This window comes from Streptomyces albiaxialis (genome assembly GCF_039530985.1).
Taxonomy (GTDB): Bacteria; Actinomycetota; Actinomycetes; order Streptomycetales; family Streptomycetaceae; genus Streptomyces; species Streptomyces albiaxialis.
This window is the reverse complement of sequence record NZ_BAAAPE010000006.1, coordinates 1-56,174: the sequence shown is the minus strand read 5'-3', so window position 1 is coordinate 56,174 and position 56,174 is coordinate 1. Positions and strand designations below refer to the sequence as shown.

Sequence of the window (56,174 nt, the reverse complement as noted above, 5' to 3'; positions counted from 1 at the left end):
AGGCGATTCTGTGGAGTGCCCCCAACGGGGCCCCGACCTTTTCGGGGCGTTGCCTGACAGGGGTGAGCTGACGCTCAAGGGGAGGGTGCCGTTGGAGCGGTGGCGCAGGAAGGCTCCGATGGGAGAAGAGGCGTGATGGACTGCTGGGATTTGCTCCGCCGTCTTGTGGCCAGCAGCGCATGTGGGAGCGCATCTGGCCGGGTGGGGTGCCGGCCCAGGCAGGCAGGATGACTCTCGACATCCGCGGACCGAGGCCAAGGCCATGAACCTTTGAGCTTATCGCTCGACCGGTAACGGTATAGCAGGTCGGTTAGGGGCAGAGCCAGGTGTCACCGCGCCCACCTCGCCAGGCCGATGGAGCGGTGGTCGGCGGCGTAGTGGCCTCGCCGCGAGCGGGCGGTGTGCAACTCGCGAGCGTGCCGATGGCCGTAGACGAAGGACAGCAGGAGAAGGCAGTGATCGAACTGGTTCCGGTATCGCATGGTGCGAGACTGTTGAGGTGAGTGGATTACGAAGAAGGGCTGATCATGGATAGGCCTGATACGGACAAGGCTCTGCACGCCCTCGGCCTGATGGTCAGAGAGGCCGCAGGGACAGACAGGGCCTTGGCTATGATCGCGGAGGAACTCTGCGGCGGGCAGTACGGTCGCCTTCTGATCGCGGGTGAATCTACGAGCCGCGTCATCAAAGTATGCAATGAGTTGGTCGATGCCCATGACGACATCTCGAAAACCCTCAAATCTGCCCTGAAGGTTCTTACCAAAGAATCCGAATCGTTGTTCAGGGTGAGGCATCGGTACGTGCATGGCAGTTGGGCCGTGGACGGTACTACATCTGAGCCTCAACTGATGTTGACGAAGCGATTCCAGGCGCATCCCAATTTTGAGAAGTTCTCAATCGCTGAACTTCATGAGTTGGCTGCAAAATTCAATCTGATGCACGACAGGCTAATGGATTGGCTACTTCAGATCTGCTCGCCTGGGTATCAGGCGGGTGACTTGCTGAAGGCCAGGGAGGAGCAGCTACGGAACTTGAGAGGGGGGAATTGATTTATATCTCGTTGAGCGCTGACCCTTATAGGGGGAATTCATGTTCTTCAGGTTGGCGTCAACAGCGCGATGCCTATTTCGTCATCCCCCGTCTAACAAGTCTGAGGCACGACGCCGACCGGGGGCGGTCGACATTATGGCCCCCAGCATCAGTTCGCCAGTGGCCAAGCACTCCCCGATGTACGCCTCCACAGCGTCACGATCCGCCCCGACAGGAAGCGGTGCCAGCCCCAGGGACACGACAACCGGGCCGCCTTGCGCGACGAAGTCGGACCATGTTGCCCCGATAGTGGTCCCCAGCAGGAAGTCACAGCCGTCGACCCGGATGGCGGCCTTGCCGCCGTGCAAGGTCAGTCGCGGGCCGATGTCCGGCAAGGGGCATCGGGACGAGACGAGACCGAGCGCGGTCCCGAGCGAGCGCATGTCCTCGCGGAGCGCCGCCGCGGATTCGCCCGAACGGCGAGGCGGCGGGTGGGCGATCAGCAGGAACGCGACGCTGCCAGCCGGAGTGACATCGATCCATGTGGTTGTCACCACCGAGCAGAGCAGACCTGGCGTTGGCGCAGTCGGGGCATGGGCGGAGGTGTCGTGAGGGTGAGGAGGTTCGGCCCCGACCTTCCGCTCGTCCACTGGTTGCGCACTCATGGCGTACCCGTACCGCTCGTCGAAGCCACGTGCTCCGCGAGCACGGCGTGCAACGCCTCCGCGTCGGCGAGTGGCCACGGCTGGCGGCCCGGCTCCGCGAGCCAGTACGGGCCCGGCGGGGCAATGCGCTCCGGTGGCGGGACGACGACGAACGTCGCCACTCCGAGCAACCGTACGTTCGCCAGCTCCCACTCATCCGTGGCGCGCGGAGGGACGAAGAAGTACAGCGCCTGTTCTTGCGGGTCCACCAGGATCGCGCCCGGCGCCGAGCCGAGCTTGTCGAGCACGGTCAGTGCCACAGCATGGGGCACACGGACCGCGTCCCATTCCACTCCCGCGGGCAGGATGCGCGTACCGATGGGTCCCGGTGTTTCCTTGTCGAGCGTCGACATCGCCGTCTCTCCGTCGCGTGAGGGGCTTGCGACGGTAGGACCGGCGATCGCCGACGACCCGAACTCTCAGTTCGGGTAGACCAAGGGCTCGGGAGGCGGCCCTTCAGAGCATCCCCAGGCGCTCCGCGAGCGCACTGACCGGAGCCCGGTACGTCGACCGTGCCCGGTCCAGAAGCTGGCGCACCAGGTCCCGCCCCTCCCGGCTGTGCGCGAGGTCCTCGGGCGCCAGAGTCTCGATCTCCAGCAGATGAACGAGCACCGCAGCGTCCTCGCGCCGCTGTGCGTAGCACCGGGCGACGTCCAGCATGAAGGTGAACTGACGCTCGCGCGAGGGCAGGGCCCGGACGTCGACCTCGTCGGCGATGCGCAGGGCCTCGGCGGTGTGACCCGCCTCCATCTCGATGCTCAGGCGGTGCAGCGTGACGTTGGTCGGGCCGAAGACGGTGTGCTGCACGTTCCCTTCGCCCACCTGCCGGGCACGGGGCGCTGCCTCGTGGTCCAAGCGCTCCGTGGCCGCGTCCCAGCGCTTGCGGCGTGTGCAACTCGTGGCGGCCACCAGATCGAGCGCGCCGACCATGGCCACAGCCTCCGGGGATTCCTCGCCCGGCGCGGTGCTCCGGACCTGCTGGATCGCGTGTTCGGCCACGGCCTCGGCGCCCGCGGGGTCTCCGTCGGCCAGCAGCACATGCCCGAGGTTCCAGTGCGCGGCGGCGATACGGATCGGGTCGTCGGCGTCCTCGGCGGCCCGCCGGGCGCGGTCGGCGACCATCAGCGACAGGTCGACCCTGCCCGTACGACGGCAGTACGAGCGCAGCAGGCCGTACAAGTCGGCGGTGCAGCACAGCACTTCCCGCCGCGCCGACGCCTCCCCCGGAGACCGGTGCGCGCGGGCCGCCAGCTCGACGTCCGCGATCAGCGGAGGCAGGATCCGTGCCGCTTCGGAGAAACGGGACTCCGACGTCTGCCACATTCGCCACGCCGCCTCGACCCGCTCCCGCAGCACGGAAGGTGCGGGAGCCTCTGAAGCGCGGACAGCAGGAGGCCGCATCAGCGCATCCGTGACGGTCGGCGCGATACAGGCCTCGGCCCGGGCGTGCTCCTGCTCGCCGTCCAGCAGAACCGCGAGCGAGACTCCCAACTCGCGGCTGATGAGCAGCAGCACGTCCACCGACGGCATCTTCAGGCCCCGTTCGATCTGGGACAGATACGCCTCGGTGATGCCGCAGAGCCCGGCCACCGCTGCCTGGGTACGACCAGAGCGTTCCCGAGCGCGCCTGATGCGTGCTCCGATGGGAAGCCGTGCCGTACCCACGTCCGTATCACCTCGCGGTTCCGGGGCCGGGCCGTACGGTCAGCGTAGAAGCGGCTGGGCAGACAGGCGCCTGCTTGTACCGATCGAGTGAACGAGTGGAGGGGCCGATGGTCAGGCTCGTGCTGTGGGACATCGACCACACCCTGATCACGATGCGCGGCGTCGGACGCGAGGTGTTCGGCGAGGCGTTCCGGCAGGTGACGGGGCGCGAGATGCAGCGCCAGGCCCGCGTCGACGGCATGACGGACGCGGTGATCTTCCGCGAGACCGCCAAGCTCCATGGCCTCGGCACCAGCCGCGAGGACTTCGACCGCTTCGCCGACGCCCTGGCCGAGGCCCACCTGCGCCACGCCCCCAGGATCCGCGAACGCGGTCACGCGCTGGCCGGCGCCGCCGCGGCTCTCAGCGGCCTCGCCGCGCTCGGTCTGCCCCAGACCGTCGTCACGGGGAACGTACGTGGCTCGGCGGAGGTCAAGCTCCGGGTGTTCGGCCTGGACTCCCAGATCGACTGGGATCTCGGCGCCTACGGCGACGATGCCGACGAGCGTGCCGACCTGGTCCGCCTCGCTCTCGACCGGGCCCGCCAGCCCCGTATGCCGGATCTCACCCCGTCCGACACTGTCCTGATCGGGGACACGCCCGCCGACGTGGGTGCGGGGCTCGCGTGCGGTGTCCGCGTCATCGCGGTCGCCACCGGCCGCAGCGACGCGCACGAACTCCGGGCGGCCGGAGCCCAGACGGTCTTGCCGGACCTGGCCGATACGGAGGCACTGATCAAGAGCGTGGACGGTGATCCGAAGTAGTAGCGATGTGGGTACCCACCGACGGGCTTGTCCGTGTTCCTTTCCGGGGGCCCATTAGGCGGGCCAGCCCCGGTAGCCACTCTTCCCCTGGTCAGCTACGCCGTGACGGGGACCCGCGCTGTCCCAGACTGAAGGAGCTCTTGCTCTTCGATTCAGACGGGAGGGCGGACGCCGTGACGGCGGTGAGGCCGCGGGTGCGGAGAAGTGGTTGATGCCGAAGGGGTGACAGACCATCCGTCCGTCTCTCCTTCCTTGCTCATGGGTGTTCTCCCTTGGCCATCAGTGCCGATCGAGGACGAAGCGAACGCCCCGACGCTGTCCAAACGACTACCCGCCCTGGCCAGGGCGACGTCCCCCGGGCCAGTTGCTGGCCCGCTGTCGAAAATGCCCCTGCCGCGCGGTCTTTTACAGTGCCCACGCGATGACGGGACAGGGGGAAGTCATGGCACCACCGCACAACCCGTACACGCGGCACGTCGACCCGCGAGGCCCCAGCGCAATCCGGCAGAACAGCCCCCCGGAAGACCGCAGTTGGCGCTACGATTTTCCAGGTGAGAGCCCCCGCATCCGGCGCTTCACCGGAAGAGCGCTCTACGTCGGCGGCGCCGAGGGCGAACGGCTGCGCGGTGAGCTGGCCGAGGTGACACATCAGCTCCTCACCTGGGCGGCCGAGCAGCGTTCCTGGCGCTGGCCGTCAGAAGGCCAGGCACCATGACGCCTCAACGCAACTCACCCGACGACCCAACGACCCTCCGCCTCCCCGTGGGTCACGCGGAGCAACCTCCGCGCATGTCCGACCTGGCGGTGTCCCCGTTCGCCATGCCCACGGCTCTCCTGCGCGGTGAGGTCCGCGTCGCGTTCGCCGGGCGGACGTCGACCGAGGACCGGCAGGACCCGCGCCAGTCCCTGCTGCGGCAGCTCGAACGGTCGAAGGCCGCCATCCCCGCCGCGTGGGCCGTCGTCTGCCACTTCTACGACGTGGAATCGGGCCGCCTCGAACTCGACCAACGCGGTCACGGGACCGACACCGAGCACCGGTTCGGCATCCCCATTCCTCGCGACGGCGGCATCGACGATCTCCTGACCGAGGCCCAGCGCGCCGACCGCCGCTTCGACGTGGTGATCTGCGAGACACCCAGCCGCGTCGCGCGCCGTATGTACGAGGGTCTGTCCGTGGAGCGCGCGCTGGAAGGCGTCGGCGTGCCCCTCCTCGCCTCGAACGAGCCCATCAAGCTCGACGGCGGACGCGCCCAGCAGATCCTCCACCGTCGCATCAACCAGTCCATCGCCGAGTACGAGGTCTTCAACATCCTGGAGACCTCCTGGGGCGGCCTGTGCACCCACGTCCGCGAGGGCTGGAACATCGGCCAGCCGCCGTACGGATACACGGCCAGGACCTACCGCCACCCCAACCCCGCCCGCGCGGCCAAGGGCGCCACCAAGTCGCGATTGGAGCCTGACCCCGACCGGGGCCCGGTGGTGACGCAGATCGCGCTGTGGCGCTACTACGAGCGCATCGGCTACGGCGAGATCGCGGACCGCCTGGACGCGGACCTGGAACGCCATCCGCCGCCCACCCCACCGGGCGGTCCCGCGCGGGCACGCGGGCACTGGGGGAAGTCCACGGTCGGCGACATCCTCAGGAACCCGAAGTACACCGGCTTCCAGGTGTTCAACCGCCGGGCGACGAAATCGAAGAAGGGGGCTCACAACGCCCCGTCCCTGTGGGTCTGGTCGCCCGAACCCACTCACGAGCCCCTGGTCCCGAAGTGGATGTTCGATGCGATCAACGAACGGCGGCAGGAGGGCAGGGGCTCCCGACGGCAGAGCGCGCCGCACTCCTCAGTGGGAAAGAACCCGCCGTTCCTGTTCCGCGGTCGGCTCCGATGTGGCTGCAACCGCCGGATGGAGGGCAAGCGGCGCCCCAGCCGCACTTACGTCTTCTACGAGTGCTGGCCGACCCGGAACAACCGGGGGCGCCCCGAGGTCCATGCCGGGCATCAGAAGACGACGTATGTCCGCGAGGACGTGCTCCTGCACGCCGTCTCCGCCTTCCTCGCCGACCGGCTGTTCGGCCCGCAGCGCGGGAAGCTGCTCGCTGCCGACCTGGCCGCCCGTGACGACCGTGCCTGGCGTGCGTACGAGAAGGAGCGGGAGCGGCTTCAACAGGCTGTGGACGACTTCGCCCGACGACAGCGCAACATCCGGCGGCGGGCCCAGGAGTGCGAGCCGGACGATCCGTTCGCGACCGGACTACGGGAGGACTACCGCGCGCTGGAGAGGCAACGGCGGGACGCCGAGCAGCGGCTGAACACGCTCACCGCCGCCGAGCCCGAGCGGCCCGAGCGCCCGTCCGCCGAGGACGCGGGACTGCTGGATGCTCTGCCCTACCTGCGGCTCAACCTCGCGGGCGCACCGGCGCAGCTCCTGCGACGGCTCTTCGACGCCACCAACCTGGAGGTGCGGCTCAGCAAGGAGGGTGACGGGGCGGAGATCTGCATCACACTGCCCGCGTCGCACCTGAAGGACATCGCCGAAACGGCGGAAAAGGTGGAGAAAAGAGGGCCGGATACTCAGAAGCACGCCCTCGCGGAGGAGAGCGTGCCCCGAAGTTGTGGGTGCCCCCAACGGGATTCGAACCCGTGCTACCGCCTTGAAAGGGCGGCGTCCTGGGCCACTAGACGATGAGGGCCGACGGCCCACCTGGCGCTTTCGCAAGCGCTTCGGGGACCCGAGCAGCATATGGGATGTGGCGACGGTTCGCCAAAACACTTCCGGCTCAGTCGTCCCCCGGGGACGGTGACGGGGACGCACCCGGTCTGACCTCCTCGGGGAGGTGGCGGGCGACCTCGGCCCTGGAGAGGCCGAGGCCGCCGAGGGTGATCTCGTCCCAGGCCTGGAGCCTGTCGGAGTCGCGGTCCAGGTAGAGGACCGACGCCTGGACCTTCTGGGGCTCGTCGCCCTCGACGGCGCGGAGGCCGCCGCCGCCCGTGGAGCCCTCGATCTTGAGGCGGGTGCCCTTGTCGAGGACCTCCTCGTGCCGGTTGTGTTTGTGCCCGGCGAGGGCGAGGGGGACCAGGCCGTCGGTCTGGCGGGACAGTTCGGGGTTGTGGGCGACGGCGATGTCGACGGGGGTGTCGGCGGCCTTCTGGGCGCGCAGCGCGCCCGCGAGCTTCCGGCCCTCCTCGCGTTCCGCCTCGTCGCCCCGCGCCTCCGTCGAGCGGTCGGGGGTGAACTGGGGGTCGCCCCAGCCCGCCAGGCGGAGGCCCGCGACGTTCACGGGGACGCCCGAGTCCAGGACGTGGACGCCCTTGCCCGAACCCTTGCCCGACCCCTTCTCCGCCTTGTCGCCGAGCTTCCGCACCGCGTCCTGGGTGGTGAGGGAGTCGTGGTTGCCGCGTACCCAGACGTACGGGGCGCCCAGATCGGGGATCGGGTCCAGGAAGCCGTTCTCGGCGCTCGTGCCGTGGTCCATCGTGTCGCCCGTGTCGATGATCACGTCGATGTCGTACTGCTCGACGAGCGAGCGGATGATCTCCCACGCGGCCGGATTGAGGTGGATGTCCGAGACGTGCAGGACGCGGGTGGTCGACGGGTCGGGCTCGTACGCGGGGAGGGTGGAGGCCGTGTCGTAGAGCTTGGCGACATTGGTGACCAGGCGGGCCAGCTCCTGCTGGTAGACGTCGAACTCGGTGGCGATGCTGCGCGCGTTGCCGACGACCGACGGCGCGCTCGCCAGCAGCCCGGAGAACTTCGGCTCCAGCACCGACTTCGGGTTCCACGTCGCGAACGCGGTCGCGCTCGACGCCAGCAGCAGCGCGAGCGCCAGCCCGCCCGCCGCCAGCGCGCGCCGCGGGCGCCGGTAGACCGCGAGCCCCAGCGCGAGCGGGCCCGCGACGACCGCGATCGCCGAGCGCAGCGCCAGTCCGAACGTGCCCGAGCGTACGTCCGAGGCGATCTCGTCCCGGAACGTCTGGCCCTGGAGCCGTTCCGGGTGGTCGACGAGCGCCGAGGCCCGCTCCTGGTCGAGCTGGTTGACGTCGACGTCGAGCCTCAGCGGCGCGTCGTGGCTGCGCAGTTCCAGCGCGCCCAGCGGCGAGACGTTGATCTTCGTGCCGCCCGTGAACGACGGACGTAACGTCATCCGCGTGTCCATCGGCCCCACGGACGCGTGCACGCTGCCGACGATCAGCAGCCCGAGCCACGCCCCGAGCAGCGTCACGGCGATCAGCCCGACGCCCCGCCAGTAGGGGTGCGGGGCGTGCGTGAGGGACGCGGTGGGGGTGGTGTGGTGCGCGCGGTACCGGCGCAGGGCGCCCGCGGCCAGCCTCCGGCTCCAGCCCGCCGCGGCGCGGAACGGCTTCGTGGCTACGCGGGCCATGCTGCGAGTGTTGCCGCTCGGCGCCGCCCCTAAGCGCCGCCCCCCGGCGCCGCGCCCAAACGCCGCCCCGGGCGCCGCGCCCAAACGCCGCCCCGGGCGCCGCGCCCAAACGCCGCCCCGGGCGCCGCGCCCAAACGCCGCCCCGGGCGCCGCGCCCAAACGCCGCCCCGGGCACTGCCCCGGGCGCCCCCTCCCTCCCCCGTGCCGCGCGCGGGCCCGTGCTGCACGACAATGGCCGGGTGCTGGAGATGACGCGCGAGGAGTTCGAGGAACTGGTCGCCCAGGCGCTCGACCGTATTCCGCCCGAGCTGACCAGGCTGATGGACAACGTCGCGGTGTTCGTCGAGGACGAGCCCCCCGCCGAGGACCCCGAGCTGCTCGGCCTCTACGAGGGGACGCCGCTGACCGAGCGCGGCGAGTGGTACGCGGGCGTCCTGCCGGACCGCATCACGATCTACCGGGGCCCGACGATGCGCATGGTCGCCCGGGAGGACGGGGACCGTGAGCTGGTCGTCGAGGAGGTCGAGATCACGGTGGTGCACGAGATCGCCCACCACTTCGGCATCGACGACGACCGTCTCCACGCCCTCGGCTACGGCTGAGCGGCCCTCCGCCGCGGGCGCGGGCGCGGGGAGCGTCGTGCGGCGCCCGCGCCGTGCGGGGACGGTTGTGCGCCGTGCTGCGCGCGGTGAGCGCCGTGGCGCGTGACCTGTTGGGGTGAAGGGGAGTTGGGCAAGGAAGCCGGGTGCGAGGCACCCGCCCTTCCCCCGCGCCTGGAGGTCCCGCCGTGAGCCGTCAGCGCTCGTCCCGTGCCGCCCGAACCACCGCCGGCGTACTGATACTCGCGGCCGTCTCCACGCTCAGCGGCTGCATGACGGTGCACGGCGCCGACGACGCGGGCGACGGGGCCGGCACCTCTCCCGTCGGCAGCCGGGCGGACGAGCAGGGCAGCGGGGCCGAGCCCGAGGGCGGCGTCACCCGCCCCGGGTACGGCGGGGACGACGGGGACGACCGCGCGCGCAAGGGGCGCAAGGGCGGGAAGGGCGACCACGGGGACAAGAAGTCACGCAAGCGCTCCCGGGACGGCGACGACGACGGCGACGGGCGCGGCGGCCGCGGCGGCGGCGCGGGCGGCGCCGGGGGCGGTACGGGCGACGGCACCTCGGCCGGGCCCTCCGGCTCCCCCTCGGGCGGCACCGGCGGCGAGCCCGACCACCCCCGGCCCCCGGAGCCGACCCGGCCGCCCGGCAGCGGCGGTGGCGGCGCGGGCGGCGGCGCGGGCGGCGGTTCCGGCGGCAGCTCCCCCTCGGACCCGCCACCGACGGTCTCCCCGACGCCGACCGGCCCCGAGCCCTCGCCCACCAGGACGGAGGCGTCCCCGAGCTGGACGAGCCCGTCGACCACGCCCCGCCAGGCGTGAGAGTGCCCCGGTCCTCCCGGCCCGACGGGCGCGGGGAGGGCCGGGGCACCCGCATTTGCGCTGCCGTGTGAGGGCCGCGTATGCTGGTAGATCGTTTGATCCCATTTGCCCGGCGCCGCAAGCAGAGCGCGCCGCGTGGCGCGTTCCTCTCTGGCCGTGGCTGACCGCACTGAGGCGGTCGTTTGCGAATTCACGGAGTTCTGGGCGCGTGCCGAATGACTCCGGAAGGTTCGCACTTCGCATGTCTGTTGCCACCCCTGAAGCCGTCTCCGTCCTGCCCGAGGACGAGGAGACCGTCACCTTCGCCGACCTCGGTCTGGCCGACCCTGTCGTGCGCAAGCTCGCCCAGAACGGTGTGACGTCCCCGTTCCCGATCCAGGCCGCGACCATCCCGGACGCGCTGGAGGGCAAGGACGTCCTCGGCCGCGGCCGTACCGGCTCCGGCAAGACCCTCTCCTTCGGCCTCCCGCTGCTGACCCGCCTGAGCGGCGGCCGTACGGAGCGCAAGCGTCCCCGCGGCGTGATCCTCACGCCCACCCGCGAGCTGGCCATGCAGGTCTCCGACGCGCTCCAGCCGTACGGTGACACGCTCGGCCTCCGGCTCAAGGTCGTCTGCGGCGGCACCTCGATGGCCAACCAGATCTCGGCCCTGGAGCGCGGCGTCGACATCCTCGTCGCCACCCCGGGCCGGCTGCGCGACCTGATCAACCGCGGCTCCTGCTCCCTCGACGACGTGCAGACCGCGATCCTCGACGAGGCCGACCAGATGGCCGACCTCGGCTTCCTGCCCGAGGTCACCGAGATCCTCGACCTCGTCCCCGAGGGCGGCCAGCGCATGCTCTTCTCCGCGACGATGGAGAAGGAGATCGACTCGCTGGTGAAGCGTTACCTCGTGGACCCGGTCTCGCACGAGGTCGACGCCGCCCAGGGCGCCGTCACGACCATGACGCACCACGTGCTCGTCGTGAAGCCGCGCGACAAGGCCCCCGTCACCGCCGCCATCGCCGCGCGCAAGGGCCGCACCATCATCTTCGTCCGCACCCAGCTCGGCGCCGACCGCGTCGCCGAGCAGCTCCGCGAGGCGGGCGTGCGCGCCGACGCGCTGCACGGCGGCATGACCCAGGGCGCGCGTACGCGCACGCTGGAGGACTTCAAGGGCGGCAAGGTCAACGTGCTGGTCGCCACCGACGTCGCCGCGCGCGGCATCCACGTCGACGGCATCGACCTCGTCCTCAACGTCGACCCGGCCGGCGACCACAAGGACTACCTCCACCGCTCGGGCCGTACGGCGCGCGCCGGGGAGTCCGGCACGGTCGTCTCGCTCGCCCTGCCGCACCAGCGCCGCCAGATCTTCCGGCTGATGGAGGACGCGGGCGTCGACGCCACGCGCCACATCATCGGCCGCGGCGACGTCTTCGACGAGGACGTGGCCCGTATCACCGGCGCCCGCTCCCTCACCGAGCTCCAGGCCGAGTCGCTGACGAACTCGGCGCGCCAGGCCGAGCGCGAGGCCAAGCAGCTCGCCCGCCAGTTGGAGAAGCTGGAGCGCCGCGCGACCGAGCTGCGCGAGGAGGCCACGCTGCTGGTCGCCCGCGCCGCGCGCGAGCGCGGCGACGACCCGGACGCGGCCGTCGCCGCGGCCGCCGAGGCCGAGGCCGAGGTGGCCGCCGCCGAGGCGAAGGCGGAGGCCGAGCGCCGCGAGCGCGCGGAGCGTGCCGAGCGCGAGAAGCGGGAGCGCCGCGAGGGCGACCGCGGCGACCGCAACGGCTACGACCGCCGGGACAAGCGCCCGTACGACCGAGGCGACCGCCGGGACGACCGCGGCGGCGACCGCGGGGGCTTCCGCCGCGACCGCGACGACCGCCCGTACAACCGGGACAGGGACCGCGACCGGGACCGCGACCGCCGCTCGTACGACCGCGGCGACCGCGGCGACCGTGGTGACCGGAACGACCGCCGCGACGACCGTGGCGACCGCCGGGACGACCGCGGCAACTTCCGCCGGGACAACGACCGTGGCGGCTTCCGCCGCGACGACCGCCCGTTCCACCGGAGCGACCGCCGCGACGACCGCCGCCCCCAGGGCCGCGGCACCTCCCACGGCCCCGGCCGCAACGGTGCCCCGCGCACCTCGGACCGCCGCGCCGACAAGCCCCGCTGGAAGCGCAACGGCTGACCGACCCCACCTCGGCGGTATCGAAGGCAGCTTCGAAGGTGGAATGCCTTCGAAGCCCGCCGGAGGCCCGGGCTATGCTGCTCGGTGCGGGCCGTTAGCTCAATTGGCAGAGCAGTGGACTTTTAATCCATTGGTTGTGGGTTCGAGTCCCACACGGCCTACTGCCGGCAGGGAGGGCGTTGCCCTCTGACCTGCGACGAAGCGCCCGGACCGAGATGATCGGTCCGGGCGCTTCGATGTTCGGCCAGCAGGACGGTGAACACCGTCGTCGGGTCGGACGGTCGGGGTCCCACCGCCGCTACCGCTCGGTGGACTCCGCGGTGGGCCGGTCGGAGAGCTTCAGCCAGACGACGCCGCCGATGATCAGCGCGAGCCAGGCGGCCTTGCCCAGGGTGAGGGTCTCGGGGAAGAAGACCGGACCGAGCAGGGCGGCTCCGACGGCGCCGATCCCGGCCCACACCGCGTAGCCGATCCCGACGTCGATGGTGCGCAGGGAGATGCTCAGGGCCAGCAGGGTGAGCAGGAAGAACACCACCGCGACGATCGACCAGGGCAGGACGGTGAATCCCTGGCTGCCGCCCACGGCGAGGGCGTATCCGACTTCGAAGAATCCGGCGAGCAGGAGGACCAGCCAGGCCCGGGGGCGCTTGCCGGTCGCGGCGGCGGAGTTCGGACCGGTGGTGGTGGCGGCGGTGTCGGTGGCGTTGTCGGTGGCGGCTGCTGCGGTGGCGGTGGACATGGGGTTCCTCTCGGGCGAGTGCGGGTGACGGGGTGGGGCGGGCCGTGGCGGGGGTCAGGCGGTGCCGGTGAGCTGGAGTCCGACGACACCGGCGATGACGGCGGCGATCCCGAGGAGCTTGCGCCAGTCGAGACGCTGGCCGAAGAAGAGGGCTCCCAGGAAGACGATCCCGACGCCTGCGGCGGAGGTCCAGATCGCGTAGCCGACCCCGACCTCGAAGGTGATCAGCGCCAGGCTCAGGACGTAGGTGGCGATGCCGCCGCTGACCAGCGTGGCGATCGACCAGCCGAGACGGGTGAAGCCCTGGGCCTTGCCGGCGGAGATGGCCACGGCGACCTCGAAGACGACGGCGATGGCGAGGTAGAGCCAGTGCATGAGGGGTTCCTTCCGGGTGTGTGGTTCACGTAGTGGTGCGCGTAGTGGTCTACGTGGTGGTTCAGAGGCGTCAGGCGGACGCGGGGTGGTGCAGGGCGCGGTAGCGGGTGAAGGGCGCCGGCGCCCGGCTCACGGGCAGATGCCGGGCATCCCGCTCCAGGGGAAGCGGCTCGGTCCCGCCGCTCGGGTATCCGGACCGGTAGTCGAAGCCCCACGCGGCGGCCGTGTCGCGGCCCGCCGCGTAGTGGACCTCGGCGATGCCGTGGGCGGCGGCGAAGCGGTAGCACATGCCGCAGGGTTCACCGGTCGCCAGGAGCGCGGCGCCCCGGACCCCGGCGGCTCCGTGCTCGCGTACGGCCTGCCGGATCGCGGTGATCTCGGCGTGGGCGGTGGGATCGCCGGTCTCCAGGACGAGATTCACGCCGGGTGCGGAGACCCGGCCGTCGGAGTGGAGCAGTTGCCCGACGAAGGGGAGCCCACCGGAGTCGACATGCCGGACGCAGAGGTCCACGGCCTTGGTCATCAAGTCCCCTGGAGCACGGGTGGGTTCACTCACGACACGGCCACGTCTTCCAGGGCGCGTCGGATGACCCCTTCGGTGGCCACGCCTTCGATGCGCCGGTCGCCGATCACGAGGGTCGGTACGACGGTGATCTTCTGCCGTGCCGACTCGGCCAGGGCCTCCCGGTGCCGCTCGGCGTACCACTCGTCGTCCAGGGCCCGGGTGTAGCCGGCCGGGTCCAGGCCGGCCTCCTCGGCCAGGCGTGCCAGGACCGCCCGGTCCCCGATGTCGAGGTCCTCCCGGAAGAAGGCCGCCATGAGGCGCTGGTGGTAGGCGTGCCCACGGCCGTGGTCCTGGGCGTACTGGGCGCCCCGGAAGGCGAGTTCGGTGTAGGGCTGCGGGGAGACGCTGGGGAGCCGCATCGGGATCCGGTGGTGCCGGGCCATCGGGTAGACGGCACGGTTCCAGATCTCGGGCAGATACGGGTCCTCCGGGCGCAGGGTGGGCGTGGGGCGAGGACGCAGCTCGTGGGGGTGGTGCACCACTTCGACGTCCGGGAGGTCCGTCACCGCCCGTTCGATCAGCTCGTCGGCGATCAGGCAGAACGGGCAGACGTAGTCGGACCAGATATGGATCTTTGCCGCCATGTTCGCCTCCGGCTTCCTCCGGCGCACCCTGTGTGCGCCGTGCCTGTACCTTCGGTCTTCACACCGGTGTCAGGTGCAACGCCGACGGCGCCGGTCCCCCGGCGGGCGGCGGCCAGGAGGAGCCATGCGGATAGGCGAGTTGGCGGAGGCGACCGGCGTGAGCAGCCGCTCGCTCCGGTACTACGAGGAGCACGGTCTGATCCGCTCCGAGCGCACTGCGGGCGGATGGCGGGACTTCGACCCGTCGATGGTGGACCGCGTGGTGATGATCCAGCACCTGTTCGCGGCGGGCCTGGGCAGCGGCACCATCGACCAGGTGCTGCCCTGCCTGGACGCTCCGGTCGAGGAGCGCAACGGCGAGATGGAGCGGCTGTTCGCCGAGCAGGCCGAGCGGCTCGCGGCGAAGCAGCGCGACATCGAGCGCGAGCGCGAAACCCTCCAGGCCCTCCGCCGCGAAACGGCCCTTCCCGGCGCCACCCCCTGAGGCGACCGGCACTGTGAGCGCGGCGGGCGCCCCCCGGCCGCGTTGCTCGCGGCCCGACGGAAGCGAGCCGTCGGCCGCGAGCGGTCCGTCCGGCCCTTGAGGGGAGTACGGTGACGCCATCGGGAGCATTTCGCACACCGGCCCCGATGCCGGTGTCGTTCCCGGTGAGGGACGACACCGGGCGACTGCCCTCGCGCGGGAGCCCGGAGACAGGTTCGCGCAGTGTCCGCGATCACCGATCATCCTCCTCCGCCAGGGGCTGTGCCCTTCAGGGCTCCTACCGCCCGCCTCGCGCTGAAGCCCGTGAGCCCGTCCCGGATCCCCGGTGAACTGGACGGCGCCTGGTGGCCGCGTACACGCGATCTGACGAGCGAACTGTCCGCTCTCGCGGACGTGCTGGATCCGCTGTGGGGGCGGATCACCCGTATCGCCGTCGACCGGCGCGGCTGGCCGGTCATCCCGCGCAGGCTCTTCGTCAACGGTCATGTGGTGAAGGTCGGCTGGTTCGACTCGGAGCGGGATCCGCACAGGGTCCTGCTGCTGTCCTATACGGCGGGCCGCTGGGATCTCCTCGTGATCCCCCCGGAGACCGCTGTCCCCTCGGCGACCCGGCTGCTGGCCGCCGCGAGCGTGCGCGCCGGCTCGCCGATGACGGCGACCGCGCTCATGGCGGCGGAACAGGCCCGCCATGACGGCGTGTCCGAGCCGCCGGTCCGCCCGCCTCACGGCGCGGCGCGCGCCGCACGCCGTCTTCGGTGAGGGGCGCTCGGCAGGGCCGCGCGAGTGGCCTCAGACGTGACAGCGGCCTCAGACGTGACAGTCGGCCGCTGCCGCCATGAGGCGTTCCGCGGGCTCCTCGGCCGTGTCCGGAGGGACGACCAGCAGGTCCCAGCGCCCGCGGCCCGGTGAGAGGAGGATGACCGTGTTCGGGGCGGAGGCCGCCAGCGTCCTGCCGAGCCGCACGATCCGGTCGCCGACGAGAACGTGGCCGGGAGCCGCGGACCACGCCGCCCCGTTGACCATCACGCTGGTGATGTGGCCCCACGCGCGCGGCAGCCCGGCGAGCGGAGAGCGAACCGACGGGCGGAAGCGCGTTGACACATTCCCTCGGCGAACGTTGACTGGCGTCACCGCACGAGGGGAGCCCGCCGGGAACACGCCCCTGCGGAGCACCGGAACACCGGAGCACTGGTGCATCGGTGCATCGGTGCATCGGAGCACCCCGTGAGGCACTGCGCCGTCCCGCCTCGCCAGACACGACGCGGACGTTGAAGGACAGGATCACCGGCACGTTCTCCGCGGTGATCGTCATCGCGACAGAAGCGGCAGGCGACCATGTACGACCAGGCACGCGCCCAGCAGCCCCCGGACCGGCCCTCGGATCGTGGTGAACGCCGCAGCCCGGGCCCGGATTCGCTGCTCCCGCCGGACGGACGCGACCGGGTATCGCTGCGCCTCGGGCACGCCCTCAACGCTCTGGCCGACGACCCCCGCGAGGCCCTGGCGGAAGCCGAGGCCGCCCTCGACGACGTCGGCACCCTGCTCGCGGACGCCCTCGCGGAACGGCGACGGGCCCTCCGCGACGGCTGGCAGGACCCCTCGGCGGAGTCCGAGGAATTCCGGCTCGCGATGAGGCGGTACCGGGAGATCACACAGCGCCTGCTCCGTCTCTAGCAGTACGGCGGTCAGGGCCTGCTGGAGGAGGCCGGACAGGACGCGCTGGTCCGGGGGATGGGCGAACATCCGCGCGCTGACGGTGAATGTGCCGCGCTCCGGGTCCGCCGTGATCCGCTCCACCCGCCCGACTGGCCGCCGTCCCGTCGGCCGCGCCGGTGACCTGGGCGCGGGTCACCTCGCCGCAGCCGATGAGTTCGCCGCGGGGGCGTGGTCTGTTCTCGCGTACGGACGGGCACGTACGGACGAAGGGGAGGGCTTGTGATGGGGAAGCGACTGGGGGGCGTCGTCGTGAGTGCCGCGCTGGCGGCGGGCTCGATCGTCGGGACCGGCGGCGCCTCGGTGGCCGCCGGGGCGGCGGGGGACGGCGCCGGTGAGCGGCGGTCGTACACCGGGGAGATCGACGGCGCGAAGTACCGTGTGGAGGTCCCCGAGGACTGGAACGGGACGCTGCTGCAGTTCAGCCACGGCTACTACCCGGCGGGCTGGTCGCCGGAGAAGATCGCCCTCACCAACAGCGAGGAGGCCGAGAAGGCCCTGCTGGACAAGGGGTTCGCGCTGGCGGCGTCCGGCTACAAGGGCACGTACGGCTACGCGGTCGAGGACGCGCTGACCGATCAGCTCGCGCTGCGGGACTGGTTCGCCGAGCATGTCGGGCGGCCCGGGCGCACCATCAGCACGGGCCAGTCCATGGGCGGGACCGTCGCCACGCTGCTGGGCGAGCGGTATCCGGAACGGTTCGACGGCGTGCTGGCGATGTGCGCGGAGTACGACGGTAACGGCACCTGGAACACCACCCTGGACATGACGTACGCGCTCCGGACGCTGCTCGTCCCCGAGGCCGACCAGGACATCGACCTCGTACGCCCGCGCGACGCCGAACGCTCCGTGAAGGTGCTGGAGACCGCCGTCGACAAGGCGCTCAAGAGCAAGCGCGGCCGGGCCCGCCTCGCGCTGGCGGGCTCGCTGGGCAACGTCCCCGGCTGGTACTCCGCGCACGAGGCGCGGCCGGAGAAGACCGCGGACCGCGTGCGCGCGCAGGCGAAGTGGCTGCGCAACGCGTATATCGCGGGCACCGGCCCGCTCGCCCGGCTCGACCTGGAGCGCCGGGCGGGCGGCAACCCCTCGACGAACGCGGGTGTCGACTACCGCCGCCAGGTGGCCGGTTCGGCGCAGAAGGACCTGGTCCGCAAGGCGTACGCGGAGGCCGGGGCCGCCGGTGCCGGGCTCTCCGCCGACCTGGCGAAGCTGAACGCGGGCGAGCGGATCGCCCCCGACGCGAAGGCCGTCGACTACATGAACCGGTACACCATCGCGTGCGGAACGGCCCCGGGACCGGTGGTGACGCTCCACAACGCCCAGGACGGCGGCGCGGTCTCCGACCAGGCCGGATGGTACGCCGGTCAGGTCCGCCGCCATGGCGACCCGGACAACCTCCGGCAGATGTACGTCGACCGCGGCTCGCACTGCGCGTTCAGCGCGGCCGACGAGATCACCGCGCTCAAGACCCTGCTGGCCAAGGGCGACACCGGCCGCTGGCCCAGCACGGACCCGCGGACGCTGAACCGGTCCGTGAGCCGCTACGAGCCGCGGCTCCAGCAGGTGCTGGACCTCGGCACGTTCGAGAAGAAGGCCGTCCCGCCCGCCTTCACCCACTTCACCCCGGCCCGCTTCCCGCGCCCTTCCCGCTGAGGCGCCCCGGTTCTTTAGGTGAGAGGCATTTAAGTGAGTGCTAAGCTAAATGTGTAGTGCGTGAGTGCCGTCGACTGAACGAGCGCTCATCTGTCTGTTGCTGGAGGACACATGGTGGACGTGCCGGACGCGGCACCCGCGCGGGACGCGGTGGAGGCGGTGCTGGAGCAGTGGCGCCGGGAGTGCCCCGACCTCGACTTCGCGCCGATCGGCGTGGTCGGCCGGATCATGCGGCTGTCCCGGCTGTGGGACAAGGAGATCAAGGACTTCCTCGCGGAACACGACCTGGAGCCGGGCGAGTTCGACATCCTCTCCACGCTCCGGCGCTCCGGCGAGCCCTACGAGCTGACCGCGAAGACCTTCCTCAAGGCCTCGCTGGTCACCACCGGGGCGATCACGCTGCGGGTGGACCGTATGGCGGCCAAGGACCTGGTCACGCGCGTGCCCGACGCCGTCGACCGCCGCTCGGTCAAGATCCGCCTGACCCCGCACGGGCTGGAGACGATCGACCGTGTCCTCCCCCTCCACCTGGCCAACGAGGCCCGCCTCCTGCGCGCCCTCGGCGCCGACGACCGCCGCCACCTCGCCGCCACCCTCGCCACGGTGCTGGAGACCCACGGCGACACCCCCGCCGGCACGCCCCGCTGAGGGAACGCCCCTCGCGGACCAGCGAGGGGCGGCCCGGTCGGGTCAGCCCTCCAGCTCCTGGCGCAGGAGGGACAGTTCGGCCGGTGACAGGTGCGCGGCGGCGTGGGCGGCGAGGGAGCGCTCCAGGGCGCGTCCGGCGTCCTGGAGCACCCGCTGCCCGCCGTCGCGGTCACGGACGGCGACCACGCCGCCGGACACCACGATCTCCTCCACGCCGTCCGCGGGGCCTCCGGTGATCCGCAGGCCCCGGTAGCCGAGCCCCTGGGGCGGGGCGGATCCGGGCGGCGCGGCGGGCAGGGCGGAGATCCGGCGCATCAGTTCCTCGCCGGCTTCCGGCGCGAGGCCGAACACGGGGTTCCGCCGCCCGCTGTAGAGATCGATCTCGATGTCCATGGGCTGTGACCGCTACCTGATCCTCTGCCGCTGGGAATTGCACCCGTAGAAGTATCCGGCAAATATCGTGTACGGGCCGCGATTTGCCGTTTCCGGGTTGTAGATGACGTTGTTGCTGTTGTCCGTGTTGCGGGCGGCCGTGCCGCCGGGCTTGTGGCCCCAGAATCCCTCCTTCTGCTTGCGGAACCAGTGGAAGTCGACGAAGCCGGGGCCGGGGGCGATGACCAGCGCCACCAGGTAGCGCGGCTTTTCGGTGTCGGGGAAGCAGTCGAACCTGCGGTGCATTCCGTCGCACAGTGCCGCGCGGCTCACCTCGGCGGCCGTGATGGCCTTGTACATGCTGCCGCAACCGCGCCCCGGCTGGGCGAACGTATTCGTCCTCCAGTTGCTCGCGTAGTTGTAGCAGTTGTTGTTCAGCCGGACGGTCGAGTCGTTGTTCCAGAACGCCGGGTTGAACGCGCCGAGTTCGATGGTGCAGGTGACGGCCGCGGTGGCGTCCTCCGTCGCCTCCTCGGTGCCTTCCTCGGCCTCGGCCTCCGCCGCGGCTTCCGCCGCCGGGGCGTTCCGGTCCGAGACGGTGAGCCGTGCGGAGGCGGCGAGCTGCTCGACCAGGTAGTAGCGGAGCGGGGCGTCCAGCGGCTGCGCCGCCTCGCCGGCGACGGCCGGGTCGCCCCGCTCCATCAGGGTGACGAGCCGCTCGCCGATCTCGGCCGCACGGCCGCCGCGGGCCAGCGCGCCGACCGGGAGATACATCCTCGGCTCGGTGCCGAATTCCGCCCCGAACTCGTCGTTGAGCGGTTCGATCCAGAATCCGCGGGCGCCGAGCATGCCTTCGGCGGGTGCGTCGGCGACGAACAGATTGCGATTGCTCTCCACCTCGCGGAGCAGCGCCCGTACTTCATTCTCGTCGGTGATGTGGGAGACCGGGTCGGGGCGGCCGGAAAAGATGTCGGCCGTGATGCGGAGCATACGTGCGTCCCCCCTCTGATTCGCGGCAGCGGATTACCGGGGAACTCCTTTGCCCCCGGTCGGATGTCCCCCCTGCCCGCAGGGCCGGGGAATGGTGGATCACTCCGCTGTGCCGGTTGCAATGAAAGGGGATTTACACCGCGCCGCAGGGGCCGTCAACGGCCGACAAATGGCCTCCGGCGCTAATCGTCCGGCAACTACGGCACTTGCAGTGGATCAGTACGCCAAAACCGCTATCGCGGTCGCCTAGAGCGCGGGGCGGGGACGGTGGGCCCGGATGTCCAGCGGGCGGCCGTCGGGGTCGCGTGCCGTCAGCGTCCACTGCGTGGGCAGGGTCTCGATCTCCCCGGCGGGCCACCCGGCGCCCAGGAGCCGCTCGCGCACCTCGCGCAGCCGGTCGTACGTCGCCACGCGCAGCCCCCACCCCGCGCGGCGCAGCGGGTCGAGTCCGGTCGCGGGCGCGGCTGCCGTCTCGACGGCCATGAGGTGGTCGTCGCCGCCGACGTCGAGGACCGCGATCCGCGGATCGGACGACGTCGCCGCGCGCTCGAACGCGAGCCTCGCGCCCAGCAACTCCGTGTAGTACGCCACGAGTCGGTCGAGGTCGGTCGTGGACAGGGTCAGATGATTGATTCCGAGAAGGTCGGTCATGGTCCGGCCGACTGTAGCCGGGGCGACCGCGGCCCGGGAGGCTTCGCCTGGGCCGACCGCGGCCCCGGGGGGGCTTCGCCTGGGCCGACCGCGGCCTCGGGGGGCTTCGCCTGGGCCGACCGCGGCCTCGGGGGGCTTCGCCTGGGCCGACCGTGGTCCGCCCGACCGCCGTCCGCCCGACCGCCGTCCGTCCGACCGCCGTCCGTCCGACCGCCACGCGGGCCAAATGCGGCCCGGCGGCGATGAGTTCCGCGCGGCCCGCGGGTCTGTACCTGTGAGAAGCCGCCGGAGCGCGGGAAGCCGCCGACGCGGCACAGCCGACCCACAGGAGCCGTCATCATGAGCGTCACCACCGCCGCACAGAGCCGTCCGGGCCTCGTCCGTTCCGCCGCGGGCACGCGCCGTCCGTGGGCCACGCGCCCCGTGTGGCTCGTCGGCACGCTGGCCACCGCCGCCGGTGCGGCGGTCACCGAGGTGTTCACGCTGGCCGCCCGGGGGCTGGGCGTGCCGATGGCCGCGGCCACCGGCGGCGCGCGGGAGGCCGCGGCCATCCCCGTCGGCGGCTTCGCGATGGCCGTGGTGCTGTCCTCGGTGGCCGGGGTCGTCCTCGCCATGGCGCTCGCCCGCTGGGCCAAGCGCCCCGCCCGTACGTTCGTGATCGTCACCGGCGTGTTGACCGCGCTGTCGCTGGTCGAGCCGCTCGCGTTCACCGTGCACACCGCCGTGTCCACGCAGCTCGTCCTGGCCCTGTCCCACCTGGTCGCCGCCGCGGTGATCGTGCCGCCGCTGGCACGCCGCCTGGCGCACCGCCGCGCGTGACGCACCGCCGCGCGAGACGGCAGGCGGGCCCGTACGCGCTCGTACGTGCTGTACGTACCCGTACGTACCCGTACGCGACGGCGCCGGGCCGCGCGCGGCCCTACGGAGCGCCGGGCCGAACCTCGGACGGGATGTCGTGTGAGGTTTCCGGCGGGGCGGAGTGGGCCGTTCCGGTGACGAGCGCGTCCGCCGTCATCACCGCCGTCGCGATCGACGCACCCAGCGCGAGGCCCGCGAGGGCGTCGGTCGCCCAGTGCACCCCCAGATAGACGCGGCTGGCGCCCACCAGGACCGAGCACGCCAGGGCCCCGCCCCACAGCGCGGCGCGTACGGCCCGTGAGGCGACACGCTCGCCGATGACGTACGCCAGGATCAGCAGCACGGCCGTGGCGATCACCGTGTGCCGGGAGGGGAAGCAGAAGCCCTCCTCGGGGATCGCCCAGAGCGCCGACGGGGGGCGGTGGCGGTCCGTCGTCTCCTTGGCCAGCGTCGCGAGGGCGACGGAGAGCGCGCCCGTACCGCCGACCAGCAGCAGCGGGCGCCAGGCCCGCTCGCGCCAGGAGACCAGCAGGGCGCCCAGGACGGTGACGAAGAGGAGCGGGTACTTCGAGGCGTGCGTGACGACCTTCATCGGCCCGTCGAGCGCGGCGGCACGGTGCTCGACCGCCCCGTTCAGCACCGGCTCGTCGACGAACCCCGTCTCCCGCTCCAGCACCAGCCCCGCGCAGACGGCGAACGCGATCAGCGAGACCAGCAGCGTGGCCACCACCAGCGGCACGGCCGAACGGGACATCGCGGAACCACTCCAGACCGGACGACGGAGGGACGGGGTGAGGTGAGAGGGGCGGTGAGGTGACGGGAGCGTTTCCACGCCCGTCGCGGCGCCACGCCGTCCCCTGCGCGCCTGTACCGGAACGGAGGCGTCACGACACCCGGAGGGCGCATTCGGTGCGCGTACGGGGACGCGGGCGGGGCGCATACGGGAAGCGAGCGGAAGCGCAAGCAGGGTGCAAGCGGGGCGCGGCGCGCGGGGGCGGGGCCGAGTGGCCGTCGGGCCGCTCAGACGTCAAATTAGGACAGTGCAGGAGAAGAGCGACCAACCGGACGATGAGTACAGCCCTGAGTACCAGCGCGAGTGCCGGACCGGACGCCGGCGCGATGACCGGTCCGACCCCGAGGGCTGGACGCGGCCCGCCGCGCCCGACACCGACAGGGACCGGCCCGCCGCCGGGGACAGGCACCGCACGGCGAACGACGGGCACGAGGGTGGCCGGGACCGGGGCCGGGACCGGGACCGGGGCCGGGACCGGGACGGGGGCCCGTACCACCGCACGCTGCGCCGCTACGCCCGCGTGCTGCCCGCGGCCTTCATCGTGCTCGGGACGGTGATCGAGATCCTCCGCCCCGGCCTGACGATCTCGGCGCTCTTCGCCGCCGCGCCCATCGCCGCCGCCGCGCTCCAGACGATGCGCGCCACGGTGATCACCGGAATCGTCTCGTGCACGACGATCAGCCTGCTCGCGGCGTTCTTCGACCACGACGTGGAGGGCTTCGAGCGCGAGCTGCCCGCGCTCGCCGTCGTCGCCGTCTCGCTCCTCGCCGTCGGCATCAGCTATCTGATCCGCCGCAACGACGAGCAGCTCGCCAGCGCCCGTATCGTCGCCGAGGCCGCGCAGCTCGCCGTGCTGCCCGCGCCGCCCTCGCGGGTCGGCGGGCTCATCGTCGCCGCGCGCTACAAGGCCGCGCAGACCGACGCCAGCATCGGCGGGGACTTCTACGCCGTACAGCACACGCCGCACGGCGTACGGCTCATCGTCGGCGACGTCCGGGGCAAGGGGCTCGGCGCGGTCTCCGCGGTCGTCATCGTGATCGGCGCGTTCCGCGAGGCGGCCGAGGAGGAGCCGACGCTGGCGGGGGTCGCCGCGCGGCTCGACCGTTCGCTGGAGCGCGAGGGGCAGCGGCGGCTCGGCATCCAGCAGTTCGAGGGCTTCACCACCGCCGTCCTCGCCGAGCTGCCCCCGGTCGCCGAGGGCGCGGCGACCCGCGTCCTGCGGCTCATCAACCGGGGCCATCCGCCGCCGCTCCTGCTCGACCACGGCACCGTCCGCTCGCTCGACCCCCGCGTCCCCGCGCTGCCGCTGGGCGTGACGGAGCTGGGGGTCTGGCCGGACCGCGCCGACGAGTTCGCGTTCCCCGCGGGCGCGCAGCTCCTCCTCTACACCGACGGACTCTCCGAGGCGCGCGACGAGGACGGCGAGTTCTACGACCCCGTACAACGGCTGTCCGGCTGCCCGTTCGAGGACCCCGACGCGGTGCTCGACATGCTCGTACGGGACGTCGAGGCGCACACGGGCGGCGGGACGTCCGACGACATGGCGCTGCTCGCCGTGGGCCGCCCGGAACGGCCGGGGCGGGCGGCGTCGCAGGCCGCGTCACGCACCTGTTAGCGGTTACGCTCCGCGATTCTCCGCCTCAACTCCGGTGACCACGCGCCCCAATTGGCCCCACCTGCCCCGGAAAGTGCTGGCCATGGTGACTACGAATTAACGGGAACGGCTTGGAATCACGGGCGCGCTTCTATTAACGTCCGATAACGCAGCGCGGTCGTCACTGTCGTCACGAGAGACGGCACCGTGCGCCGTCGCCGAATCCCGCGCGTGCGACACCACGAGCGACAACTCGTCGGGCACCGCACGCACCTCGGGAACCGGGGAACCACCCCTTCGTGTCAGCCCAGACCCGGAGGATGGGGTGAATCGGGCCGGTTCGCGCCGTCCCGTAGGAGACCTTCCTGCTCCGAACCCGTCAGCTAACCCGGTAGGCGAGAGGAAGGAAAGGAGAACGCCCCCCGTGGCGTCCAGGTCGCAGAGGCATGCCCCCGAGGTCGCGTACGACCCGTTCCACGACGACGACGGGTCGGCGCCGTACGACGCGTACGGCCCCTATGACGCGTACGGCCCCTACGACGCCGCCCCCGGCGCCGGGGGCGAGGAGACCTGGGAGGAGTGGAACCCCACCGAGGAGTCCATCCGCCCGGTCCGCGGCCGTCACCGCGTCGGCAAGCAGCGCAGCGGCGGCATGGCCCGCAGCGGCGCCGTCCTCGGCGTCGGCATGATCGCCGCGGTGGGCGCGGGCGGCATGGCCACCGCCAAGGACAAGGACCCGGCGGCCATCTCCATGCCCGACCTGGGCTCCGTCGCGAACCTGGGCGAGCACCTCCCCGAGGCCGAGGACCTCCCGGGCGTCGGCGACCTCATATCCGACGACTCCGCCTCCGGCGACGCGGACGAGCTGGCCGGCGCCGCCGCCGAACAGCCGCTCACCCAGGCCGGGCTGACGCAGGAAGAGGCCGCCGAGGGCACCACCGACGCGGGCGAGGCGCTCCGCGCCCGGATCCTCGCGCAGGCCGAGCAGCAGAAGCACAACACCGAGGACGAGGCCCGCGAGAAGGCCGCCACCGAGGCCGCCCAGAAGGCCGCGGCCGAGGCGAAGAAGAAGGCGGACGCCGAAGAGGCCAAGCAGAAGAAGGCCGAGGCGGAGCGCAAGCGCAAGATCGCCGAGGAGAAGAAGCGGAAGGCCGAGGCCGAGCGCCGCGCCAAGCTCGCCCGCCAGTACGTCGTCCCGGTCTCCAACTACCAGCTCAGCGCCGGTTTCGGCCAGGCGGGCGGCATGTGGCAGAGCGACCACACCGGCCAGGACTTCGCCGCCCCCAACGGCACCCCCGTCAAGGCGATCCACTCCGGCACGATCAAGGAAGCGGGCTGGGCAGGCTCGTACGGCTACCGCATCGTGCTGGAGCTGGAGGACGGCACCGAGATCTGGTACTGCCACCTCTCCTCGATGACCAAGTCGGCCGGCGAGAAGGTCGGCACCGGCGACGTCGTCGGCCGCGTCGGCTCCACCGGCAACTCCTCGGGCCCCCACCTCCACGTCGAGGTCAGGCCCGGCGGAGGCGACCCGGTCGCGCCGCTGCCGTGGATGCGCGAGAAGGGCATGAACGTCTGACGGGAGGCCCTCAGGTCTCACGGACCCTCGGGTCTCACAGACCCCGGGTCTCACGGACCCCGGGTCTCACAGGCCCTCAGGTCTCTCCTGTCACGCAGGACCCACCCCCCACACCCACACCCCGCGTCGTCGCCCCGCACCGCCGAGGCACGCCGCACGCACGCACGTACACGCGAACGCACGTACGCGTACGTACCCGCGCTCCCGCCTCAGCACGTCAGGAGGGGACGGGGCGGCGACGGCGGGGCCTCACAGACCCGGCGGTCCTGGCGGACCACCCCCCGACGCCAGGACCGTCGTCCATGACCGCATGCCCTCACGCGCGCTACGGTCGCCTCATGCCACTGCGTACGCACAAGGTCGGACAGCTCTCGGTCTCCTCCCTCTGCCTCGGCGGCAACGTCTTCGGATGGACGGCCGACGCCCCCACGTCCTTCGCCGTCCTCGACGCCTACACCGAGGCGGGCGGCAACTTCCTCGACACCGCGGACACGTACGCCTCCTGGGTCGAAGGACTCCAGGGCGGCGAGTCCGAGACCGTCCTCGGCGACTGGCTCGCCGCGCGCGGCAACCGCGACCGCGTCGTCCTCGCCACCAAGGCCGGCGGCCACCCGCGCTTCAAGGGCCTGGCCCCGGACACGCTGCGCGCGGCGGTCGACGCCTCCCTGGCCCGCCTCCGCACGGACTACATCGACCTCTTCTACACCCACTTCGACGACGAGTCCGTCCCCGTCGAGGACATCATGGGCACCCTCGACGAGCTGGTCCGCGCGGGCAAGATCCGTGAGATCGCCGCCTCCAACATCTCCCCCGAGCGCCTGCGGGCCTCGCTCGCCGCCAGCGACCGCGAGGGCCTGGCCCGCTACGTCGCCCTCCAGCCCCACTACAACCTCGTCTCCCGCGACACGTACGAGGGCGAGCTGTCGGCCCTCGCGGCGGAGGCGGAGCTCGCGGTGATCCCGTACTACGCGCTGGCCGCGGGCTTCCTGACGGGCAAGTACCGCCCGGACCAGCCGGTCCCGGACAGCGCGCGCAGCGGCGGCGCCGCCCGGCACCTGGAGACGGAACGGGGCCGCCGCGTCCTGCGCGAACTGCTCGCCGTCGCCGACGAGCGGAACGCGAGCCCGGCGACGGTCGCCCTGGCCTGGCTCGCCGCCCGCCCCACGGTCACGGCCCCCCTCGCGAGCGCCCGCACCGTGGACCAGCTCGGACCGCTGCTGGCCCTGGGGGACCTGGAGCTGACGGAGGAGGAACAGGAGCGCCTGACAAGGGCGTCGGCGTAGGGGGACCGGGGACCGGGGACCGGCGTAGGGGGACGGGGAACCAGGGACCTACCCGGGGGGGGCTTACCGGGGGGCCTGCCCGTAAACACGCCCGACGGGGAGCCGTACGACCTGCCGCTGGTCGGCGATCATCGCGGCCCGGTACTCGTCCCAGTCCGGGTGCTCGCCCTGGATCGCCCGATAGAGCGCGACGAGTTCCTCGACGGCGGCGTCGTACGGCTCCGCGGCCACGGCCGACAGCTCGGCGTCCCCCTCGACGACGGTCCAGGCCCACCCGTCCTCGGACATGACGTGGAAACTGGCGCGGGGATCCCGGAGAAGATTCCGGGTCTTGGCCCGGGAGGCGGTGACGGAAACGCGCACTGTGCGGGTCGCGGCGTCGTAGTGGTAATTGACATTGGACAACTGGGGCCGCCCGTCCCGCTTCAGCGTCACGAGTACGCCGAGCCGGCGCCGGGGCAGCAGGGAGAGCAGAGAGCTGTCATCCATAGGGCTCACTCTCCCGCACCCACCCCTCCTCGGCGAACACCCGACCGGCATACCGCCGCGCGCCCTCATCGGCAGAGGCGACCCGCACCCAGCTCTCGGGCGATTCCCCGAAACGGCCCCGAAGCGCCGCGGAGCCGGCCAACAGCTCGGAGATCAACTCCCCTTGAGGCCGAGCGGCCCGGGGCACGCCGTCCCGAGCCAGCAGCCCGTGCGCGGACACGTACATCTGCGCGTCGAGACCGGACACGGGCACGGGCACGGGCACGGGCACGCGCCGATAATTACGGCCCTCACTCGCGTCCATGACGGCAAGCTGTGCCTCGTCCAGCCAACTGAGAACGAGCGTGGAGGAGCCCCCGTCTCCCATGACGGGCGCAGCGGCAACATACCCGGCAGGACTCACATGCGCGGAAACCCCCACGCTCACGCCTTCCACAAGGGTCGGCGCCATGGGCACCACGCAGGACACCCCGGCAGCGGCAAACTTGTACCGCACCTGAGCGGGCGCCCCATTGGACCCCACGGCGAGAACGGGCGTCCGCCCGGAAAGCGGCGCCACCCGCCGAGCCCCGAGCAGCACATCGATCTCCCCCATCCCGACATCGACAAGCCGCTCCCCATCGAGCAGAGCCGCCCGATCGAGAAGCCGCCCGGGATAGGAGAGGGGATCGAGGAGGGGAACGGGGCCGAGATTCCTGTCGAACGCGGAATGCACAGAGCAAGGGGCCTCTCGCTGAGTACGGGCAGCGGCCGCAGCCATTACACAAGCTCTCTGCTGATTCCTGATACGAGGCTGGCCACTGTGAAGCGCCTCCGCATAGACGACGGCGGTTCTTCGGGGAAGGTCATCAGGCGTGGCCACCCCCATCATGAACGAGTGCGCTTCAAGGATCACGGCAGGACCGCAAAACTCTTCGCCTCCGCTGGACCACACCGGCGAAGGACCGACTCGCCGAGGATCACCCAGAACTCGGGCGGCTCAGCAGCGCCGAGCAACGCTGCACGGGCACGCACCCCAGCCCGGGCGTAATCCTCGGTCTGAAGCAACCCGGAGGCCAACTGAGGAGCCCACTCCTCAATGGTGGAGGCTTCAATGGTGGAGGCGTCGGCCTCCATCCTGGCGACGCCGACGAAGTACTCGGCGTACCTGGATCGCGGGGCACGCCGCGCATCGGCCCGCAGCCGTTCGAAGAACCCGTCGGTCCTGAGCCGTTGGCAAAACGGTGTGGTGTGAACTGGGGCCCGTTCAGGAGTGGGCGGGTGCTGAAGCCAGCAGTTCCCGGAGTTCTGAGGGAGTCCGCCAGGTCATCCCGTCGTGGGTGCGGTGGCACATGCGATGGCAGTTCGCGCACAGGAATGCCAGGTCGTCGAGCCTGGTCTCGCGCGGACCGGCCTGATGAAGGGGGAGGACATGATGGACTTCGATGAAGCCGGCACCCAACCCTCCGTAGACCCGTGCGAAATCGAAGCTGCAGACGGTGCACTGCAGAGGCTGGCCGCGACGCTGTGCTTGGGTGATCTTCTTCCGGCGGAGGACTGGGCTGCGTTCACGGTAGAGCGCCCAGCGGGTCAGGAGACGGCCTTCTGGCGCGGAATGACTGTCTTCGTCTGTCTCGTCTGGCTGTTCGGGTACCAGGTACAGCTCCCCGGAATCGACGCCGTTCCTCAGGGCGGAAGCAGCCTCCAGCATCTCGTCCGGCCTCGCCACGAAGTCGGCGATGACCTGGTGGTCGAGTTTGCCGCCTTTGGTCGGGCTTCCCGCGTACTCAGGGTGATTGCTCGCCAAGTCGGTCGTCTTGTGGCTGACGCTTCCCACCGAGCGGAAATTTGGGGCCTTGTGGCGGGCTTCCCCATGGAGCGGCAGCGAACGGAGGAGGTCTGAGAGGTCCTGAACACGCGGGTCGTTTTCGCGCAGTTCCTTCCAGTCGTTGGCCACGACGAGAGCGCAGGCGAGGAGTAGCTCATCCCGGGACCAGTTGGGGCTACGCATGTGGCAATCGTACAGTAGTTCGCTTCGGCGGGGGGCAGCACTGTCTTCTGTGCCGAGTCTTGCGCAAAGAGTGCGGGAGAGATAGGAGGCGCACGAGGTGCTGCGTGCGCCTGTAGGTGCTTCCGGTGAACCGGCAGGCGCAAGCCCCAAGTTGAGGAGTTGGTGGCATTCTGGGACTCCTGCGCCGAACGGACGCATGTTCCAGAAGCGGGAAGATGTACGCACGGCAAATGATGTCGCTCAAAGTGAACAAAGTGAGACTATGCGTGTTTGAGCTTCGTGCACGGTGACCGCCCCGCTGGTACGGCGGGGGGGCGATCGTGAGGGTGTCTCCAGTGGTTCAGGCGCTCTCTGTGATGATGGGCAGTGAGCTGAGGGGCATGGCCAGGCAAGGGAGGAGAGGTGCATGAAGAAGGCCGACCGGCGCTTCACTTCGGTGGAGGTCTGCGCTGGAGCAGGAGGGCAGGCTGTTGGGCTTCACCAGGCTGAATTCAGGCACCTCGCGCTCATCGAGATCGACGAAGATGCGTGCAACACTCTCCGGGCTAATGTGCAGAGGAAATGGAAAGACTGCCATGTGCTTAAGCGGGATCTCAAGAAGTTCAATGTGAGCGAGCTAGGGCTTAGGCGTGGTCAACTCGATCTCCTAGCGGGTGGTGTTCCGTGCCCCCCGTTCTCAGTTGCTGGGCATCAGTTGGGCCCTAATGATGAGCGTGACCTTTTCCCGGACATGCTGAGCATGGTTGAAAAGCTTCAGCCTAAAGCGGTGATGATTGAGAACGTCAGGGGCCTGGTCCACGAGAGGTTTCATGTTTACCGTCAGTCTATTACGCGGAGACTGAAGCGGGCGGGCTATGAAATCTGCATGTGGGACGTCATGGAGGCGCATCACTACGGTGTCCCGCAACTGCGTCCGAGGGCGATTCTCGTAGCTATGCGGCCCGAGTACGCAAAACACTTCAAGAAGCCAGCGCCTAGCGGGGAGAAGCCCGTCACGGTCGGTGATGCCCTGTGGCGTACGATGCGTGAGCGATTCAAGAATAGCGGGAATCCGGACTGGAAGACTGCTTACCAGAAATGGCACAGGGCGGCGAAGAAGGACATCGCTCCTACCCTTGTTGGCGGCTCAAAGAAACATGGGGGAGCCGACCTTGGCCCTACCCGTGCTAAGCGGGCTTGGGGCCAATTGAAGATCGACGGCATGGGCGTTGCTAACGATCCGGATCAGATGATCGATCCCGAGCGTGACCTATACGGCGAAAGGGGGCCCAAGCTCACAGTCCGGCAGGCAGCGATTATCCAGGGCTTTCCGAAAGACTGGAAGTTCACGGGGAAGAAGACCGCCGCATACCGGCAGGTGGGCAACGCCTTCCCTCCCCCTGTAGCCCGGGCAGTTGGCGAACAGATCAGAGAGGCGCTGAAGGCAGCGTTCCAGAATCAGGTTCCGGAGGCTGTCCTCTTCGAGCTTTCTGCTCAGGGGTCACCTCGGGGCGGCCCGGCGCTCTCGAACGACAGTGCCGATCCTGTCTGCGCAGGTGTCGGCTGACTCGTGCTCCCAGAAGCGCAGAATGGTCCAGCCCGCTGCCGCTAGATGTTGATCCGTATCGCGGTCCCGGGCCACGTTTCCGGCCACCTTCTGTGACCAGTATCCGGAGTTCGTTTTGGGGCGGACGTAGTGCTCGGGGCAGCCGTGCCAGTAGCAGCCATCAATGAAGACTGCGACTTTGGCTGGGCGGAAGACCATGTCCGCGGTGCGACGGAGGTAGGGGAGCGGCCGGGATGCCACTCGATAGCGTAGCCCCTGAGCATGGACGAGCTGCCGGATCAGCCGTTCCGGCTTGGTGTCTCTGCTCCTGATGGCCTGCATGTTGCGTCGCCTTGAGACAGAAGAAGCCCAGGAGCCTTCGGGAAGACCGGGGTCTGCTGTGGCGGGGCTCGTTCGGCTATTTCCAGGTTCCATTAGTCGGCGGCCTTGTTTTTCGGTTCCGGGATTCTGGGTGCTGGTTCCGGGGCATCGTGTTCATCAGCGACTACCCAGTACTCATCCTCAAGGATAGTCCTCGCCCTGTCGCCATGCTCAGGTCGCAATCTCGCAACTCGTACGCTCACAAATTCCCCCTTCCCCGCAACCGGGATTCCAAGGTTCCGGGAAATACCCTGGTGTATCGCATGGTCGCCAAGGATGATGATCCCCTCCTGCTGCAGGGAAGTGCGTGCTCCGCTGTTGTAACGCACGCGTTTTAGGTAGTCCTTCTGGCGTGCGAGGGTTCGGATGACATTTCGGTCGACCTTCCGCTGCTGCACCTGCCGGAAGAGTTCCCGCACGCGCGCCGCTCCGGGACTTCTCTTTGAGTCTGACCCGGCCTCAAGGATGGTCCGCTTTGATTCGGGTTCGATCTGCAGCAGCAGGTTCTCCTTGAGGGGGGCCTTTTCCCAGAGCCAGTGAACAGCGGTGTGTAGTTCTTTGGTCAGTCTGAACTTGCCGTCCCGATTCCCTTTCTTGGTCTCTTTACCGGATTTCGTGAGCTTCTCTCTGTTGGCGCGGAACAGGCCGGCGCTCCACTGGCTTGCATAGTCGTCCGCCCAGACCACCAGGCAGATTTCGCCAAGGGCCTCAGGCGGGATCATCCAGCCGTAAGGCTTCTGGGAGTACTTGCAGTCGACTTCGTATCCTGCGAGACAGTAGTCAAGGTCCTGGCCGCCTGCGAAGCCGAACTCCCGCTGGAGGTTAATCTCCACCAGGGTGCCTGCGTGAGTCTTCTCAGTCTTGTGGAGCTCCTGCCAGTCGAACCGCCCCGTGTTCTCTCCGTCGAGAAGCTGGTCGATCGTGTTGCGTAGCACTTTGGCGAAGCGTGTGCCGTACGGGTCAAGTTCCAGGAGGTAATCGCGCACGGCCATCAGCTCAGGATCGTCTGGTGCCGAAGCGGCCATGCTTGACGGAGCCGCCCAGTCCATCGGTAGTGGGTCGGTAGGAGTGTTGTCGCTCATCTCAGCCCAATCGCAGGTGTGGAACCGGTACACCGGAGAGTGCCACAGAAGCGGTAGGCGGAGGAGCGCAGGGGGCCGCATCGCCCCAGCAACTCGGACTGTTGCGTGGTGCGTTGGCTGTCAGCGCTACCCATTAGCGTGGTCGGCATCACTGGCCTGTGAGCGTGAGGTAGGCAGATGAGGACGACGGCACACGATGTACTGCAGCAGTTCTGCACTTCAGACCGTACGCAGCGGGTGTTTGCAGACTGGAGGGATGATCCTCGTCGCCGTGACGTGGTGCCGGCGGTGATGGAGCACGGCACGAGCGTGGTGTATGAGATGTCGCCTGGCGACGTGCAGTCCGTGTGCAGCCGGACTGAGCATGCACTGGGCTTAGTGCGGCGTGAGGTCGGGGAATCGGTAGCTGCCATCGTTGACTGGCACCCTGACTTTGCGTTCACACACATGTTTCATTTGTGCATGGAGCACATAGGGCATCTCCCGACCTACCAGGAGTTCCGTGAGTTCGCGGATACGGACCATCTGGGAATGCGAATGCTAGGAGGGCCCTCCCGGGCCAAGGTCAGGGAGGTTGCCAGTTTGGGCGTACCAGAGGACCGTGCGAGGGCTGCGATGCGATGGCGGGTGGGGAACGCGTACTACAGCTTCCTCCGGGAAGTCGTCACGGTTGTCACCCTGCGGCACCTTGGCGTTGATGTCCGGGTTCACCCACTCGCTGACGCGCTCTTCCGCGTAGATGCCTGGGTGGGACGCAAGGTGCTGAGCCTGCTCATAAGCAACAGAAAGTTCCGGCAGGGACAGAGGCACGGGCGCAAGGTACGTCCGGAGCTGTGGCTGGCTGACGTGTTCCCGCCGATGGAGTTTGAATGCATCGAGCTGCGGCCCGCTACTGAGTTCGGCCATGTGCACGTGCCGTCCACGGAGCACCTCACCGAAGTTGCAGATCGCTTGCGGGCAGCGACTTGACTCCGGTGCGAGCTGGGGAGCTGGGAACTTCTTCGTGGCCAAGAGAGGAGCAGGAGGGCCAGAGAGGGGCCCGGCGACCTGCCGTACGGTCCCCTCAGTACCGCCCCGCCAGTGTCAGCGCCGCGCTCGTCGTAGGGGGCCCGGCAAGGGGGCGGCGGTGCCAGAGGTGGTGGAGGAGTTCTTGTTCGCGGGCCGTGAAGTCGGGGGGCTTCGCGCCGTGGTCGGCGCGGGCGCGGAGGAGGGCCAGGGCTGTGGCGTAGTGCTGGTACTCCGCGACCGTGCGGGCCGCGGAGGGGCCGTGGCTGCGGCGGGCCGTCGTGCGGGCGAGGGCGCGGGCGCGCATGGAGGAGAGGGACCAGGGTTCCGGTTCGCTGAACCAGCCCGCCGCCGCGTAGGCCGGCAGCGTGTCGCGGACGATCCGCAGTTCGTGCTGGCGCGACCAGATCGAGAGCCAGACCAGGGCGCCGAACACCGGGATCATGAAGAGGCCGTAGACGGCCATGAAGGTCAGGTTGGGGAAGGACGCCGAGCCGTTCCATATGGCGTGCAGCAGGATGCCGGTGAAGAGGCCGACGAGGGGGAGGACCCAGCGCAGGGTCCTGCGCCGGTTGGGGAGGGTCGCGACGATGCCGAAGGCTATGCCCGCCATCGCCGTGAACAGGGGGTGCGCGAAGGGCGCCAGGATTATTCGGATGAAGAACGTCGCGGCCGTCGCGCTGTCCTGGAGGCTGTCGGGGTTGAGGATCTCGTCCTCGCCGTACGCCGTACCGAGGTAGAGGACGTTCTCGGTGAACGCGAAGCCCGTCGCCGTGATCCCCGCCGCGGCCGTCGCCGAGACCACGCTGTCCATATGCCGGCGCCGGTAGAGGAAGAGCAGCAGCAGGGCCGCCGCCTTCGTCGTCTCCTCGATCACCGGCGCCACGACCGTCGCGCCCAGCGTGTCCGCCTCGCTCGGTGAGTCGACCACGACCGAGCTGGCCAGCCAGTCGGTCGCGAAGCCGTTCGCGACGATCGCGACGAGCGTCGCCGCGCACGCGCCCCACGCGAACGCGAACAGGTGCGTACGCCAGGGCGCCGGCTCCGCCCCGTCGAGCCAGCGGAACGCCGCCAGCAGCAGCGGTACGGGGAACAGCGACAGGCCGAGGCCGACCAGCAGCCCCTGGGTGCCCGTCTGCTCGCGTACGAGCGCGAGGATCATGAGGCCGCACAGCGCGAGCAGCGTGACGAGGGTCAGCGCGCGCAGCGTGCGGCGGTGGCGGTGCCACCAGGAGGGGCCCTTGGCGGACGGTGCGTGCACGGAGGCGTAATGCCAGTCCGCGGGGGACGCGGGCATCGCCGGGAATGGGGATGACGGGGGCGGGGACGGGGACACGGACACGGACGGCGAGACGAGTTGCTGCGGCATGGGCGCGCCCGGCGCCGCTCCGGGTACAGCACCAGGCGCGCCCACGCTCGCACTCGCACCCGCCCATGCCTGCTGCACGGGCGGGCCCGGTATCGGTACCGCGTTCGGCGGCGGGGGCGCGCCTGGGGCGCCGCTGTCCTCGGTGTGCACCCGACGACAGTAACGAGTACGGGGGACATCCCCGGAGGCGAACCGTGGAGATCGGGTCAGCGGCGGCGGAACAGCAGGTCGCGGACGCCGTGCCCCTTGTCCAGGCCCTGCCCCTCGAACCGCGTGAGCGGCCGGAACGCGGGGCGTGGCGCGAAACCGCCGTCCGGCCGGGTGTTCTCGAAGGCGGGGTGCGCGGTCAGGACGTCGAGCATCTGCTCGGCGTAGTCCTCCCAGTCCGTGGCGCAGTGGACGAGCGCGCCCTCGCGCAGCGCCGGGGCCACCAGGTCGAGGAACTCGGGCTGGAGGAGCCGCCGCTTGTGGTGCCGGGCCTTGGGCCACGGGTCCGGGAAGTAGACCCGCAGCCCCGAGAGCGCGGCGGGGGCGATCATCTCGCGGAGGAGGATGATCGCGTCGCCGTTGCCGACGCGGACGTTCGTCAGGCCCTGCTCGTCCGCGAGGCGGAGGAGGTTTCCCTGGCCAGGGGTGTGGACGTCGACGGCGAGGATGCCGGTGCCGGGGTCGTCCGCCGCCATCTGGGCCGTGGCCTCGCCCATGCCGAAGCCGATCTCCAGTACGACCGGCAGCTCGGGGTCGTCGAACAGCTCGCCCAGGTCGAGGCGCCGGAGCCCGTCGATGTCGAAGCCCCAGCGGGGCCACAGCCGCTGCAGCGCGGCCCGCTGTCCCGCGGTGACGCGGCTGCGGCGCGGCTGGAAGCTGCGGATACGGCGCTCGTGGTGCGAACCGGCCGGGTCGGCGGCGGGCCCGGCGCCATGGGGGAACATCGTCGGTTTCTCGGACACAATGCCCACCATTTTACGGGCGCCGAGCGAGGGGCCAGGAGCTGACCCTCGGGCCTCCTTCCGGCCTGCCTCCGGGCCCCGGCACGCGCTAGCCGCGGCTCACCCGTACCGCCGCCAGCGCGCGCTGGGCGATCTCGCGGCCGATGGGGAGCGAGGCCGTCGCGGCGGGGGAGGGGGCGTTGAGCACGTGGATCGTGTGCGGGCCCTCCTCGACGAGGAAGTCGTCCACGAGGGTGCCGTCGCGCAGCACGGCCTGGGCGCGGACGCCCGCCGGTGCGGGGGTCAGGTCGTCGGCCGTGACCTCCGGCAGGAGCCTGCGCACCGCTTCTGTGAAGGCGCGGCGGGAGAGGGAGCGGCGCATCTCGCCCGCCCCGTATCTCCAGTGGCGGCGGGCGAGGCGCCAGCTTCCCGGGTACGCCAGCAGGCCGCCGAGGTCGGCCGCGCTGGCCTCCCCCCACGCGTACCCCTCGCGGGCCAGGGCCGGGACCGCGTTCGGCCCTATGTGGACCGAGCCCTCGACGCCGCGCGTGAGGTGGACGCCGAGGAACGGGAACGCCGGGTCCGGCACCGGATAGACCAGGCCGCGCACGAGGTCGCGGCGGTCGGCCGCCAGGTCGTAGAACTCCCCGCGGAAGGGGACGATCCGCGCCGGCGGCTCGTCCCCGGCGAGGCGGGCGACGTGGTCGCAGTACAGCCCCGCGCAGTTGACCAGCGCGCGGGCGCGCAGGACCGTGCCGTCCGCCGTGCGCACCGCGACGCCGCGGCCCACGCGGCGGTCGACGGCCTCGACGGCGGCCCCCTGCCCGTACCGCACCTCGTTCCCCGCGTCCGTGATCAGGCGGGCCAACTCGCGGGCCACCGCGGTGAAGTCGCAGATGCCGGTGGTGCCGACATGGATCGCCGCGAGCCCTCTGACGTGCGGCTCGTACTCGGCGATCTGGGCCGGGCCCAGCTCCCGTACGGGCAGGCCGTGCTGTCTGCCGCGCTGGATCAGGGCGTGCAGCCTGGGCAGCTCGGAGCGGTCGGTGGCGACGATCAGCTTGCCCGTGACCTCGTGCGGAATCCCGTGCTCCGAGCAGAACTTGACCATCTCGGCCGAGCCGCTGAGCGCGTACCGCGCCTTGAGCGAGCCCGGCGGGTAATAGATCCCGCTGTGGATCACGCCGCTGTTCCGCCCCGTCTGGTGGCGGGCGGGGCCCGGCTCCTTCTCCAGGACGGTCACGCGCGTGCCCGGCGCGGCGCGCGTGAGCGCATAGGCGGTGGACAGGCCGACGATGCCGGCGCCGATCACCAGCACATCGCAGTCGTAACGGTCGGCTCCCTGGCGCATGGTGGACACGTGCTCCATCATGACCCGGCCCACTGACAAAGGTCAGCGGCCCCCGTCACCCCGGGGGCCACGACATGGTGGACGGTCCCGGTGCCGGTCACGCCGGTGCCACCAGCAGCGGCCGGGCCCGCTCGCGCAGCTCCGCCACCCGCGGCTCGTCCCCGTACGGCTCCAGGCGGTGCAGCAGGTCCCGTACGTACTCCGTGGTGCGGGCCGAGGAGATGCGGCCCGCGACCTCCACCGCGCGCGTGCCCGCCGCGCACGCCGCGTCGAGGTTCCCCGACTCCAGTTCGGCCACGGCGGAGACCACCAGGCGCAGCCCGTGCGAGCGGACGAACTCCTCCGTCGGACGCGACAGCGCCTTCTCCGTGAACCGGCGGACCTGGCGCGGAGCCTTCAGGTCCCGGTAGCACTCGGCGGCGTCGGCCGCGAGGCGGTCGTAGGAGTAGAAGTCCAGCCAGCTCGGGTCGGCGTCGCCCTTGCGCGAGCGCTCCAGCCAGCTCTCGGCGGCGGAGAGGGCGGCGGCGCACGCGTGCGCGTCGTTCGCCTTCGCGTGCGCGCGGGCCTCGATGAGCTGGAAGAAGCTCATCGTACGGGCCGTGGCCAGGCCTCTGTTGCGTTCCAGGGCGGCCTGCGCGAGGTCCACGCCCTCGTCGGCGAAGCCCCGGTAGGTCGCCTGGAGGGACATCGACGCCAGCACGTACCCGCCGAGGGGGACGTCGGCGGCGGCACGGGCGAGGCGCAGCGCCTGGATGTAATACCGCTGGGCGGCCTCCTGCTGGCCGGTGTCGAAGGCCATCCACCCGGCGAGCCGGGTGAGTTCGGCCGTGGCGCCGAAGAGGGAGCGGCCCACCTCGTCGGTGTACGCCCCGAGGAGCAGCGGCGCCGCGTCCACCCGCAGGCACTCGGGAACCATGGACGAACGCCAGTCCCCTCCGCCGTACTTGGAGTCCCAGCGGCGGGCCTCGTCCGCGGCCTCGCGCAGTTTGGACACGTCGCTGTGGCCGACGCGCAGCGGGGAGCCCGGCTCGTCCTCCTTGCCGCGGCGGCCGTCCGCGCCACCGTCCCCGTGCGGGTCGCCGTGCGGATCGCCGTGCGGGTCCCAGTGCCCGTTCGCGTCCGGGCCGTGCCCGTTCGCGATTCCGGCGATGGCGGCGGCGCCCCTCGGACCGCCCGCGGCGCCCGTGGCCATCTCCAGGTCGCGCGCGACGGAGCTGTCCGCCGGGGTTATGAGCCAGCGGGACGCCGGCGTCGCGTACGCGCTCACGGCGAACGAGCCCGCGAGGGACTGCCAGATACTGCCTCCCCCGCGCCGACCGGCAAGATCCAGCCGGTACAGATCGGTGGCCGACTTGACCGCCGCGCTCACGTCGCGCGGGAAGGCGAGGCCGACCTCGGGCGTCGGATCGGCGTCCGCGAGCCCGATCTCGTGCAGCGGGACCGGGCGGCCGAGCTTGCTGCCGATGGCAGCGGCGATCAGATGGGGGGCCGCTCCCTGCGGCACCATCCCCTTCGACACCCAGCGGGCCACCGACGTCTTGTCGTACCGGAGCGTCAGACCGCGCTGCGCTCCCAGGTCGTTGACACGACGGGCGAGTCCGGCGTTGCTGATTCCCGCGAGGGCGAGGACGGTGCCGAGCTTCTCATTCGGCCCGCGTGACTCCCTGGACATGCGCACCCCTGACACACACCGACGACCACCCCGCGGCCGACGCGGGGCCCCCTCCCGAAGAGCGCACGGCGGCGCGACGGGAAGCACTGCCAACCCAGCGTAGTTCGCCGGATCCCTACCGTTAAGAGGCGTCCTGCCGGATGGCGGGATCTATCTGCGCACGCGTGTACGTGCGGGGGTCACGTGCCAAGCGCGCGGAGCCGGACGGACGGCGGCCGGAATCATGTGCGAAAACCTGTGGGGTATGTGCTCCGGGTGTGTGGCCGTGCGCCCGCCCATGCGCCTGTGCGGGCCGAACCGGGAGCGCTTCCATGGATGTTGCGTGGGTCGGCCCGCTGCTCAGGAAACAGTGGGCTGGGGGACACCGCCGCCTCATTCCCCGCGGGCGGCGGTTCGGCCCGGGGGGCGTTTCCGCCTCCCGGGCTGACAAGTGCCGCACGGCCCTCGCCCGCCGGCCCCTCCGGGAGTACGGTCCGCGAAAAAGGGGGTTCCGTCGGCGCCCGCAGGGCATCCGTCGGCACCTGTCGGCCCCCTCCGTCAGCTCCCGTCCGCCCCCGGAGACCGGCGTGGAACGGCGCGGAACGGCGCTCGGGCGCCCCTTCCGCGTTCGGCGACGCGCGTGTGCGCACTCCTCCGCGCCGTCGTTTCGACCCCTGCGCCCGTTCCTCATATTTGGCTGAATGACGTCGGTCGCACATCGGACGGGTGTGCGGTGCCGGATGCGGACGCCCCCGGTATATGCGCCCCCGCGCTCCGGCGCCGACCGGCGCACCGAGGGCGCCTTCGGGAGTGCGAACCCCAGCGCATTTTGGTGAGCTTTGCGCCCCTTACGCGCCTCTCGCGCGCCACTCTCGTGGCAACATAGCCGCTAACGGCACGGCGTTCAGGCGGCGTTCACGCGGCATCGAGCGGCCCCGGAGCCATCCCGGGAGCGGCGGGCGTCGGCGGCAGCGGAGAGCGAAGGCGGGCGGCGATGCGTTGGTTGGTGGGGTGGAGCAGCGCCGCGGTGGGACCCCAGGGGGCGGGAGGCCGCGGCGGCACGCCCCGAGGTCACGGCGGCCCCGGCACCGGCGGCCCGGGCAGAGGCAGCGCCCACGGAGACCCGTACGGCGGCGACGCGTACGGCGGCGACGCGTACGGTCGCGACGCGTACGGGGAGACGTACCGCGACGGCAGCGCGTACGGCGGATACGGCGGGTACGGCGGCGGTTCCGGCCCCGGCGGCCGTGGACCTGGCCCTGGGCCCGGACCTGGTGCCGGAACGGGCGCCGGACCCGGCCCCGGTCCCCGCGACCCGTACAGCGGCTTCGGCCTCGACGGCGCCCCGTACGGCGAGTACGCGGAGGGCGTGCCCTACGGCGAGGGCGACGGCGTGCTCCAGCCCGTCGGCGCGCAGCCCCTGTGGAGCGACCCCGACCCGCTCTGGGCCGTCGGCGACTGGCGGCCCGACGAGGTCCGGATCGTCGAGGCCGAACCGGGCAACAGGCTCGCGGTGTTCGGCTGCTGCGGCGCCAGCGACGAGGAGCTGCGGCTCGGCCTGGTCGCCGCGCGCGGCGGAGCGTTCCGCCACCTCACCTCCTGGCCCGGCAGCTACACCGCCGTCGCCTGCATCGGCCGCCGCATCACCATCCCGGCCGACCTCGCGGGCGCCAGACCCGTCTTCTACGCGCCCTGGGCGGGCGGCACCGCCTACGCCACGGCCGCCCTCCCCCTCGCCGACCTCATCGAGGCCCAGCTCGACGTCGGCCACCTCGCCGCGCTGCTGGCCTGCCCGGACGCGCCCGAGGCGCTCGGCGACGGCACCCCGTACGCGGGCGTCCGCCGCGTGCCGCCCGGCCACGCGCTGATCATCCGCGAGGGCGGCAGCCGCGAGATCGCCAGCTACGAGTCGCAGAACTCGCTCGTCGTCGCGGCCCCGCCCCTCGACACCGAGGCGGCACTCGCGGGCGTACGGGACGCGCTCGTGGAGTCCGTGCGCGCCCGTTTCGCCGCCCCGCGGCACGCGGCGGAGCACGACTTCGACGTGCGCGACCCCGGACCCGTCCCCGGTATGGGCCCGGCCGACCGGCGCGCCAAGCGCGGCGGACCCGCGCCCGGCATAGGAGCCGACCTGTCGGGCGGAGCCGCCTCCGGCACCCTCGCCCTCCTCGCCGCCGGGCTGCCCGGCATGCCCGGAACTGTCTTCGGCATGGGCGCCTCCGAGGCCGGCGAGCGCCTCCTCGCCGTCACCTACAACGACCTCACCGTCGACGAGTCCACCGGCGGCAAGGGCGCCGAACTGGACCGGGCCCGCGAGATCGGCGAGAGCCCCCGCCTCCACCACGTCGTCGTCACCGGCGCCGAGGAGGCCCTGCCCTACTCGGATCTCGCCAGCGGCCCCCTCACGGACGAACCGGGCCCGTCCCTCGTCACCGCCGAACGCCACCGCTACCGCCTCTCCGCCGGAAGCGCCGACCACTTCGTCGGCCTCGGCGCCCGCCACGTCCTGGACGCCCACCCCGCCCGCCTCGCCGACCTGCTGCTCGACAGGCGCCGCCGCCATCTCGTACGGCCCGTCGCCGCGCTCGCGAAGTCCGAGGGCACCCTTCCGGGACGCTCGCTGATGGTGCCGGTGACGATCTACCGGGCGGCGCGCAGGCTCGCCCGTACGCCCTACCGGGACGGCGTCGAGGAGGTCGCGGCCCAGCTCCGCGACGGCACCTTCCGCGACCGGGACGGCGGCTGGACGGACGGCGCGGGCGAGAGCGCCGTCGACGCCTCCGTCGCCGCGCTCACCTGGTGCCGCCCCGGACCCGCCGCGCGCTGGCTCACGGGCGAGGCGCTCGCTGAAGTATCGCTTCGCCTGGAGGCCGCGGCCGCGACCCGGCCCACCGTCGAACGCCCCGGCGAACGCCGCGCCCGCGCCGCCCTCGCCCGCCGCGCCGCCGACCACCGCGTCTTCGAACAGGCCGCCGAGATCCGCAACCAGCGCCTGCACGCGCCCTTCTACGACAACCAGGTCGTCCGCGCCTCCCGCGCCCTCCCCGAGGCCCTGCGCGTACGGCCGGGAGCCCGCGCCTCCGTGCTCCGTGCCGCGCTCGCGGGCGCGGGCGTCCACGAACTGCCCGGCGGCTGGGGCGCGCCCTCCCACGCCGTGCACACCGCGTCCGTACGGGCGGGACTCCGGGCCGCCGCCGACGACCTGATCCAGCTCTTCTCCGCGCCGCTGCTCGCCGACGCGGGACTCATCGAGGCCCGCACCGTCCGCAAGGCGATCCGCGCGGCGGCTGAGGGCGAGCCCCTCCCCCTGGACGGCCTCGCCGACCTGGTCTCCATGGAACTGTGGCTGGGCCGCCTCCTCGCCCGCCGCGGCACCTGCTGGACCGGCTCCCAGGCCCCCCGCCAGCGCGCCGCGGCAGGCGGCGTGACCCCGGCCCCGCAGCGCCCGGCGCTGTAGGGGGCGCGGGGGCGGAGTATTGCGGGGCGGGGGTGTGGCGGGGGCGGAGTATCGCGGGCTGGGGGTATGGCGAGGCCGGAGTATTGCGGGCTGGGGGTATAGCGGCCTGGGGGTATGGCAGGGCTGGTGTATTGCGGGCGCGGGATACCTCGGGCCCGATGTATTGCGGTGCGGGTGTGTTGCGGGTCCGGAGTGTTGCGGGTCTGGAGTGTTGCGGCCGCAGGGGTATTTCGGCCGCAGGGGTATTTCGGGCGCGGGATACCTCGGGCGCAGGATACCTCGAATGCGATGTATTGCGGCCGAGGTGTGTTCCGGGGGCGGAGTATTGCGGTGCGGGTATGTTCCGGCCTCGGGTATTGCGGGCGGGGTACGGCGGGACCGGGGTATTGCGGCCCGGGCGTATAGCGAGCCCGCAATATCTCTCCTCCGATGTATTGCGGCCTGGCTCTATCGCGCCCAGCTCTATCGCGCGCCCGGTATACATCGGCCCCGATATATTGCCGGTCGGCATCCGCCCCCGGCCCCCGGACGGCCCTCGCCGGGTCCGAGGCGCCCCAGGCCGGAGGGGACCCAGGCCGGGAAGGGACCCGGGACCCATACCGGAGCGGACCCAGGCCGGAGGCGCCCCCCGCCCGCTGCTCCCGGGCGGCGTTCTCCCAGGGGAAAAACGCGGGCGGTACCGGCCGTCCCGGGGACAATGGGCCGGTGCGGTATCTGATCCTGGGCCCGACCGAAGTGCGGGACGCGAACGGCAGTGCCCTTCCCCTGGGAGGGCAGCGGCTGCGTTCCCTCCTTGCCGCACTCGCGCTCCGCGCGGAGAGCCCGGCGCCCGTAGCACCGGAGACGCTCATCGGCGAGGTGTGGGCGGACGGCGACGCCGCCCCCGAGTCCCTGCCCGGCAACGCGCCCGCCGCGCTCCAGGCCCTCGTCGGCCGCCTCCGCAGAGCCCTCGGCAAGGAGGCCGTCGAGTCCCACCCCGGGGGCTACCGGCTGGCAGCCGACCCCGACGACATCGACCTCTTCCGCTTCCAGCGCCTCGCGCACGAGGGCGAGCGCGCCCTGGAGGCAGGCGACCCGGCCACCGCCGCCGCCGTGCTCCGCGAGGGCCTCGCGCTCTGGCGCGGTCCCGCGCTCGCCGACCTCCCCGACCGCGCCTCGCCCGCGCTCCGCGCCGAGGCCCTGCGCGCCACGGCCGTCCAGCGCCGCCTCACCGCCGACCTGGAGCTGGGCCGCGCGGCCCGTATCCTCCCCGAACTGCGCGAACTGGCCCCGCAACGCCCCCTCGACGAGCCCCTCCAGGCGCTGTATGTCCGCGCGCTGCGCGACAGCGGGCGTACGGCCGAGGCGCTGACCGCGTACGAGGCGGTGCGCAAGGAGATCGCGAGCCGCCTCGGCACCGACCCGGGCGCCGAACTCCGCGCCCTGCACGCCCAGCTCCTCTCCGCCTCCGCTTCCGTGTCCGCCGACGACGAGCCCGGCTCGGAGGCCGAGTCCGGAGCCGGATCCGGCTCCGGCCCGGACGGCGCCCACGCCCAAGCGAACGCCAACGCCCGTACGCCGCCCGGCAATCTACGGGCCCGTCTCACCAGCTTCGTCGGGCGCGAGGGCGACATCGACGCGATCCGCGGCGACCTCACCCGCGCCCGTCTCGTCACGCTCACCGGACCGGGCGGCTCCGGCAAGACCCGCCTCGCCGAGCAGTCGGCGACGACCCTCACGCGCGACCCGGACAACACAACCGGCACGACCGGCCCGGCGGACGCCACGCCGTATCCCGACGGTGCCTGGATCGTCGAACTGGCGTCCCTCGACCACCCGGCGGCCGTCCCCGGCGCCGCCCTCAGCGCGCTCGGCCGCCGCGAGACCGCCCTCGCCACCGCCGGCACCGAGGCTGTCCGCAGCCTGAGCAACGATGTCGCGGACGACGCGACCGGCCGCCTCATCGAGCACTGCCTGCACCGCCGCCTGCTCCTCGTGCTCGACAACTGCGAGCACATCATCGACGCCGCCGCCACCCTCGCCGAGACCCTGCTCACGCACTGTCCCGGGCTCACCGTCCTCGCCACCAGCCGCGAGCCGCTGGGCGTGCCCGGCGAGGTCGTGCGCCCGGTGGAGCCGCTGCCGCCGGAGCCCGCGCACCGGCTGTTCGCGGACCGCGCGGCAGGGGCGCGCGCCGGGTTCCGTACGAGCGAGGATCCGGAGGCGGTCGAGGAGATCTGCCGCCGTCTCGACGGGCTGCCGCTGGCGATCGAACTGGCGGCGGCCCGGCTGCGGTCGCTCACGCCCCGCCAGATCGCGGACCGCCTGGACGACCGCTTCCGGCTGCTGACCAGCGGCAGCAGGACCGTACTGCCCAGGCAGCAGACCCTCCGCGCCGTCGTCGACTGGTCCTGGGACCTCCTCGACGAACGCGAACGCACCGTCGTACGGCGCCTGTCCGTCTTCTCCGGCGGCTGCACGCTCTCCGCCGCCGAACACGTCTGCGGCGACGGCGCGGACCGTACGGACGACGAGCCCTCCGACAACCCGGACGCCACCCGCACCAGCGGGACCGGTACCAGCGGGACCGGTACCAGCGGCATCCGGACCACCGGCATCCGGACCACCGGGACCCGTACCGTGGGGATACCCGGCGACGACGTGCTCGACATCCTCGGCTCGCTCGTCGACAAGTCGATCCTCGTCGCCGAGCAGCCCCCGGCCCTCTCCGGCACCGGCGTCCGCTACCGGATGCTGGAGACCATCCACGAGTACGCCCGCGAGCGCGCCGCCGAGCACCCCGAGGACCTCGCGGCGGCCGAGCGGCGGCACACCGCGCAGATCCGCCGCTTCGTCACCGCCGCCGAGCACCGCATCCGCTCCGCCGAGCAGCTCACCTGGCTGCCGCGCGTCGAGGCCGACCTCGACAACATCCGGGCGGCCCTCAGCCGCGCCTTCCAGCGCGGCGACCGCGACACCCTGGTGCACGTCGTCCGCGCGGTCGGCTGGTTCTGGTGGCTGCGCAACTACCGGGACGAGGGCTTCCGCTGGATCTCGCGCATCCTGCGGCTGCTGCCCGCCGAGGCCGGGGACCGGGACGCGGAGGAGGAGCTGGTCTACCGCGAGTTCCAGCTCCTGAGCTACTTCCTGCGCAGCGAGCAGTACACGCAGGAGATGCTCGACGACCCCCGCCACCGCGCCGTCGCCGTCGAACTGCGGGACGCGTTCAACGTGCCGGGGCCCGAGAGCGCCCGGTTCCCCGGCATGCTCTGGCCGTTCACCGGCTTCCTCATCGAGGGCAGCCAGGGCGTCGCGCGCCTGATGAACGCCTCCGTCGAGAACTGCCGGCGCCACAGCGGCGGCTGGGAACTGGCCGTCGCCCTGCTCCTCCGCGCCCATATCCACCTGGACATCCCCGGCGGCGTCCTCGGCCGCGCCGACGACCTCGCCGAGATCGAGGCCCTGGCCGACTCCAGCGGCGACCGCTGGCTGCTCAGCCAGCTCTGCGGGCTGCGCGCCGAGGTCGCCCTGCAGCGCGGCGAGTACGACGACGCGCGCAGCGAGTGCGAGACGGCGCTGCGCTACGCCCAGCAGCTCGGCGCGCTCACCGAGATGCCGGTGCTCCTCAGCCGTATCGCCGAGATCTGGTACCGCCAGGGCGACAGCGACCAGGCGGAGAAGCTGGCCCGGCGCGCGATCGAGGACGCCGAGCGGCTGGGCATCCGCGACGCGCAGATCTTCGCGTTGTTCCTCCGCTCGGCGATCGCCGTCGAGAACGGCGAGACGCGCCGCGCCCGCGCCCTCCACGAGGAGACGCTGGCGCACGCGGCGATCGGCACGCTGCCCACCATGTTCACGGTGCTGTGCCGCGCGCTCGACGCCCGGATCGCGGTGGCGGAGGGCACCGATTCTCCGGCTGCCGGCGGGGGAGACGGCGCGGGCGGCGCACCGGTACCGGAGGCCCTCGTGCGCGCCGTCGCGACCGTGCGCGACGCGCTGCGCATGGGCATCGACACGAACGCCCCCGAACACGTGCTCGCCCACGTCGGGCAGGTCGCCGCCCACGCCGCGCGGACCGTCGGCCGCCCGCACCTGGCCGTGCGCCTCGCCGACGCGGCGGGACGGCTGCGGGGCGGCCTCGGCGCGAGCGTGCCGGTCGTCCGGTACGACGGCGAGATCCGCGCCCCCATCCCGCCGCCCATCCAGCGGAAGGCCGCCGAGGAGCCGCCGCTCACCCTCGCGGAGGCCCTGGCGGCGCTGGAGTCCCTGCACGGGGAGCTGAGCGGCGCCGCCTGACCCGCGCGGGGGCGGGGGAAGCGCCCAGGTCCCGGGCTCAGCGGCACTTGATCGAGGAGTGCGCCCAGTCGACGAAGCTCGCCGTACGGTCGGCGAACGTACGCGGCTCCACGACCAGCTTTATCGTCTTCACCCCGGCCAGCGGCACATGCACCGGCACCGGCGGCTGCCCGCGTGCCACGAGCCCGGACCGCCACAGCCGCGCCCCGTCGCCGAACACGGAGAACCGCACGGCACGGTGCCCGAACGACATGTCGTCGACCCCCGCGACCGCGTCGTACGCCGTGCACGCGCGGTTGAGATCGATCGTGACCGTCGAGGGCGCGTGGACGGTCACCCCGTGGCCGAAGCGCCGGCCGTCCATGCTCATTCCTTGCCGCTGCCAGACCCAACTGCTCGCCAGCGAGCGGATGGTGGGCCCTTTGCGCTTCGCGCCGGGGTCGAGCAGGTCCCACTTCAGCTCGTTGAGCTTGTGGTCGGCGGGCGGCGGCGGGGGAGGAGGCGGCTTCGGCGCCGGCGGCTCGGGCGGGGGCTTCTCCGGCGGCTTGGGCGGCTTCGGCTCCGGGGGCGGCGGCTTGGGCTTCTCCTTCGCGGGCGGCTCGGGCTCGGGCTTCGGAGGCGGCGGCTTCGGCTTCGGGTCCGGCTTCTCCTCGGCGGCCTGCGGCTTCGGCTTCGGCTTGGGCTCGGGCTCGGGCTTCGGCGCGGGCGGCTCCGGCTTCGGCGCCGGAGGGTCGGGCTTCGGCTTCTCCGGGGGCGCCTCGGGCGCCGCCGCCGGGGGCTTGGGCTTCGGCTCGGCCTTGTGCGCGGGCTCGGGCTCGGCACCCGTGAGGGCGTACGCGAGCGCGGCGGCGGCCACCGCGGCCACGCCCACGCCGATCCCGACCTTCGCGGGCGTGCCCAGCCCCTCGGACGCGGCACCGCCGACGCCGCCCGCGCTCGACCCGGCGGCTCCTCCCGCGGCACCACCGGCCGCGCCGCCCGTGGCGGCACCGGCGCCTCCGGCCGCCGCCGCGGCGCCCGTACCGGCCATCAGCGCGCCGAACGCCTTCGCGCCGCCCGTCGTCGCGAACCAGCCGATGAGCGCCACCGGCACCAGCAGACGGATGTGCTCGTTGAGGTCCTTGACCTCGACGGCGGCCTGACTGCAGGCCGTGCACTGTTCGAGATGCCGCTGCAGACCGCGCTCGGCCCGCATCCGCAGCCCGCCGCGCGCGTACGCGCCGAGCCGATCGGCGAAGCGGGCGCAGTCCCCACCCGTGGTGAGGGCCTGGCTCACATGGGCCTGGAGATAGGCCTGCTTCAGGTTCTCCCTGGCCCGGTGCGCGGCCGTCGCCGTCGCGCCGGAGGACTTGCCGAGCAGCGGCGCGACGTCCTGGGGCTTGCTGCCCTCGACGGCCGTGTGCCACAGCAGCATCTGGTCGTGCTCGGAGAGGCTCTTGAACGCCTGTACGACCAGTGTCTGCTCCGCCTCGTGCATCGCCCGTACGTCCGCGCCGAGGTCGAGCGTGTCCTCGTCGGCGGCCGTGGGCCCGGTGCGCTCGGCGGACTGCACGAACACCGCGAAGTCGTCGACCAGGTGCTCGCGCTTGCGCGTCTTGGACCACGCCGCCGCGACGTGCCGCACGGAGGTCAGCAGATAGGCGCGGACGGAGGTCTCGGGGCCCTTCCCGCCCCGTACGGCCTGGAGGGTGCGCGCGAACACCTCGTTCGTGAGGTCGTCCGCGGTGTGCGAGTCGCGGCAGCACGTCCGCGCGTACCGCCGCACGGCGTCGGCATGGCGCCGGTACAGCTCGTCGTACGCCTCCGCGTCGCCCTCCCGCATCCGCGAGATCAGCGAGGCGTCGGACTGCCGCTCCCCGTCGGCGGACGCGTCGGAGGCCGCCGCGGCGCTCCCGGCGGCGCCCCCTGCGGCGCCTCCAGCGGTGCTGGCCGCACCGGCACCGGCGCCCGAGGACTTGTCCGCGTGCTTGCCGAACCTGCGGCGCTTGCGCTGCGGCGGGACCCCGGGCGTCTCCGAGGACTCGGCGCCCGGCGGGCCGCCCTGGCCCGGCACCTGGCGTGAAGGCAGCCCGGCATCCGGCTCGACCGGGCCCCTGTCCTCGGACCCGCCGGACCGGTCGCCTCTGTCAACACCCATCGTGGCAGCCCCCGAACACACAGTCGCGGCAAACGCAGCGGAACACCGCGACAGCGTGTCACAACGGCCACGAGCGAGAACCGGACAAGCACATCAACCACTCGTCCGGGGCGAGTTCGCACAATTCTCCAGCGAACTCCCCCCGTACGAGGGAAAATGGGCCGGACCAACGGTGACCGGAAGAGTGACTTTCCGATCACTCAGGGTCATCCGGCACTGCTCGGTGCCACTCGGCGTCGCTCAGTGCGAGGGCCGGGAGCGCAGCCCCTCCAGCAGGATGTCCAGCAGCCGGGTCGAGGCCGCCGCCTGCTGCGCCGCGTCCGGCAGCGAGGGTGCCGCCGTCGCGATGACCAGCAGCACGTCACCGACCGTCACATCGTGCCGCAGCTCGCCCGCCTCCCTGGCGCGCTCCACCAACTGTCCGACGACGGCGAGCAGCTCCACGGCGCCCGAGTCCTCGTCCAGCCCGTCCGCCACGGACTCGCGCTCCGGCTCCGGCACCGGACGCTGCTCGATCAGCCGCAGCCCCGGCCCCTCACCGTCACGCACGCCCTCACGACCGCCGTCGACCCCGCCGTGCTGCGCCTGCCGCTGCTGCGGCACCCGCACCGCGCTGTCCACCCAGCCTTCCGCGCGCAGTATCCGCGGCGGCAACAGCCGCCCCGCGCCCGTGGCCACGGACGTCCGCAGGAAGCGGGAGAGGGCCGACCACGGCTCCTCCTCCTGCCCCAGCGCCGCCCGCGCCTGCTCTGTCAGCCGTGCAGTCTCTTCCTCGGCTATGCGCCTGACCAGCACGTCCTTGCTCGGGAAGCGGCGATAGACCGTCCCGACGCCGACCCGCGCCCGCCGCGCCACGTCCTCCATCGGCGCGCCGTACCCCAGCTCGCCGAAGACCTCGCGCGCCGCACGCAGCACGTGCTCCAGATTGCGCTGCGCGTCCACGCGCAGCGGTGTCGTGCGCCCTGTGGCGCCCGTGCTCCCGCTCGTGGCCGTCCCCCCGCCCGCACCGGCGGACATGCCCGTCCCGCCGCTCGGGTCCGCCGGGCCGGTCGCGCCCGACGCCGTCGCAGCGGCCGGAGCGGCCGATGCGGTGGGTCCTTCCGGGACGGCGGATACCGCCGTCGGTGCCAACTGAGAGCTGTGAATCCCCTGAATGTGCATACTCGTTCCCCCGGTTATCAATGTCTCCCCCCGGAGACCCCCGCCGTTTCTGCGGTCGGGATGCGGTGCACTGGTCGTCACATGTCGCACCCCGCTGGGATACGAACATAGTTGAGCCCAGGTCGTGAGAGAAGGGGGCGGTTCCGCACGGACCGCCCACCGATCGGGGCGCGGGCCCGGTCCGTCCGGTTTCACCTCCCCACAGGCCCCCCTCACGCCGCATGTGACCTGCGCCGTTCTTCTCCCGTTCGCCTCCCGCACCCCTTCCGGGGCACAACGTGCGCGGAGCGCGCGTCAGTCATACGAATCCCGGGACCTGTGGACAAACCCGTGGCTGAGGGTGCGTCATGGACGAGTGACCGAGGCGACGAAAGAACCCGCGATGGCCGACAGGGAACCCGCGCGCATTCTCGTTGTCGGGGGCGGCTATGTCGGCCTCTACACCGCGCTGCGGCTCCAGAAAAGGCTGAAGAACCAGCTCAGGCGGGGTGCGCGGGGCGAGGAGGGCGGCGTAAGGATCACGGTCCTCGACCCCGATCCGTACATGACGTACCAGCCCTTCCTGCCCGAGGCCGCCGCCGGATCCATCTCCCCGCGCCATGTCGTGGTGCCGCTGCGCCGGGTGCTCAAGGACTGCCAGATCGTCATCGGCGAGGCCCGCTCCCTCGACCACGAGCGGCGCGTCGCCCACGTCAGCACGCTGGCCACGGTCGAACAGACCGGCGGCAAGGGCGGCACCGTCGAAGTGCCGTACACCGAACTCGTCCTGGCCCCGGGGTCGGTCTCGCGCACCCTCCCCGTCCCGGGGCTCGCCGAGCACGGCATCGGCTTCAAGACCGTCGAGGAGGCCATCGGGCTCCGCAACCACGTGCTCGAACAGCTCGACATCGCCTCTTCCACCCGCGACCCCGCCGTCCGCGACGCCGCGCTCACCTTCGTCTTCGTGGGCGGCGGCTACGCGGGCGTCGAAGCCCTCGCCGAACTGGAGGACATGGCCCGCTACGCCTGTCGCTACTACCACAACGTCGGCCCGGAGGACCTGCGTTTCCTCCTCGTCGAGGCCAGCGACCGCATCCTCCCCGAGGTCGGCGAGGCCATGGGCAGGTACGCGCTGCGCGAGCTGCGCGGCCGCAACATCGACGTCCGCCTGGAGACCCGCCTCGACTCCTGCGAGGACCGCGTCGCCACCCTCAGCGACGGCTCCCGCCACCCCACCCGCACCCTCGTGTGGACGGCCGGCGTCAAGCCCCACCCGATCCTCGCCGCCTCCGGGCTCCCGCTCAACGAGAGGGGACGCCTCCGCTGCGCCCCCACCCTGCGCGTCGAGGACACCGACCACGCCTGGTCGGCGGGGGACGCGGCGGCCGTACCCGACCTGACGGCCGACGCCGCCGACGCGCTGTGCGCCCCCAACGCCCAGCACGCCGTACGCCAGGCCCGCCGCCTCGCCGACAACCTCGCCGACGTCGTCGAGGGCACCCCGCCGGGCGAACTCACCCCCTACCGCCACTCGTACGCGGGCTCCGTCGCCTCCCTGGGCCTCCACAAGGGCGTGGCGCACGTCTACGGACGTAAGCTCAAGGGCTACCCGGCCTGGTTCATGCACCGCGCCTACCACCTCAGCCGCGTCCCCACCTTCAACCGCAAGGCACGGGTCCTCGCGGAATGGGTGCTCTCCGGTCTCTTCAAGAGGGAGATCGTCTCGCTCGGGTCCCTGGAACATCCGCGTGCCGAGTTCGAGATGGCCGCGGGCTCCGTTCCCCCGCCCGACACGAAGTGACCAGGTATGAGGAACTCCCGGCGGGGCAGGGGCGTCTGACGAATGTCAGCACGGTGGGCCACACTGGACGTGTGACCATGGGTGCGCCCGCGTCTGCGAAGAGTGACCCCCAGGCAATCTCCGGCAGCCGCGAGCGACCCCCGAGCGAGCACAGCGAACAAAACGAACAAAGCGAACAACACGAGGATTCGGACGACCGTGAACTTCACGCGCTGGAGCGCCCGACTGCCCGGCACACAGCGGCGCACCGCTGCCGCCCAGGCGGCGATAAAGGCGCGGCAGCCGGCGTCCGAAGCCCCCGAAGCCACCGAGCCGGCGGACGCCCGGACCGGCTCCTCGTCCACCGCCGACACCCAGGACGGGACGGACGGGGCGGACGGTACCGACGGCGACAGCCCGGACGCGCCCGGCCGAGCACCTGACGGCGCTCCGGACGGCACGCCCGAGGGAGCGCCCGTTCCCAACGCCCGTACGGGCGGCACGGAAGGCACCAAGGCCGCCCCGGCGAGCCCGGAGAGCCCGTCGGCCTCCCCGGAACCGGCAGCCCCGGCCGTAGCACCCGACGCGCTCCACGACGGGCCCCACGACGCGCCCGACGGCACGCCCCCCGAGGACGCACACGGACTCGGGGCCCTCTCCGCGCGGGACCTCCTCGGCCTCCTCGGCCAGGTCCCCGCGCTCGCCGCCGTCGTCCACGGCCCCGACCACCGCATCGCGTTCGTCAACGAGGCGTACGCGTCGGTCTTCGGCCCGCGCCCCTCCGGCGCCGCCGCGCGCGACGCCCTGCCCGAGCTGGTCGAGCTGGGCCTGCTCCCGCTGATGGACCAGGTGCTGCGCAGCGGCAAGCCCCGCACCGTCAAGTCCCGCCGCGTGCCCCGCGGCCACGACGGAATCGACGGCAAGAGAGGAGACGGCAAAAAGGTCGCGCCCAGGGACGGTTACTACACGTTCACCTGCACGCCCGTCACCGCCGCGAGCGACAGCGGCGTCCTCGTCTTCGCCGCCGACGTCACCGACCAGGTCGAGGCGGCGGAGCGGCTGCGCACCAGCGAGCGCCGCCAGCGCGAGGCCGCGGTCACCCTCCAGCGCAGCCTGCTGCCCCAGGAGCTCGAACAGCCCGACGACCTCCGCGTCGCCGCCACGTACCAGCCGGGCGGTACGGAGGCGGCCGTCGGCGGCGACTGGTACGACGTGATCACCCTCGGCGCGGGCCGTACTGCCCTCGTCATCGGCGACGTGATGGGCCGCGGCGTCCGCGCCGCCGCCGTCATGGGCCAGCTCCGCACGGCCGTACGGGCGTACGCGCGCCTGGACCTCCCGCCCCACGAGGTGCTCCAGCTCCTCGACGGCCTCGCCGCCGAGATCGACGCCAACCAGATCGCGACCTGTGTCTACGCGGTACATGACCCGAACGAGGGACGGCTGAGCTACGCCTCGGCGGGCCATCTCCCCATCCTCGTCCGCGACGAGGAAGGCACCGTCCACCGCGCCACGGACCACACGGGCCCGCCCCTCGGCACCGGCGGCTGGCTCCACACGACGGGCACGATCGCCCTCCAGCCGGGCTCGACGGCCGTTCTCTACACGGACGGGCTGGTCGAGCGCCGCGAGTCCGACATCGAGGAGGGCGTCGCAGCCCTGGAGCACGCCTTCGCGGGCGCCACGGGCTCACCCGAGATCATCTGCGACCGCCTGCTGCGCGCCCTGGGCATCACCGCCGAGCACGACGACGACGTCGCGCTCCTCGTCCTCCAGCACCCCGTCCGTACGGGCGCCGATGCGGAGCTGTTCCACAACGCCGCGCTCGACCTGCTGGGCGGCACGGAGGCCGCGCCCCGGGCCCGCGCCTTCGCCTCGGGCGTCCTGGCCTCCTGGCGCTTCCCGACGGAGCTGCACGACCTGGGCGTCCTGGCCGCCAGCGAACTGGTGGCCAATTCCCTCCAGCACGGCACCCCGCCCATGCGGCTCCGGCTCCGCCGTACGAACCGCCGCCTGATCGTCGAGGTCACCGACGGGGACGACCACCTGCCGCGCCGCCGCCGCGCCGAACCGGTCGACGAGACGGGCCGCGGCATCTCCATCGTCGCCACCATCGCCTCGGCCTGGGGCTCGCGGAGAACCCCGGGCGGAGGCAAGGCCGTCTGGTGCGAGTTCGCACTGCCCAAGCGCTGAAGCCAGGGGCGCTGGGATCAGAGGCCCTCAGGCCGCGGTAGTGACCGCGCCGGTGTCCTCGGCATGGCTCGGGGTTGCCGCACCGCCCCGGGCCACGATGAGAGACGGCCGGTCCTGCACGGACGAGAGCCTCCGCCCCAGCAGGATGGCGAGCCCGCTGATCGCCAGGGAGCACAGCACCAGCATCACGATGTAGACGCCGTACGCCCCGGCCGCGGCCATGAGCCCGCCGATCGCGGGCCCCACGGCCAGCGCCATCTGCTTGACCAGCGCGAACGCCGAGTTGTACTGCCCCACGAGCCGCGCGGGTGCGAGATCGGCGACCAACGGAGCCACCGTCGGCGACAGCATCGTCTCCCCGACGCCGAACAGCGCGTACGTGGAGATGAGGAGCGCGGTCGCCACGGCCTGCGCCCCGTGCACAAGCCCGGACGCCCCCGCGAGCAGCCAGGCCACGGTCCAGATCAGCCCGACGACCGCCACGACGCGGCTGCGCCGCCGCCGCTCGACGATCCGCAGCACCACGAACTGGGCCAGCACGATCACCGCGGTGTTCGCCGCCAGCGCCACACCCAGCGTGGACGTCGAGATCCGCGTGACCTCGACGGCGTACGCCGACAGCCCCGACTCGAACTGTCCGTAGCAGGCGAAGAAGACCACGAACCCCAGCACGCACAGCAGCACCATCGACCGGTCCCGCAGCAGCACACGCCACCCGCTGCCTGCCGCCGCCGCACCGGCGTCGGCCGGCAGGTCCTCCACGGGCCGTGCCACCCGCACCGTCATGAGCACGGCGAGCAGCACCATGAACATGATCGCCTCGATGAGGAACAGCATCGTGAAGCTGGACGGCTCGTGCTCGTTCACCAGGAACCCGCCGATCAGCCCGCCGACGCCCAGCCCCAGGTTGTTGAGGAAGAACTGCGTCGCGAAGGCCCGCGAGCGGGTGGCCCGCGTCGAGCACCAGACGATCAGCGTCGCGAGCGCCGGCTGGAGCACCGCGATGCCCCCGCCCATCAGAGCGGACGAGGCGAGCGCAGCGGGCGCGGTGGTGGCCAGCCCGAAGCTCAGCGCGCCCAGCGCGGCGGCGACGGCACCGATCACGACCATCACCATGGGCCCGCGCCGGTCGATCACCCGTCCGGTGAAGGGCAGCACGGCGAGCGCCGCGGCGGCGAACGCGGCCAGCACGGCTCCCGCCGTGCCATCACCGAGCTCCCGCACCCGCGCCACATAGACGAACAGGAACGGAACGGTGAAGCCGTTGCCGAACGCCGCCAGGGCGTTCCCGAGCTGGATCCGGCGCAGAGCGGCGCCCATCGCGGTGGTCACACTCACCTACCTAGGTCGTGAAGAGGAGTACGGAGGGGTACAGAGGGGCCTTCGAGAGTTCGAAGCTAAAGTTCGACACTAAAGAGTACACAGAGCAAGGGTTTAACGCGAACGCGTTGCCGTGCCATACTCCGGGCCATGCCGGACCGACAACCGACGCTCGACGAGCAGATCGCCATCTACCAGCGCGAGTACCGTGACCTGGACCCCCAGGTGGAGAAGGTGGTCAACGCCCTGAGCCGCCTCGACCGCCGCATGAGCGTCGCCTACGGCCGCCAGCTCGCCACCCTGGACCTCGGCAACGCCGAGTGGGAGGTCCTCAAGGAGCTGGTGATGGCGGGGGAGCCGTACCAGCTCTGGCCCGGCACCATCGCGAAGCGCCTGGGCCTGACCCCCGCCGCGATGACCCACCGCATCGACCGCATGCTCACCCAGGGCCTGGTCACCCGCGAGCAGGACCCGGACAACCGCGTCCGCGTGATCATCGGCCTGACCGACACCGGCCGCGAGAAGTGGCTCCAGGTGATGCGCAAGGCGTCGGTCTTCGAGGAGGACCTCCTCCAGGACCTCAACACCGAGGAACGGGGACACCTCGGCGAGCTCCTCACCCGCCTCCTCCGCCGCGTCGAGGACGCCCAGCCGGACGCGGGTGGCCGGCTGACGGACCTGGAATGACGCGCAGTTGACATGCGCGGGGGTGATCCGTAAGGTTCCCCGGGTTGCCAGCGAGCCCCCAGGGCTCACTTCGGCGGAACTCCACTTCAGCACGATCTCCCTTCGCAGGGGTCAATTTGGCATGCCAAATTCCGAAGCGAATGACTCGATTTTGAGTCTCCGGGGAAATCCCCTAAAGTAGAGACCACGCCGAACACGGCGCCCCCGCCGACAGGGGAAATCAGGACCGGGTCCGGAAGCGGAAGAGGATCTGATAGAGTCGGAAACACCGAAGGGAAGCGCCCGGAGAAACCGGTGAAACGGTTTCGAAGGAAGCGTCCGTTCCTTGAGAACTCAACAGCGTGCCAAAAGTCA

General features: G+C 71.7%; 50 protein-coding genes, 2 tRNA genes, 1 pseudogene and 1 riboswitch (1 of these 54 running past the window's edge). Of the genes and pseudogenes, 25 read left to right on the top strand and 28 right to left on the bottom strand.

Annotated elements, in window-relative coordinates; all coding sequences use genetic code 11:
• A protein-coding gene (locus ABD343_RS40980; protein WP_425578150.1) for a hypothetical protein crosses the window boundary here: on the top strand, positions 1 to 57 show its end. It extends 288 nt beyond the left edge of the window; the window shows 57 of its 345 coding nt (coding positions 289–345); the start codon falls outside the window, past its left edge; its stop codon occupies positions 55 to 57.
• Between the two features lie 272 nt (positions 58 to 329).
• Here the strand turns inward: ABD343_RS40980 and ABD343_RS10550 are convergent, their stop codons facing one another.
• Positions 330 to 482, bottom strand: coding sequence for a hypothetical protein (locus ABD343_RS10550; RefSeq protein WP_344526535.1), 153 nt, complete (start codon positions 480 to 482; stop codon positions 330 to 332).
• A 21-nt stretch (positions 483 to 503) separates the two neighbouring features.
• Between ABD343_RS10550 and ABD343_RS10545 the strand changes: the two genes are divergently transcribed.
• Positions 504 to 1,049, top strand: a complete 546-nt coding sequence (locus ABD343_RS10545; RefSeq protein WP_344526533.1) for a hypothetical protein — start codon at positions 504 to 506, stop codon at positions 1,047 to 1,049.
• A gap of 641 nt (positions 1,050 to 1,690) precedes the next feature.
• Here the strand turns inward: ABD343_RS10545 and ABD343_RS10540 are convergent.
• Positions 1,691 to 2,086 (bottom strand): hypothetical protein, encoded by a 396-nt coding sequence (locus ABD343_RS10540; RefSeq protein ID WP_344526531.1) that lies wholly within the window; start codon positions 2,084 to 2,086, stop codon positions 1,691 to 1,693.
• A 103-nt stretch (positions 2,087 to 2,189) separates the two neighbouring features.
• Entirely contained in the window at positions 2,190 to 3,398 is a 1,209-nt protein-coding gene (locus ABD343_RS10535; protein ID WP_344526529.1) for a helix-turn-helix domain-containing protein, read from the bottom strand.
• 107 nt (positions 3,399 to 3,505) lie between these two features.
• On the opposite strand from ABD343_RS10535, the gene ABD343_RS10530 reads away from it, so the two are divergent.
• Positions 3,506 to 4,201 carry an HAD family hydrolase gene (locus tag ABD343_RS10530; RefSeq protein WP_344526527.1) on the top strand — a complete coding sequence of 232 codons (696 nt, stop codon included), beginning with the start codon at positions 3,506 to 3,508 and terminating at the stop codon, positions 4,199 to 4,201.
• Between the two features lie 442 nt (positions 4,202 to 4,643).
• Positions 4,644 to 4,916, top strand: coding sequence for a hypothetical protein (locus ABD343_RS10525; RefSeq protein WP_344526525.1), 273 nt, complete (start codon positions 4,644 to 4,646; stop codon positions 4,914 to 4,916).
• Between the two features lie 14 nt (positions 4,917 to 4,930).
• Here ABD343_RS10525 and ABD343_RS10520 read toward each other — a convergent pair whose 3' ends face one another.
• Complete coding sequence (locus tag ABD343_RS10520) at positions 4,931 to 5,545, bottom strand: hypothetical protein (RefSeq protein ID WP_344526523.1); 615 nt, start codon at positions 5,543 to 5,545, stop codon at positions 4,931 to 4,933.
• A 132-nt stretch (positions 5,546 to 5,677) separates the two neighbouring features.
• Here ABD343_RS10520 and ABD343_RS40975 point away from each other — a divergent pair.
• Positions 5,678 to 6,244: pseudogene (locus ABD343_RS40975) on the top strand (recombinase family protein); the annotation flags it as partial.
• 576 nt (positions 6,245 to 6,820) lie between these two features.
• Here ABD343_RS40975 and ABD343_RS10515 read toward each other — a convergent pair.
• Positions 6,821 to 6,893 (bottom strand) — tRNA-Glu (locus ABD343_RS10515).
• An 87-nt stretch (positions 6,894 to 6,980) separates the two neighbouring features.
• Positions 6,981 to 8,582 carry a metallophosphoesterase family protein gene (locus ABD343_RS10510; RefSeq protein WP_344526521.1) on the bottom strand — a complete coding sequence of 534 codons (1,602 nt, stop codon included), beginning with the start codon at positions 8,580 to 8,582 and terminating at the stop codon, positions 6,981 to 6,983.
• Positions 8,583 to 8,821: 239 nt separating this feature from the next.
• Between ABD343_RS10510 and ABD343_RS10505 the strand changes: the two genes are divergently transcribed.
• From ABD343_RS10505 to ABD343_RS10490, 4 genes are all read left to right on the top strand, one after another.
• Positions 8,822 to 9,184, top strand: a complete 363-nt coding sequence (locus ABD343_RS10505; protein WP_344526519.1) for a metallopeptidase family protein — start codon at positions 8,822 to 8,824, stop codon at positions 9,182 to 9,184.
• 185 nt (positions 9,185 to 9,369) lie between these two features.
• A complete protein-coding gene (locus tag ABD343_RS10500) occupies positions 9,370 to 10,002 on the top strand; it encodes a hypothetical protein (RefSeq protein WP_344526517.1) in 633 nt (210 codons plus the stop codon).
• Positions 10,003 to 10,243: 241 nt separating this feature from the next.
• Entirely contained in the window at positions 10,244 to 12,178 is a 1,935-nt protein-coding gene (locus tag ABD343_RS10495) for a DEAD/DEAH box helicase (protein WP_344526515.1), read from the top strand.
• A gap of 88 nt (positions 12,179 to 12,266) precedes the next feature.
• A tRNA-Lys gene (locus ABD343_RS10490) sits at positions 12,267 to 12,339 on the top strand.
• A 137-nt stretch (positions 12,340 to 12,476) separates the two neighbouring features.
• On the opposite strand, the gene ABD343_RS10485 is transcribed toward ABD343_RS10490, so the two are convergent.
• From ABD343_RS10485 to ABD343_RS10470, 4 genes are all read right to left on the bottom strand, one after another.
• Entirely contained in the window at positions 12,477 to 12,917 is a 441-nt protein-coding gene (locus ABD343_RS10485; RefSeq protein WP_344526513.1) for a DMT family transporter, read from the bottom strand.
• 54 nt (positions 12,918 to 12,971) lie between these two features.
• On the bottom strand, positions 12,972 to 13,292 hold the full coding sequence (locus ABD343_RS10480; RefSeq protein WP_344526511.1) for a DMT family transporter: 321 nt from the start codon (positions 13,290 to 13,292) through the stop codon (positions 12,972 to 12,974).
• Positions 13,293 to 13,362: 70 nt separating this feature from the next.
• On the bottom strand, positions 13,363 to 13,815 hold the full coding sequence (locus ABD343_RS10475; RefSeq protein ID WP_344526509.1) for a nucleoside deaminase: 453 nt from the start codon (positions 13,813 to 13,815) through the stop codon (positions 13,363 to 13,365).
• A 29-nt stretch (positions 13,816 to 13,844) separates the two neighbouring features.
• Positions 13,845 to 14,441, bottom strand: coding sequence for a DsbA family oxidoreductase (locus tag ABD343_RS10470; RefSeq protein ID WP_344526507.1), 597 nt, complete (start codon positions 14,439 to 14,441; stop codon positions 13,845 to 13,847).
• A gap of 124 nt (positions 14,442 to 14,565) precedes the next feature.
• Between ABD343_RS10470 and ABD343_RS10465 the strand changes: the two genes are divergently transcribed.
• Both ABD343_RS10465 and ABD343_RS10460 read left to right on the top strand, forming a co-directional pair.
• The gene (locus ABD343_RS10465; protein WP_344526505.1) at positions 14,566 to 14,925 is read left to right on the top strand and encodes a MerR family transcriptional regulator; all 360 of its coding nucleotides are present in this window, start codon (positions 14,566 to 14,568) and stop codon (positions 14,923 to 14,925) included.
• Between the two features lie 303 nt (positions 14,926 to 15,228).
• Positions 15,229 to 15,684, top strand: coding sequence for a DUF5994 family protein (locus ABD343_RS10460; protein WP_344526503.1), 456 nt, complete (start codon positions 15,229 to 15,231; stop codon positions 15,682 to 15,684).
• A 48-nt stretch (positions 15,685 to 15,732) separates the two neighbouring features.
• On the opposite strand, the gene ABD343_RS10455 is transcribed toward ABD343_RS10460, so the two are convergent.
• The gene (locus ABD343_RS10455) at positions 15,733 to 16,026 is read right to left on the bottom strand and encodes a DUF5994 family protein (RefSeq protein WP_344526501.1); all 294 of its coding nucleotides are present in this window, start codon (positions 16,024 to 16,026) and stop codon (positions 15,733 to 15,735) included.
• A gap of 234 nt (positions 16,027 to 16,260) precedes the next feature.
• On the opposite strand from ABD343_RS10455, the gene ABD343_RS10450 reads away from it, so the two are divergent.
• The 3 genes from ABD343_RS10450 to ABD343_RS10440 all read left to right on the top strand — a co-directional run bounded on the left by ABD343_RS10450 (position 16,261) and on the right by ABD343_RS10440 (position 18,939).
• Positions 16,261 to 16,599 (top strand): hypothetical protein, encoded by a 339-nt coding sequence (locus ABD343_RS10450; RefSeq protein ID WP_344526499.1) that lies wholly within the window; start codon positions 16,261 to 16,263, stop codon positions 16,597 to 16,599.
• Positions 16,600 to 16,863: 264 nt separating this feature from the next.
• Positions 16,864 to 18,291, top strand: a complete 1,428-nt coding sequence (locus ABD343_RS10445) for an alpha/beta hydrolase (protein WP_344526497.1) — start codon at positions 16,864 to 16,866, stop codon at positions 18,289 to 18,291.
• A 111-nt stretch (positions 18,292 to 18,402) separates the two neighbouring features.
• Positions 18,403 to 18,939, top strand: a complete 537-nt coding sequence (locus ABD343_RS10440) for a MarR family winged helix-turn-helix transcriptional regulator (RefSeq protein ID WP_344526496.1) — start codon at positions 18,403 to 18,405, stop codon at positions 18,937 to 18,939.
• Positions 18,940 to 18,981: 42 nt separating this feature from the next.
• Here the strand turns inward: ABD343_RS10440 and ABD343_RS10435 are convergent, their stop codons facing one another.
• The 3 genes from ABD343_RS10435 to ABD343_RS10425 all read right to left on the bottom strand — a co-directional run bounded on the left by ABD343_RS10435 (position 18,982) and on the right by ABD343_RS10425 (position 20,952).
• Positions 18,982 to 19,332: a hypothetical protein gene (locus ABD343_RS10435; protein WP_344526494.1), complete on the bottom strand. Its 351-nt coding sequence runs from the start codon at positions 19,330 to 19,332 to the stop codon at positions 18,982 to 18,984.
• Positions 19,333 to 19,344: 12 nt separating this feature from the next.
• A complete protein-coding gene (locus ABD343_RS10430; protein ID WP_344526492.1) occupies positions 19,345 to 20,301 on the bottom strand; it encodes a hypothetical protein in 957 nt (318 codons plus the stop codon).
• A 246-nt stretch (positions 20,302 to 20,547) separates the two neighbouring features.
• Positions 20,548 to 20,952, bottom strand: coding sequence for a VOC family protein (locus ABD343_RS10425; RefSeq protein ID WP_344526490.1), 405 nt, complete (start codon positions 20,950 to 20,952; stop codon positions 20,548 to 20,550).
• Positions 20,953 to 21,291: 339 nt separating this feature from the next.
• Here ABD343_RS10425 and ABD343_RS10420 point away from each other — a divergent pair, with 339 nt between their 5' ends.
• The gene (locus ABD343_RS10420) at positions 21,292 to 21,771 is read left to right on the top strand and encodes a DUF6069 family protein (RefSeq protein ID WP_344526488.1); all 480 of its coding nucleotides are present in this window, start codon (positions 21,292 to 21,294) and stop codon (positions 21,769 to 21,771) included.
• 100 nt (positions 21,772 to 21,871) lie between these two features.
• On the opposite strand, the gene ABD343_RS10415 is transcribed toward ABD343_RS10420, so the two are convergent.
• Complete coding sequence (locus tag ABD343_RS10415) at positions 21,872 to 22,564, bottom strand: phosphatase PAP2 family protein (protein WP_344526486.1); 693 nt, start codon at positions 22,562 to 22,564, stop codon at positions 21,872 to 21,874.
• A 286-nt stretch (positions 22,565 to 22,850) separates the two neighbouring features.
• On the opposite strand from ABD343_RS10415, the gene ABD343_RS10410 reads away from it, so the two are divergent.
• From ABD343_RS10410 to ABD343_RS10400, 3 genes are all read left to right on the top strand, one after another.
• Positions 22,851 to 24,218 (top strand): PP2C family protein-serine/threonine phosphatase, encoded by a 1,368-nt coding sequence (locus ABD343_RS10410; protein ID WP_344526484.1) that lies wholly within the window; start codon positions 22,851 to 22,853, stop codon positions 24,216 to 24,218.
• A 230-nt stretch (positions 24,219 to 24,448) separates the two neighbouring features.
• Positions 24,449 to 24,610, top strand: a riboswitch (cyclic di-AMP (ydaO/yuaA leader).
• An 11-nt stretch (positions 24,611 to 24,621) separates the two neighbouring features.
• Positions 24,622 to 25,776, top strand: a complete 1,155-nt coding sequence (locus ABD343_RS10405; RefSeq protein ID WP_344526482.1) for a M23 family metallopeptidase — start codon at positions 24,622 to 24,624, stop codon at positions 25,774 to 25,776.
• A gap of 338 nt (positions 25,777 to 26,114) precedes the next feature.
• The gene (locus ABD343_RS10400) at positions 26,115 to 27,059 is read left to right on the top strand and encodes an aldo/keto reductase (RefSeq protein ID WP_344526480.1); all 945 of its coding nucleotides are present in this window, start codon (positions 26,115 to 26,117) and stop codon (positions 27,057 to 27,059) included.
• 63 nt (positions 27,060 to 27,122) lie between these two features.
• On the opposite strand, the gene ABD343_RS10395 is transcribed toward ABD343_RS10400, so the two are convergent.
• From ABD343_RS10395 to ABD343_RS10380, 4 genes are all read right to left on the bottom strand, one after another.
• Positions 27,123 to 27,548, bottom strand: coding sequence for a PPOX class F420-dependent oxidoreductase (locus ABD343_RS10395; RefSeq protein WP_344526478.1), 426 nt, complete (start codon positions 27,546 to 27,548; stop codon positions 27,123 to 27,125).
• Complete coding sequence (locus tag ABD343_RS10390) at positions 27,541 to 28,263, bottom strand: hypothetical protein (protein ID WP_344526476.1); 723 nt, start codon at positions 28,261 to 28,263, stop codon at positions 27,541 to 27,543. Before ABD343_RS10390 ends, ABD343_RS10395 begins: the two co-directional genes overlap by 8 nt.
• Before the next feature lie 176 nt (positions 28,264 to 28,439).
• Entirely contained in the window at positions 28,440 to 28,664 is a 225-nt protein-coding gene (locus ABD343_RS10385) for a Scr1 family TA system antitoxin-like transcriptional regulator (RefSeq protein ID WP_344526474.1), read from the bottom strand.
• A gap of 130 nt (positions 28,665 to 28,794) precedes the next feature.
• On the bottom strand, positions 28,795 to 29,538 hold the full coding sequence (locus ABD343_RS10380; RefSeq protein ID WP_344526472.1) for an HNH endonuclease: 744 nt from the start codon (positions 29,536 to 29,538) through the stop codon (positions 28,795 to 28,797).
• Between the two features lie 406 nt (positions 29,539 to 29,944).
• Between ABD343_RS10380 and ABD343_RS10375 the strand changes: the two genes are divergently transcribed.
• Positions 29,945 to 31,084 (top strand): DNA cytosine methyltransferase, encoded by a 1,140-nt coding sequence (locus ABD343_RS10375; RefSeq protein ID WP_344526470.1) that lies wholly within the window; start codon positions 29,945 to 29,947, stop codon positions 31,082 to 31,084.
• Here ABD343_RS10375 and ABD343_RS10370 read toward each other — a convergent pair.
• Positions 31,019 to 31,498 (bottom strand): very short patch repair endonuclease, encoded by a 480-nt coding sequence (locus ABD343_RS10370; protein WP_344526468.1) that lies wholly within the window; start codon positions 31,496 to 31,498, stop codon positions 31,019 to 31,021. The genes ABD343_RS10375 and ABD343_RS10370 overlap by 66 nt on opposite strands.
• A complete protein-coding gene (locus ABD343_RS10365) occupies positions 31,498 to 32,436 on the bottom strand; it encodes a NaeI family type II restriction endonuclease (RefSeq protein ID WP_344526466.1) in 939 nt (312 codons plus the stop codon). The genes ABD343_RS10370 and ABD343_RS10365 overlap by 1 nt, the downstream gene beginning before the upstream one ends.
• A 267-nt stretch (positions 32,437 to 32,703) precedes the next feature.
• Here ABD343_RS10365 and ABD343_RS10360 point away from each other — a divergent pair, with 267 nt between their 5' ends.
• Positions 32,704 to 33,495 (top strand): hypothetical protein, encoded by a 792-nt coding sequence (locus ABD343_RS10360; RefSeq protein ID WP_344526464.1) that lies wholly within the window; start codon positions 32,704 to 32,706, stop codon positions 33,493 to 33,495.
• 94 nt (positions 33,496 to 33,589) lie between these two features.
• Here the strand turns inward: ABD343_RS10360 and ABD343_RS10355 are convergent, their stop codons facing one another.
• The 4 genes from ABD343_RS10355 to ABD343_RS10340 all read right to left on the bottom strand — a co-directional run bounded on the left by ABD343_RS10355 (position 33,590) and on the right by ABD343_RS10340 (position 38,852).
• Positions 33,590 to 34,828, bottom strand: a complete 1,239-nt coding sequence (locus tag ABD343_RS10355) for a PrsW family intramembrane metalloprotease (protein WP_344526462.1) — start codon at positions 34,826 to 34,828, stop codon at positions 33,590 to 33,592.
• Between the two features lie 278 nt (positions 34,829 to 35,106).
• The gene (gene trmB, locus ABD343_RS10350) at positions 35,107 to 35,862 is read right to left on the bottom strand and encodes a tRNA (guanosine(46)-N7)-methyltransferase TrmB (protein WP_425578149.1); all 756 of its coding nucleotides are present in this window, start codon (positions 35,860 to 35,862) and stop codon (positions 35,107 to 35,109) included.
• Between the two features lie 76 nt (positions 35,863 to 35,938).
• Complete coding sequence (gene lhgO, locus ABD343_RS10345) at positions 35,939 to 37,180, bottom strand: L-2-hydroxyglutarate oxidase (protein ID WP_344526649.1); 1,242 nt, start codon at positions 37,178 to 37,180, stop codon at positions 35,939 to 35,941.
• A 97-nt stretch (positions 37,181 to 37,277) separates the two neighbouring features.
• Positions 37,278 to 38,852 carry an NsdA family TPR-like regulatory protein gene (locus ABD343_RS10340; protein WP_344526461.1) on the bottom strand — a complete coding sequence of 525 codons (1,575 nt, stop codon included), beginning with the start codon at positions 38,850 to 38,852 and terminating at the stop codon, positions 37,278 to 37,280.
• A gap of 973 nt (positions 38,853 to 39,825) precedes the next feature.
• Here ABD343_RS10340 and ABD343_RS10335 point away from each other — a divergent pair.
• Positions 39,826 to 42,288, top strand: a complete 2,463-nt coding sequence (locus ABD343_RS10335) for an asparagine synthase-related protein (protein WP_344526459.1) — start codon at positions 39,826 to 39,828, stop codon at positions 42,286 to 42,288.
• Between the two features lie 705 nt (positions 42,289 to 42,993).
• Positions 42,994 to 46,563 carry an ATP-binding protein gene (locus ABD343_RS10330; protein WP_344526457.1) on the top strand — a complete coding sequence of 1,190 codons (3,570 nt, stop codon included), beginning with the start codon at positions 42,994 to 42,996 and terminating at the stop codon, positions 46,561 to 46,563.
• 37 nt (positions 46,564 to 46,600) lie between these two features.
• On the opposite strand, the gene ABD343_RS10325 is transcribed toward ABD343_RS10330, so the two are convergent.
• Together ABD343_RS10325 and ABD343_RS10320 are read right to left on the bottom strand one after the other, a co-directional pair.
• A complete protein-coding gene (locus ABD343_RS10325; protein WP_344526455.1) occupies positions 46,601 to 48,700 on the bottom strand; it encodes a sigma-70 family RNA polymerase sigma factor in 2,100 nt (699 codons plus the stop codon).
• 240 nt (positions 48,701 to 48,940) lie between these two features.
• Complete coding sequence (locus tag ABD343_RS10320) at positions 48,941 to 49,717, bottom strand: TetR/AcrR family transcriptional regulator (protein WP_344526453.1); 777 nt, start codon at positions 49,715 to 49,717, stop codon at positions 48,941 to 48,943.
• 526 nt (positions 49,718 to 50,243) lie between these two features.
• Between ABD343_RS10320 and ABD343_RS10315 the strand changes: the two genes are divergently transcribed.
• Entirely contained in the window at positions 50,244 to 51,641 is a 1,398-nt protein-coding gene (locus tag ABD343_RS10315; protein ID WP_344526452.1) for an NAD(P)/FAD-dependent oxidoreductase, read from the top strand.
• Positions 51,642 to 51,839: 198 nt separating this feature from the next.
• Positions 51,840 to 53,813: an ATP-binding SpoIIE family protein phosphatase gene (locus tag ABD343_RS10310; RefSeq protein WP_344526450.1), complete on the top strand. Its 1,974-nt coding sequence runs from the start codon at positions 51,840 to 51,842 to the stop codon at positions 53,811 to 53,813.
• A 27-nt stretch (positions 53,814 to 53,840) separates the two neighbouring features.
• Here the strand turns inward: ABD343_RS10310 and ABD343_RS10305 are convergent, their stop codons facing one another.
• Positions 53,841 to 55,133 (bottom strand): MFS transporter, encoded by a 1,293-nt coding sequence (locus ABD343_RS10305; protein ID WP_344526647.1) that lies wholly within the window; start codon positions 55,131 to 55,133, stop codon positions 53,841 to 53,843.
• Between the two features lie 150 nt (positions 55,134 to 55,283).
• Here ABD343_RS10305 and ABD343_RS10300 point away from each other — a divergent pair, with 150 nt between their 5' ends.
• The gene (locus ABD343_RS10300; RefSeq protein WP_344526448.1) at positions 55,284 to 55,820 is read left to right on the top strand and encodes a MarR family winged helix-turn-helix transcriptional regulator; all 537 of its coding nucleotides are present in this window, start codon (positions 55,284 to 55,286) and stop codon (positions 55,818 to 55,820) included.
• Positions 55,821 to 56,174 lie beyond the last annotated feature (354 nt).

Bases quoted from the DNA above. Each gene is read 5' to 3' on its own strand.
- ABD343_RS10435 (WP_344526494.1), bottom strand. From the start codon at position 19,332: ATGGACATCGAGATCGATCTCTACAGCGGGCGGCGGAACCCCGTGTTC.
- ABD343_RS10385 (WP_344526474.1), bottom strand. From the start codon at position 28,664: ATGGAGGCCGACGCCTCCACCATTGAAGCCTCCACCATTGAGGAGTGG.
- ABD343_RS10415 (WP_344526486.1), bottom strand. From the start codon at position 22,564: ATGTCCCGTTCGGCCGTGCCGCTGGTGGTGGCCACGCTGCTGGTCTCG.
- ABD343_RS10400 (WP_344526480.1), top strand. From the start codon at position 26,115: ATGCCACTGCGTACGCACAAGGTCGGACAGCTCTCGGTCTCCTCCCTC.
- ABD343_RS10475 (WP_344526509.1), bottom strand. From the start codon at position 13,815: ATGACCAAGGCCGTGGACCTCTGCGTCCGGCATGTCGACTCCGGTGGG.
- ABD343_RS10480 (WP_344526511.1), bottom strand. From the start codon at position 13,292: ATGCACTGGCTCTACCTCGCCATCGCCGTCGTCTTCGAGGTCGCCGTG.
- ABD343_RS10370 (WP_344526468.1), bottom strand. From the start codon at position 31,498: ATGGAACCTGGAAATAGCCGAACGAGCCCCGCCACAGCAGACCCCGGT.
- lhgO (WP_344526649.1), bottom strand. From the start codon at position 37,180: ATGCGCCAGGGAGCCGACCGTTACGACTGCGATGTGCTGGTGATCGGC.
- ABD343_RS10425 (WP_344526490.1), bottom strand. From the start codon at position 20,952: ATGACCGACCTTCTCGGAATCAATCATCTGACCCTGTCCACGACCGAC.
- ABD343_RS10470 (WP_344526507.1), bottom strand. From the start codon at position 14,441: ATGGCGGCAAAGATCCATATCTGGTCCGACTACGTCTGCCCGTTCTGC.
- ABD343_RS10395 (WP_344526478.1), bottom strand. From the start codon at position 27,548: ATGGATGACAGCTCTCTGCTCTCCCTGCTGCCCCGGCGCCGGCTCGGC.
- ABD343_RS10540 (WP_344526531.1), bottom strand. From the start codon at position 2,086: ATGTCGACGCTCGACAAGGAAACACCGGGACCCATCGGTACGCGCATC.
- ABD343_RS10420 (WP_344526488.1), top strand. From the start codon at position 21,292: ATGAGCGTCACCACCGCCGCACAGAGCCGTCCGGGCCTCGTCCGTTCC.
- ABD343_RS10355 (WP_344526462.1), bottom strand. From the start codon at position 34,828: ATGCCCGCGTCCCCCGCGGACTGGCATTACGCCTCCGTGCACGCACCG.
- ABD343_RS10445 (WP_344526497.1), top strand. From the start codon at position 16,864: ATGGGGAAGCGACTGGGGGGCGTCGTCGTGAGTGCCGCGCTGGCGGCG.
- ABD343_RS10300 (WP_344526448.1), top strand. From the start codon at position 55,284: ATGCCGGACCGACAACCGACGCTCGACGAGCAGATCGCCATCTACCAG.
- ABD343_RS10375 (WP_344526470.1), top strand. From the start codon at position 29,945: ATGAAGAAGGCCGACCGGCGCTTCACTTCGGTGGAGGTCTGCGCTGGA.
- ABD343_RS10305 (WP_344526647.1), bottom strand. From the start codon at position 55,133: ATGGGCGCCGCTCTGCGCCGGATCCAGCTCGGGAACGCCCTGGCGGCG.
- ABD343_RS10510 (WP_344526521.1), bottom strand. From the start codon at position 8,582: ATGGCCCGCGTAGCCACGAAGCCGTTCCGCGCCGCGGCGGGCTGGAGC.
- ABD343_RS10380 (WP_344526472.1), bottom strand. From the start codon at position 29,538: ATGCGTAGCCCCAACTGGTCCCGGGATGAGCTACTCCTCGCCTGCGCT.
- ABD343_RS10430 (WP_344526492.1), bottom strand. From the start codon at position 20,301: ATGCTCCGCATCACGGCCGACATCTTTTCCGGCCGCCCCGACCCGGTC.
- ABD343_RS10320 (WP_344526453.1), bottom strand. From the start codon at position 49,717: ATGTCCGCCGGTGCGGGCGGGGGGACGGCCACGAGCGGGAGCACGGGC.
- ABD343_RS10525 (WP_344526525.1), top strand. From the start codon at position 4,644: ATGGCACCACCGCACAACCCGTACACGCGGCACGTCGACCCGCGAGGC.
- ABD343_RS10495 (WP_344526515.1), top strand. From the start codon at position 10,244: ATGTCTGTTGCCACCCCTGAAGCCGTCTCCGTCCTGCCCGAGGACGAG.
- ABD343_RS10340 (WP_344526461.1), bottom strand. From the start codon at position 38,852: ATGTCCAGGGAGTCACGCGGGCCGAATGAGAAGCTCGGCACCGTCCTC.
- ABD343_RS10360 (WP_344526464.1), top strand. From the start codon at position 32,704: ATGAGGACGACGGCACACGATGTACTGCAGCAGTTCTGCACTTCAGAC.
- ABD343_RS10365 (WP_344526466.1), bottom strand. From the start codon at position 32,436: ATGGCCGTGCGCGATTACCTCCTGGAACTTGACCCGTACGGCACACGC.
- ABD343_RS10530 (WP_344526527.1), top strand. From the start codon at position 3,506: ATGGTCAGGCTCGTGCTGTGGGACATCGACCACACCCTGATCACGATG.
- ABD343_RS10465 (WP_344526505.1), top strand. From the start codon at position 14,566: ATGCGGATAGGCGAGTTGGCGGAGGCGACCGGCGTGAGCAGCCGCTCG.
- ABD343_RS10485 (WP_344526513.1), bottom strand. From the start codon at position 12,917: ATGTCCACCGCCACCGCAGCAGCCGCCACCGACAACGCCACCGACACC.
- ABD343_RS10440 (WP_344526496.1), top strand. From the start codon at position 18,403: ATGGTGGACGTGCCGGACGCGGCACCCGCGCGGGACGCGGTGGAGGCG.
- ABD343_RS10450 (WP_344526499.1), top strand. From the start codon at position 16,261: ATGTACGACCAGGCACGCGCCCAGCAGCCCCCGGACCGGCCCTCGGAT.
- trmB (WP_425578149.1), bottom strand. From the start codon at position 35,862: ATGGTGGGCATTGTGTCCGAGAAACCGACGATGTTCCCCCATGGCGCC.
- ABD343_RS10335 (WP_344526459.1), top strand. From the start codon at position 39,826: ATGCGTTGGTTGGTGGGGTGGAGCAGCGCCGCGGTGGGACCCCAGGGG.
- ABD343_RS10315 (WP_344526452.1), top strand. From the start codon at position 50,244: ATGGCCGACAGGGAACCCGCGCGCATTCTCGTTGTCGGGGGCGGCTAT.
- ABD343_RS10550 (WP_344526535.1), bottom strand. From the start codon at position 482: ATGCGATACCGGAACCAGTTCGATCACTGCCTTCTCCTGCTGTCCTTC.
- ABD343_RS10325 (WP_344526455.1), bottom strand. From the start codon at position 48,700: ATGGGTGTTGACAGAGGCGACCGGTCCGGCGGGTCCGAGGACAGGGGC.